Origin of the sequence: Bifidobacterium sp. SO1 (assembly GCF_018555335.1) — a bacterium.
Lineage (GTDB): Bacteria > Actinomycetota > Actinomycetes > Actinomycetales > Bifidobacteriaceae > Bifidobacterium > Bifidobacterium simiiventris.
This window is the reverse complement of the sequence record NZ_JAFEJR010000017.1, coordinates 1-57,671: the sequence shown is the minus strand read 5'-3', so window position 1 is coordinate 57,671 and position 57,671 is coordinate 1. Positions and strand designations below refer to the sequence as shown.

Genomic DNA, 57,671 nt, shown 5'->3' with positions numbered 1-57,671 from the left:
ATGAGCGCGACCTCGCAGCGCTTGTAGTCGAAGTGCGCGTCTCGTAGCAGCCAGACGAGCTTCTGCACGAAATACGTGGCCTCGAGATGGTCGAAGTTCATTTTCCAGTTGCCAGCCACCAGCGGGATGCGCTTGGACGCCATACGTATGTCTCCTAACGACTAAATAGGCTCCCCGTTGGCAAGGGGAGCCTATCGAACATGAGAAAAGGGAAAGCCTTACTCGAGCACCTTCAGGCCCGGCAGTTCCTTGCCCTCGAGGAACTCGAGGGAGGCGCCGCCACCGGTGGAGATGTGCGAGAAGCCGTCCTCCGGGAAGCCGAGGTTGCGCACCGCGGAGGCGGAGTCGCCGCCGCCGACGATGGTGAACGCGCCGGCCTTGGTCGCATCGACCAGTCCCTGCGCCACGGCACGGGTGCCGTCGGCGAAAGCCGCGATCTCGAACACGCCCATCGGGCCGTTCCACACGACGGTCTTGGAGTCCACGATCTTGTCGTGGAACAGCTTCTGGGACTCCGGGCCGATGTCGAGGCCCATCTTGTCGGCCGGGATGGCGTCAGCCGGAACGACCTCCGGAGCAACGTCGGCGTCGGACTTCGGGAAGCCCGGGTTCACGACGATGTCGGTCGGCAGCACGAGCTCGACGCCGTTCTTCTCGGCGGTCTCGATGTAGCCCTTGACCTTGTCGAGCTGGTCTTCCTCGAGCAGGGAGGTGCCGACCTCGTAGCCCTTGGCCTTGAGGAAGGTGAACACCATGCCGCCGCCGATGACGAGGCGGTTGGCCTTGTCGAGCAGGTTCTCGATCACGCCGAGCTTGTCGGAGACCTTGGAACCACCGAGCACGACGGTGAACGGGCGCTCCGGGTTCTCGGTGGCCTTGGACAGGGCCTTGACTTCCTTCTCGACCAGCAGGCCCGCGGCGGCCGGCAGGTCGGCGGCCACGTCGTAGTTGGAGCCCTGGGCGCGGTGCACGACACCGAAGCCGTCGGAGACGAAGGCCTCGCCGAGGGCGGCGATCTTCTTAGCGTAGGCGGCGCGCTCGGCCGGATCCTTGCTGGTCTCCTCCGGGTTGAAGCGCACGTTCTCGAGCAGCACCACGTCACCGTCGTTCATCGCGGCGACCTTGGCCTGCGCGTCCTCGCCATAGGTGTCCTTGGCCAGCGGCACGGTGATGCCGAGCAGCTCGCCGAGACGGGCGGCGACCGGAGCCAGGGACAGCTCGGGAACAACCTTGCCCTTCGGGCGGCCGAGATGGGCCATCAGGATGACCTTCGCGCCCTCTTCGCGCAGCGTCTTGATGGTCGGCAGGGCGGCCTTGATACGACCATCATCGGTGATCGTGGTGCCGTCCAGCGGGACATTGAAATCGGCGCGAACCAGAACGCGCTTGCCCTTGAGATCTCCAAGATCCTTGAGTGTCTTCATGAATATCCTTTCCTAACCGCGCGGTCCGAAGCATGCGCGACGGGTCGCGGGAAGAGTGGTGACGTGGATACGCCATTAGCGATGATACAAGGCCGAACGAACAAAAACACCGCCATTCGCAAGATGCGAGGCGGTGTTTTGCTTGACGGATCATTTCGCCGGCGGACGGATCAGAAGCTGACGCCCTTCGCCTTGGCGGTCTTGTCGGCCAGCTGCAGCAGACGACGGATACGTCCTGCGATCGCATCCTTGGTAATGGGCGGATCGGCCAGACGGCCAAGCTCCTCGAGGCTGGCGTCACCGTGGTCGAGGCGGAGCTGTCCCGCCGCCTTGAGGTTCTCGGGCACATCGTCGCCGAGGATCTCGAAGGCCTTGCGCACCTTCTCGCTCGCTTCGGCGGCGGCCTTGGCACTACGGCGCATGTTCGCGTCGTCGAAGTTCGCCAGACGGTTCGCCTTGCCGCGGGCCTCGCCGTCGGAACGCTTACCGGTCCATTCGCGGGCGGAACGGGGAGCGCCCATAAGGTTGAGCATGCGTTCGATCGCGTCGGGGTCCTTGAGTGTCACGCGTTCGGAGCTGCGCAGCTGGCGCGGCTTCGCGCTGATGCCGAGGCGCCGAGCCGCGCCGGCCAGTGCAAGGGCGGCCTCGTTGCACGGGCAGGTGATCTCGAGATAGCTGGCCTTGCCCGGATCGGACAGGCCGCCGTGCGCGAGGAACGCACCGCGCCATGCGGCCTTGACCTGCGCAATGTTGCCGTTGACGATCTCTGCCGGCAGGCCGCGCACCAGTTGCTTGCGCCGGTCGAGCAGACCGGTCTGCAGCGCGAGCGCCGCGCCGCCCCGGTCGACGTGGACGAGATAGCGCTGTACGGTGCCGCTGGGCGTCTGACGGGCCACCTGAGTGAGTACCGCCTCATGGCCATACAGGTCACGGATGTTGTCCTGAAGCCACTTGGCGGCTTCAAGGGAATCGAATTGAGCCTGCACGATGATCTGCCTCTGCACGAGCCTCAATCCGCCGCCGAAACGAATCATCGCGGTGACCTGCGCCTTGCGGGCCGCAGGCAGTTCGTTATCGATTGCGGCGAGTTCGCTTTTGACGTCATCCAGAAGAGCCAAGAGCCAACCTCCTACTTCCCGTTCTCTTCGCCGTTTCGGCCTGTTGCTTGGGCATCCACCCATCGTGCCATCGGCTTACTGTGATATCTGATCACTTGGACAACTCAAGCGCATTCAATCACACTTTGGGCTGTGATTTCTCGCCATGTGGTCATCAGTATTGAGACCGACGGATCACCGGTCGCCATGCCGACGTTGCAGCTCACGTGCCGAGACGCTGACGGTGAGACCATGCGCACGCAATCGCACGGCAAGCGCCTCGCTCATGGCGACGGAGCGATGCTGCCCACCAGTGCATCCGATGGCGATGGTCACGAAATGCTTGTCCTCCTGCGCATACCCCTTTAGCGCAACGAGGATGGCCTGTTCGTACGCGTCGAGGAACTCCCCCGCGCCCTCGCTGCCCAGCACATAGTCCGACACCGGCTTGTCCTGACCGGTGAGCTCCCTCAGGCTCGGCACCCAGAACGGGTTCGGCAGGAAGCGCACGTCGGCCACGAAGTCGGCATCCAAGGGAACGCCGTATTTGAACCCGAAGCTGAAGATATGCACCGCCACGGTCTTCGGGCCGGAGCCGAGCAGTGCCTCGTACAGCTTGGTCGACAGCTGGTGGATGCTCAACGCGGAGGTGTCGATGACGACATCAGCGCGTTCCTTGAGGTTCATGAGCAGCGCGCGCTCCTCTTTGATGCCGTCGATGAGACGGTTGCCGTGCTGCAGGGGATGCGGGCGGCGCACGGATTCGTAGCGTTTGATGAGCACGTCGTTGCTGGCATCGAGGAACAGGATGCGGGTCTTGACACCGAGATCGTCGAGATGGCTGAGCACGGCGGACAGGTCGTCGAAGTATTCGCGCGAGCGCACGTCGATGACGGCGGCGAGCTTGTGCACGCCGGTGCCGGATCGTCCGCCGCCCTGGGTCATCATATCGACCAACGGCACCAGCAGCTTCGGCGGGATATTGTCGACCACGTACCAGCCCATGTCCTCGACGCTGTCGGCGGCATGGGAACGCCCGGCGCCGGACATGCCGGTGATGAGCAGCACTTCGAAGCCGTCGGCGGGAGCGGGTTCGCTGCCGCCGGGCGTATTCGCGGTTGCGGAAACGGTTGTCCGCAATGCCGTTTCGGTCATCACAATGCCTCCTCAAGCGCCTCGCGCATGGGCTGTTCCAATACCGTCATCCAATCACGCCCGTCCAAGGCCGCTTCGCCTTGGGAACCGGTCATGAGCCGCACCTGTAGAATGGCTTGGTACAGCAGCATCTCCTCGCCGCCCATCGCCATCGCGCCACGCTCGCGCCACGCACGGATCAGCGCGCTGGGACGCGGATCGTACACCACGTCCAGCAGTATTCCCTTCGGACGGAACATATCGTCCGCTGCGATCTGTTGCGCGATCGCGTCGGCGGCATGTCCGGGAATCGTGCTGATGACGATGTCGGCGTCACGCAGGGTTTCGGCGATGTCGTCCAGCGTGGTCTCGCACAGGTCGATGGTGTCATCGCCGGCTATGATGCGGGTCAGATCGGGGTTCTTGCCGGGATGCCGGGCAGCCACGGTGATCGTGCCGCGGGAGGATGAAGAGGTTCCCGCGATCATGACCGCGGCGGCGCTCACCGCCGATGCCGCCGTGTTGCCGTTGCCGATGACGACCGCGTGGGCAAGATCACGTTCTTCCAGGGACGGGCCGGAATCGACGTCGCAGGCATGGCCGAAGGCATAGAGAATGCCCGGCACATCGGTGTTGTACAGCGAGATGGCCGGCCGGCCGCCGTTATTCTCAGCGTCCGCCCAGTTGAATACGGCCGTATTGGCAACGTTCAGCCGCTCGGCCCACGCATCCTTGGGAGTGCCATACGGCTGAATGGTTTTCTTGAGCGGCATGGTCAGGCTCAGGCCATGCCATGTCGGGTCGAGCCCGTTCAGGAAATCGCCAAGATCAGTCTCACCGACCTCGTGACGCCCATACTCCCAATCGTCAAGTCCCAGCGCATGATAGGCGGCGTTGTGCAACACCGGTGACAGCGAATGTGCGATGGGCTTGCCGAGCACGGCGCAATGGTTGACGGTCTGTGCCATATCCCCTCCTTCGTTCCGTTCCCATCCTAGCCCATGCGACGACGGACGGTCGAGGTGGTACTCATCTGTCCACTGTCGCCAATCCGCGATCAGGCGTTCGACGATTTCGACGATTGTTGCTGCGGCTGCGCGTGCAAGGCGCGGTATATGGTCTCAGCCTTGGCATGGCCGACGCCCTTGACCTGTTCGAGCTCCTCGACGCTGGCTTCGCGCATGGCGCGGACCGAACCGAAGTGGCCGAGTAGTCGTTTCTGGTAGGCTTCACCAATGCCAGGAATGTCGTCCAACGCGGAGCGCAGAGCGCCTTTGCGCCGGGTCTGTCGGTGATAGGTGATGGCGAACCGGTGGGATTCGTCGCGCACACGTTGCAGCAGGTACATGCCTTGGGACTGGCGCTTGAGGATGATCGGGTAATCGTCGTCCGGCACCCATACCTCTTCGAGCCGTTTGGCCAGTCCGCACAACGCCACGTCGTCCACACCACAGTCGGCGAGCGCCTTGGCCGCGGCCATGACCTGAGGCTGTCCGCCGTCGACGACGATGAGGTTCGGCTTATAGGCGAAGCGCCGCCGATCCGTGTTTTGCTGCACGACGCTCTGCCGCATGGCCGGTGAGATCGTCGAATCGTTGTTGCCGAATGCCGATTCGTCCATGCAGTTCTGTTCTCCGGCCACATCCGCAGCCTCGCGCTCTCGGCGTTCGTTGTCTATGCTTTCTCCGGAGTCGCCGGCGATGTTGCCGTGCTTAAACCGTCTGGTCAGCGTTTCGTACAGGGCGCTCAGATCGTCGGCCACGCCATTGCCGTCCTTGCCCCGAATGGCGAAGCGGCGGTATTCGGACTTCTTGGCGAGCGCGTCCTCGAACACCACCATCGAGGCGACTTGGAAAGCACCGCCGACGGTATTCGAGATGTCGTAGCATTCGATGCGCAACGGCGCCTGTGCAAGGCCCAGTGCCCTAGCTACGTCGTTCATGGCGTCGGAGCGTGCGCCCATGTCGCTGATGCGGCTCATCTTGCTGCGTTGCAGCGCCTGATTCGCATTGTCCGTCGCGCGTTCCATCAGTGTCTTCTTCTCGCCACGCTGCGCGGTGCGGATGGTCACGGCCGCACCGCGCAGCCCGGATAGCCACGATTCGAGTTCCTCGCGGCGAACGGGTTCGACTGGGACGATGACCTCCCGCGGGATCGGTGAGATCGGTGCGAGCAGGTCGGCCCGGCCTGTCTGCTCCTGACGTTCGTGCCGTTCTCGGGTCGCCTGGGCTCTGGACACCGCGTCAGTCGCGGTCATCGACTGGGTCGAGCCGATCGCCTCGCGCCTCTCTTCGACCTTGGTAGCGACGTCGCCGGCATCCCTGGGATCCTCGCCCGCATACACCTGTACGATGAGATCGGCGATCAGTTCCGCGTCACTGATGTCCTCAACACGTTCGACGCTCCAGTTGCGCTCCCCTCGTATCGATCCGTCGCGCACGTAAAATGCGTGCACCGACGCCTCGAGTTCATCGCAGGCCATGCCGAACACGTCGGCGTCCACGTCTTGGTCGAATACAACCGCGTTCTGCTGCATGACAGTGCCGAGCATCTGGATCTCGTCGCGCAGCCGTGCGGCCTTCTCGAACTCGAGTTCGGCGCTGGCTTCTTTCATGTCGCGCGTGAGCTGGGCGATGTACGATTTGCCGAGTCTGCCGGTCATCACGCCGACCAACTGCTCGCACATGCGGCGATGGTCTTTGGCGTCGATGCGGCGAACGCACGGCGCGGAGCATTTGCCGATCGAGGCGAGCAGACAGGGCCGTCCCGTCAGTTCGGCCTTGCGGAACACGCTGTCGGTGCAGGTGCGCACGGGAAATGTGCGTAGCAGCTTGTCCAGCGATTTGCGCAGCTCCCATACCTTCGCGTACGGTCCGAAATACCGGCTGTCACGTCGCTTGCGACTGCGCGTCACCCACACGCGCGGGTATGTCTCCCCCGCCGAGATAGCCAGATACGGGTAGGTCTTGTCGTCTCGAAACTGCACGTTGAACCGCGGGTCGAATTCCTTGATCCACGTGTATTCAAGCGTGAGCGCCTCAAGCTCGGTGCCGACGACCGTCCATTCGAGGCTTCGGGCGGTGAGCACCATCGTCTGCGTGCGCGGGTGCAACAGGTAGAGCGGCTGGAAATAGTTGGTCAGCCGGTTGCGCAGGTTTTTGGCTTTACCGACGTAGATCACGCGGCCCTCGCCGTCACGCCATTTGTAGACGCCGGGTTGTGCGGGGATATCGCCGGTTTTCGGGCGGAACAGGTCACGGGTGTCACCGAGCAGCGGCGCACCGTTCCTGTTCACGCCCTTGGACGTGTCGATCGAGGCCATGTCCTGCCGCTGCAGCGCATCCGCGGTTTTGCGCCATACGTCCGGCGCATGTCGTTCGATGTCGTTGGTCATGGCGGCTCACAGCATCGGCTTGAGGAACTTGCCGGTCCAAGAGTCCTCGCATTGGGCGACCTGCTCGGGCGTGCCCTGTGTGACGATCGTGCCGCCCCCGTCGCCGCCCTCGGGCCCAAGGTCGATGATCCAGTCGGCTGATTTAACCACGTCGAGGTTGTGCTCGATGACGATCACGGTATTGCCCTTGTCGACCAGCCCCTGCAGGACAAGCAGGAGCTTGCGCACATCCTCGAAATGCAGGCCGGTGGTCGGCTCGTCGAGGATATACACGGTTTTGCCGGTGGAACGCCGTTGCAGTTCGGTGGCGAGCTTGACGCGTTGCGATTCGCCGCCCGATAGGGTCGGGGCCGGCTGGCCGAGACGGATATAGCCGAGTCCGACTTCGACGAGCGTGTCAAGATAACGGGAGATCGACGGATACGCCTTGAAGAATTTCGCGGCCTCCTCGATGGGCATGTCGAGCACGTCGGAGACGGTCTTGCCATTGTACTTGACCTCCAACGTCTCGCGGTTGTACCGCTTGCCGTGGCACTCCTCGCATTCCACGTACACGTCGGGCAGGAAGTTCATCTCGATCTTGAGCGTGCCGTCACCATGGCACGCCTCGCACCGACCGCCCTTGACGTTGAACGAGAACCGGCCCGGCCCATAGCCGCGCACCTGCGCCTCGGGAGTCTTGGCGAACAGGGTGCGGATCTTGTCCCACACGCCCGTGTAGGTCGCCGGATTGGACCGCGGCGTGCGGCCGATCGGATTCTGGTCGACGTGGATGACCTTGTCGCACTGGTCGACGCCTTCGACGCGCGTGTGCTTGCCGGGCACGATGCGCGCGCCATTGAGCTTGTCGGCGAGGACGGGGTACAGGATCTGGTTGACCAGCGTCGATTTGCCGGAACCGGAGACGCCGGCGACCACGGTCATCACGCCGAGCGGGAAGTCGACGGTGAGGTTCTTGAGGTTGTTCTCCCGCGCCCCCACCACGCGCAGCTGTTTGGTCTTGCGGACCTTGCGGCGGTGGTCGGGCACGTCGATGCTGCGCCGTCCGGCGATGTAGTCGCCGGTGATCGACCGTGGCGCATCCACGAGCTTCGCGGCCGGGCCAGAGTAGACGACCTCGCCGCCGTGTTCGCCGGCGCCCGGCCCGATGTCGACCAGCCAGTCGGCCTTTTCGATGGTCTCCTGGTCATGTTCGACCACGATCAGCGTATTGCCGAGGTCACGCAGGTGATGCAGCGTCTCGATAAGTCGTTCGTTGTCGCGCTGGTGCAGACCGATGGACGGCTCGTCCAGCACGTACATGACGCCGACGAGACCGGAACCGATCTGCGTGGCGAGCCTGATGCGCTGCGCCTCGCCGCCGGACAGGGTCTTCGCGGCGCGCGAGAGCGTCAGGTAGTTCAGACCGACGTCGTTGAGGAAGCCGAGCCGTGCGCGGATCTCCTTGAGCACCTCGCCTGCGATCTGTGCCGCGGAGCCTGTCAGTTCCAGACCGTTCACCCAGGCGAGACTCGCTTCGGCGGACATGTCGCACACGTCGGCGATCGATTTGCCGTCGATGGTGACGGCCAGCACCTCGGGGCGTAGGCGCCGGCCCTTGCAGGTCTGGCATGGTACCTCGCGCATGTACGACTCGTAGTACTGCTTCATCTGGTCGGAGTCGGTCTCGTCATGCCGGCGCATGAGCGTGCGCACCACGCCCTCGAACCCGGTGGAGTACTCGCGCATGCGCCCCCAACGGTTGCGGTAGGAGACCTTCACCTTGAAGTTGCGGCCGTACATGATCGCATGGCGCACGTCCTCGGGCAGATCCTGCCACGGGGTGTCCAGGTCGAAGCCCATTTCCTCGCCGAGCCCTTCGAGCACGTGGCGATAGTACTCTCCCGTGCCCTTGGTTAGGCCCCACGGTTCGATCGCGCCCTCGTTGAGCGTCTTGCCCGGATCGGGGATGACGAGTTCCGGGTCGATCTCCAGCGAGTATCCGATGCCGGTGCAGTCGGGGCACGCACCGTACGGAGCGTTGAACGAAAACGTGCGCGGCTCGATCTCGTCCAGTTCGAGCTGGTGGCCGTTCGGGCACGCCCGGTGTTCGGAGAACGGCTGGCGTCGCGCCGGATCGTCGGCGTCGCGGTCCACGTAGTCGATGACGACGATGCCTTTGGCCAGCCGCAGTGCGGTCTCGATCGAATCGGTGAGACGCTGGCGGATGCCGTCCTTGACGATCAGACGGTCGACCACCACTTCGATCGTGTGCTTCTTCTGCTTGGCGAGCTTGATGTCGTCGCTCAGCTGCACCATCTCGCCGTCGACGAGCGCGCGGGCATAACCGTCGCCGCGCAGCAGTTCGAGCAGGTCCTCGAACTCGCCCTTGCGGCCGCGTACCACGGGGGCGAGGATCTGGAACCGGGTGCGTTCCGGGTTCTTCAGCAGCGCGTCGACCATTTGCTGCGGCGTCTGCGCGCTGACCGGCTCCCCGCACACCGGGCAGTGCGGCACGCCGGTGCGGGCGAACAGCAGTCGCAGGTAGTCGTAGATCTCGGTGATCGTGCCGACCGTCGACCTCGGGTTACGGTTCGTGGTCTTCTGGTCGATCGACACCGCCGGGCTGAGCCCCTCGATAAAATCGACGTCAGGCTTGTCCATCTGGCCCAGGAACTGGCGGGCGTACGCCGACAATGACTCGACGTAGCGGCGCTGGCCTTCGGCGAACAGCGTATCGAACGCGAGAGAGGACTTGCCCGAGCCGGACAGGCCCGTGAACACGACCATGCGGTTACGGGGAATCGACAGATCCACATTCTTGAGGTTGTGTTCTCGGGCACCCTGGATCGTGATCTTCAGATCATTGGGGATATGGGAGATGTCCGCCACCAACGACGTGTCGGTGCGGCGCATGGGGGCCTTCCTGATCTCCCTCGACAAGAACGAGTCGCTCGTCATCACACGTTCCACCAGCACCTCGCCGCTGCGTCCCGGCTTGGCGTTCTTCGAAGCCGTTCTGTTCGCCGTCATGCCCTTCGCCTTTCATCCATGCCCATGTCCTGCTCGAATACATGTCCACAATACCCGATCCCGGCATATATTTCGAACACTTGTTCGACGGCGTGTCTCGTGCCGCCGGCGTCCGCCGTCCTCATACGAAAAACGGTGTCCCGCCCCGTGGACCGGGACCGGGACACCGTTTTTCGCGTGCGGACGATGCGCTACTTGCGCTTCTTCTTTTCGCGAATGTTCACCGAGATCTGGATCGGGGAACCTTCGAAGCCGAATTCCTCGCGCAGCGAACGTTCGATGAACCGGCGGTAGCCGTGCTCAAGGAACCCTGTGGCGAAGATCACGAACCGCGGCGGACGAGTCGAAGCCTGCGTAGCGAACAGGATACGCGGCTGCTTGCCACCACGCAGCGGATGCGGGTGCGCGGCCTGGATCTGCCCAAGGAACGCATTGAGCTTGCCGGTGGGGATGCGCTTGTCCCATGATTCGAGCGCCTCGCGCATCGCACGGGCCAGACGGTTCGTATGCCAGCCGGTCTTGGCCGACAGGTTCACGCGCGAGGCCCACGTCACACGTTCGAATTCGGTCTTCCACAGGCGTTCCATGCGCTGGCGATCGAACTCGTCCATGAGATCCCACTTGTTGAACACGAGCACGATCGCACGGCCCGCATCCACGGCGGAGCTCATCACCTTGAGATCCTGATCGGAAATCGGCTGGGACGCGTCGAACAGCACCAGCGCGAGTTCGGACCGTTCGATCGCGGCCTGCGTACGCAGCGACGAGTAGTACTCCGCGCCGGACAGCTTGTGCAGGCGGCGCTTGATGCCGGCCGTGTCGATGAACAGCCAGTCCTCGCCGTCGACGCGCACGACCTCGTCGACCGGGTCTCGCGTGGTGCCGGCCAGATCATTGACGACCGCACGCTCCTCGTGCGCCAGCTGGTTGAGCAGCGAGGACTTGCCGACATTCGGACGTCCTACGAGCGCGACGCGGCGCAAGTGCGTCGGCGTGAGGAATCCAGAGGTCTTCTTGGCCTTTTCCAGTGAATCGAGTGCGGCGTCGAGCAGATCGCCCACTCCCCTGCCGTGCATGGCGGAGATCGCATACGGTTCGCCAAGGCCAAGCTTCCAGAATTCGGCGGCCATGTATTCGCTGGGCGCGTCGTCGATCTTGTTGACGGCGAGCGTGACCGGCTTGCCGGACGCGCGCAGCAGTTTGACGATGCGTTCGTCGGTGTCGGTCATGCCGACCTGTCCGTCCACGACGAACACGACCGCGTCGGACAGCTGCACGGCGACCTGTGCCTGTGAGGCGATCGCCGAGTCGATGCCTTCGACATCGGCTTCCCAGCCGCCGGTGTCGACGAGCTTGAAGTCGGTACCGGCCCATTCCGCGTCGTAGCTGACGCGGTCGCGGGTCACGCCTGGCGTGTCCTCGACGACGGCGGCGCGACGGCCGAGGATGCGGTTGACGAGCGTGGACTTGCCCACGTTCGGTCGTCCGATGACGGCCAGTACGCCGACCTGCTTGGGACCGGCCTCGCGCGTTGCCGCATCGGCGCCGATTCCGGCGACCAGCGCCTCGTCGGCCTCATCGAGGTCATAGCCTTCGAGGTTGGCGACGTACTGCTTGTATTCCTGCTCCTCGATGGCGGCGTCCACCAGTTCGATCAGCGCATCCAGCGTCTGTTCGAAGTCCATGTCGGAATTGTCGATCGTGGTCACGCCGTCCGCTGCGGTCAGGAAGCTCGTCACCTTGGAGTCGGCCTTGTCTCGCGCGGCCACGTCCTCGGCGCCGACGGCGACGCCGTCGCCGTCATGCGCCGCGGCAGCGACGGCCTGACCTGTACGACGCGCCTGGCGCACCTCTTCGCGGGCGGTGAGCAGTACGCGCACCTCCGCGTCGGGGGCCACGACGGTGGTGATGTCGCGGCCTTCCGCCACGATGCCGCGCCCCTCGGAGAACGAGTCGGCGGCCGCCTCGCGCGCGATCGTGGCGCGCTGGGCCGCGATGAGCACATGGCGCACCGGGATCACGTTCGACACTTTCGAGACATGCGAGGAGACCTCAGACGAGCGAATCGCCTCACTGATGTCCTCGCCGTCGCAATAGACCCGGGAATCATCCGGGTCGACGGTGATATCGAAATGGCCTTCGGTGAAGAACTCGCCGACGGTCTCGGTGATGAGCTGCTCGTCGACCGTCTCGGCGTCGAGGTCGACACCCTGCTTAAGGCACCACCATGCGCAGGCGCGGTACATCGCGCCCGTGTCGAGGTAGGCGAAACCGTAATACTTGGCCAGTGCCTTGGACGTGGAGGACTTACCCACGCCGGCGGGGCCGTCGATGGCTACGCGGATCACAGGCCCACCGCCTTCGACAGGGAGCGAACCTCGGTCTGCGACAGCACTCGGTAGGATCCGGGCTTGATCTCGCCGAGCTTGATCGGGCCGATCTGCGTGCGTACAAGCCGCTTGACCGGGAAGCCAATCGAGCCGAAGATGCGGCGCACGATGCGGTTCTTGCCCGAGTGCAGCACGACCTTAACGATCGTGGTGTCGCGATTCGAGTCGACGATCGCGCACTTGTCGAGTTTGATCCACCCGTCGTCAAGCTGCACGCCGGTGGTGACCAGACGACGGCAGACGGTGCCGCTGATCTTGCCTTCGATCGTGGCGATGTAAGTCTTCTCGACCTCGTACTTGGGGTGCATGACGTGCTGGCTGAGCTCGCCGTCGTTCGTCATGAGGATGAGGCCTTCCGAATCGTAGTCCAGACGGCCCATGTGGAAGATGCGGTCATACTTGTCGCCGACGATGTCACGCAGCGTGTAACGGCCTTTCGGATCCTCCATCGCGCTCAGGACGCGCTTGGGCTTGTTAAGAGCCAGCGTGACGTGGTTCGGGTTGATGCGCACGCGCGAACCGTCGACGCGCACCTGCTGGTGTTCGAGATCGACGCGGGTGCCAAGTTCGGTGACCAGTTCGCCATCGACTTCGACACGGCCGTCGGTGATCATCTCCTCGCATTTGCGGCGGGAACCGAATCCGGCCTGCGCGAGGATCTTCTGCAGACGGACGGCGTTGCGATCATCATGGATATGCGCCTTCTCGGCGCGGGAATATGCGTTTGGCATCGTTCTCCCAACGTGGCCTTGCGTACTTGCCGTACGCGAATGTGCGGTATAAGGCTGTCTGCCGACAATGGTCGGCGATGCAGCCGCGAATATTGTACGCTCACCCATGGTCCGTTCTCCGGTGCCTCTCGGGCGTGGGCTGGTACACTAGCAGTCGTCCGGCGGGGATCACCCGCGATACTGATATAAAGAGGACTGATATGACTGCTTTTGAGTCACCGAACATTCAACCCGTCGATGAGCCGCAGACCCGGCAGGCCACGTCCACGGCCGCGACGGCCGACGGCCATGCGCTTGCGGCCCGAGTGTTGGCCGAACTGGCCGGCAGCTTCCTGGTCTGCTTTGCCATCTATCTGATCTGCTCGTTCGGTACTTCCTTGTACAACGTGAACATGGCGTTCATCGCCGTGGGCATCGGCGTGACGTACGCGGTGGTGACCGCCATGATGTCCGGGATCTCCGGCGCCCAGTTCAATCCCGCGGTGACCATCGCCTCGATGTTGGAGTCCAAGACGCGCGTGCTCGACGGCGTGCTGTATATCGTCGCCCAGCTGGCTGGCGCGCTGGCGGCCGGCGCCGCGCTGCGTTTCCTGCTGCCGACTTCCGATCAGATCACGACGAAGGTGTGGCTGCTCCCCGCCGTCAACGGTTTCGAGAACGGTTCGGTGGCCTATCAGACCGTCAGCTCGGTCGGTGTCAGCTTCGGCATCGTGCTGGCGATCGTGGTCGAGGTGGTCGCCGGGCTGCTGATCGCGGGCACGGCGATGCGTTCGACCGATGACGAGGGACGCCCGTCGTCCGACTATGCGCTGGCGATGGGCGCCGCATATGGCATCGGCGCCGCGATCACGTATCCGGTGACCGGCGCCGCACTGAATCCTGCGCGGGCCACGGGCATCGCCGTGTTCGCCCAGGGTCAGGGCCTTAATGCCGAGCCTCTGGGTCAGTTGTGGGTGTTCTGGGTGTGCCCGATCCTTGCTGCTGCTGTCGTGGCGCTGATCTCGATCGCTTCCCAGGTCATGAGCGAGTCCGCCCGTCGCAAGGCCCGCGCGGCGCAGGCCGCACAGTCCGTCGACGATGCACAGGATGCGGACGGATTCGTCTCCGACGACGACTCAGCGCATCAGGGGCAGGCTGAAGTAGGTGACCAGCAGCCCGATTCCCAGGGCGATGCCGATGAAGGAGTCGAACGCCACTGAACGTACCTTCCAGGGACTGCGTTCTCGCAGTATGAGACGCAACGTTCCGGTGACGATGCCCGCAGCCGCGATGATCACGACTGCGGGCATCGTGTATCCGAGCACGGCGACGAGCACGGCGACGGCCACCGTCGCGGCAACGAGCCATTCGAACCATGGCTTGCCCTCATGGGCTTCGGAAACAAACGGATGATCGTGCATGACATGCCTTTTCTGTTCGGATAGACCGGCGGATAGTGAATGGGCTTCCCCTTGCATACAGGGGAAGCCCATTCACTATTCCGCTATCAGTGGAAGAAGTGACGCGTACCGGTCAGGTACATGGTCACGCCGGCCTTTTTGGCGGCCTCGATGACTTCCTCGTCGCGGATGGATCCACCAGGCTGGACGATGGCCTTCACACCGGCGTTGATGAGGATCTCGGCACCGTCGGCGAACGGGAAGAACGCGTCGGATGCAGCCACGGAACCAGTGGCGCGATCGGCGCCGCCGGCCAGCGTGTTCGCGCGTTCAACGGCCAGATGGCAGGAGTCAACACGGTTGACCTGTCCCATGCCGATGCCCACGGTCGCCTCGTCGTGTGCCAGCAGGATCGCGTTCGACTTGACACAGCGGATGGCGCGCCATGCGAACAGGAGGTCGTTGAGCGTGGCGGCGTCGGCGGGCTCGCCGGCGACAAGCTTCCACGCGTTCGGATCGTCGCCGGTCGCGTCGATCAGATCGGTGTCCTGCACCAGCAGACCGCCATCGATCTGACGGAACTGCGTGTGGCTCTTCGGCGGCTCGGCCACCTTGAGGATGCGCAGGTTCTTCTTCTTGGTCTGCAGCAGTTCGAGGGCCTCCGGCTCGTAGGCCGGGGCGACGATGACCTCGGTGAAGATCGGGCGCACGCTTTCCGCCATCTCGAGGGTGACGGTGCTGTTGCAGGCGATCACGCCGCCGTAGGCGCTCATCGGGTCGCACGCATGGGCCTTCTTGTGGGCTTCCGCGGCGGTTTCGCCGATGGCCAGACCGCACGGGTTGTTGTGCTTGACGACAGCGACGGCGATGCGCGGGGCGAAGTCCCACACGGCGCGCCATGCGGCGTCGGCGTCCACGTAGTTGTTGTAGCTCATCGGCTTGCCGCCGAGCTGTTCGGCGTGCGCGAAGCCGTCGCGGTGCAGCGGGTCGATGTACAGGGCGGCCTGCTGGTGCGGATTCTCGCCGTAACGCAGCACGTGCGCGCGATCCCACGTGCGAGTGAACGCGGCCGGGAACTTCGTGTCGTTGACGACATTGCCGTTCTCGTCGGTGTCGGGGGTCTCCACGCTGTCCGGCTTCGGCCAGTGCTTGGCGGTCCATTCGTTGATCGTCGCATCGTATGCGGCGGTGTGGGCGAATGCCTTGGCGGCCAGCCAGCGACGCTCCGCGAGGTCAAAGCCGCGACCGTCCGCAACGCGCTCGGCGACCAGCTTGTAATCGGCCGGATCGGTGACGATCGCGACGGTCGCACTGTTCTTCGCGGCGCCGCGCACCATGGACGGGCCACCGATGTCGATCTTTTCAATCGTCGCGGCCTCGTCCGCTCCGGAGCGCACGGTGTCGGCGAACGGATACAGGTTGACGACCACAAGATCGAACGGCTTGATTCCGAGCTGTTCGAGCTGGGCGACGTGGTCGGGGTTGGTCATGTCGGCGAGGATGCCGGCATGGATGTGCGGGTCGAGGGTCTTGACGCGGCCGTCAAGGCTTTCGGGGAAACCGGTGACCTGCGACACCTCGGTCACGTCCACGCCGAGTTCGGCGAGCCTCTTTGCGGTCGAACCGGTGGAGACCACTTCGACTCCGGCCTTGATGAACGCATCGGCGAGCACCTCGATGCCTTCCTTGTGGAAAACGGACACCAGGGCACGGCGTATCGGTCGGTTCGTGTTTGTCATCCCTATATTCCTCCTTAATGGTTGCTTCTTCATGGTACCGCCTTGCCGGACAGTCTCCCGCCCGCGTGCCCGGATGAGACGTCGGCTCAGTTGGATGTTTGCGGGGACTGGGAACCATCGGCGTCGCGTCCGGCAGCCGCACGCGATCGTATGCTGCGTGCGGCCCAGCGCATTCCGAATACGGATGTCACGCCGATGAGTGTCACCAGCCAAGCGGCCAGCAGTCCCAAGGCGGTGGGTCTGGCGACGGCCTGGGTCGAGCGAACCACGTCGACGCCAAGGCTCGCCAGTCGTTCGTTGCCGAGTCCGCCGTTGGATATGACGAAGATCAGCGAATAGCCGACCGAAATCAGCGCACCGGCGATGCAGAAGGCACCGACCGGATAAGCGAAGTCCATGATGGCGCGGCGGATGCCATCCGGCTCATCCATGTCGACGAACCGAACCCCGAACCCGCGTTTCGACCACATCGCGAACAGACCTGCGGCGAATCCGCATGCCAACGGGATGGAGACCAGAACGAATCTGAGATTCGCGGCGGCGACCGGTTCAGGCAGCACACCGAACACCGGGATGGGCGGCAGCGAGGTGGATTGTCCGACCCACAGGGAGAACGATCCGATATCCCCGATGGAAAACCCGGCGCCGAAGACCCACGACACGGCCCATATGCACAGATTCGGCAGCCATGCAAGGCACGCGATTGTAGTCAGGATTCGCGAGCCGGTTCCCATGCCCAGCAACTCGTACAGCCGTACCACGGCGGCATGGTTGCGCGCCGACCATAACGCCACCGCCGTTACGCCGATGACCAGATACAGCAGCACAAGCACGAGGCCGATGGACAGTCCCATGGTGATGGCCTGCCTCAGCCGAGGGGCGACGACGGCACGCATGCGCTCGATGATGGACGCGGTGAGCGACGCGACCGGCACCGCGGCACACAGATAGCCGATGGTGAAAATCACCGCTCCTTTGACGAGGATCAGCCACAGCGCATCGTCGAGCACTGTGTCGGTGCCACGACTGAACAACGCATCGAACGTCATCCAGGAGACCAGTCCGGTGACATACCCCGGCACACTGCAGGTCAGACGTTGCGCGAACGCACGGACCAAGGCGATCAGCAGAACGGTGAGCAGCAGCGGAACCAGTGTAAGGTTCACCGGGGCGATGACGAATCCGACCCCTTGGCTGAGCAGCACCACGGCGGCGCTCAGCGACAGGGCGTAGGCGGAGAGATTGTCTCCGCCTTCCTCCATCGAGATCACCAATAGCATCAATGCCGTGAAGCAACCGATCGCTATGGCGAACACGGCCATGGACGCCGCGGCGACAGCGATGCCCCTGAGCAGCGGCTTGATCCGGGAGATCATGAAATCGAACGCTCGGCCAGCACCTGGCGCATGATGTCCGCGGCTTGACCGGGCGTGCGGCCTACACGAATACCGACAGATTCAAGGGCTTCCTTCTTGTCCTGGGCCGTGCCCTTTCCACCGGAGACGATGGCGCCGGCATGGCCCATCTGCTTGCCTTCGGGCGCAGTGAAGCCCGCGATATAGGCCACGACAGGCTTGGTCATGTGTTCGCTGGCCCAGCGTGCGGCATCCTGTTCGGCGGTGCCGCCGATCTCGCCGATCATCATCACGGCCTTGGTGTTGTCATCCGCCTCGAACGCTTCGAGCGCCTCCTGGAGCGTGGTTCCGACGATCGGGTCGCCACCTGCGCCCAGGCACGCGGTGAAGCCGATATCGCTCAGCTCGCCCATCAGCTGATAGGTGAGCGTTCCCGACTTGGACACCAGTCCGAGCGGACCGCGCCCGACGATGCCGTCCGGGATGATGCCGAGGTTCACGCCATGCGTCTGCGGCGTCGACGGCAATGTCATCAGGCCCGGGCAGTTCGGACCAACGATGCGCACTCCCCTGCGCAGGGCGAGTTCGACGAAGTATGCACTGTCGGCGACCGGGATGCCCTCGGTGATGACGACGATAAGCTCGATACCCGCCTCGACGGCTTCCACGACCGCACCCTTGGCAAATTTCGGCGGGACGAACACGACGCTGGCCTTGGCACCGGTGCGTTCGCGCGCCTCGGCGCAAGTGGCGAATACGGGGACATGCGCGTCGGTACCGTCGACGTTGGCACCCGGGAAATCAATCACGGTGCCGGCCTTGCGCGGATTGGTGCCTCCGACGATGTTGGTGCCGGCCTTGAGCATGCGGGCAGTATGGGTCATGCCCTGATGACCGGTCATGCCCTGGACAATGACCGGCGCGCCGTCTTCGATGAACAGTGCCATCAGTGGTTCTCCTTTGCGTCAGCGGCAAGGCGGGCGGCCTGCTGCGCGGCTTCTTCCATGGTCTTGGCGACGTGCAGGTTCGGATTCTCCGCCTGTGCGAGGATGCTCAGGCCCTCAGCCGCGGCATTGCCGTCGAAGCGCACGACGATCGGCTTGGCGGCATTGAGCTTATCAAGAGCCTCGAGGATGCCCTTGGCAACCTGCTCGCAGGAGGTGATGCCACCGTACACGTTCACGAAAACGGATTCGACCTGCGGATCGGACAGCACGATCTCGAGGCTGTCCGACATGACCTCGGCCGACGCACCTCCGCCGATGTCGAGGAAGTTGGCGGGTTTGACGCCGGTGCCCTGCTCCTCACCTGCCCCGGAAACGGCGTCGAGCGAGCTCATGACCAGTCCCGCGCCATTGCCGATCACGCCGACCTCGCCGTGCAGATGCACGTAGTGCAGACCATGTTCGGCCGCACGGGTCTCATAGGGGTCGGCCTCGATGCTGTCCTCGAACCGTTGCCACCCGTCATGACGGAACGCGGCGTTGCCGTCGAGCGAGATCTTCGCGTCAAGGGCACACAGGGACTTGGACGATTCGTCATCCGGATCGCCGATCTTGGCGAGCGGGTTGATCTCGACGAGCGTGGCGTCATTGTCCTTGAAGCATCTCCACATCTTGAGCAGGATATCGGCCGCCTGATTGACGTCGGCATGATAGAAACCGATGCTGTTGGCCATTTCGACCGCGGCGTCGTGGTCGAAATCGTCAAGGGCATTGATGTGCAGACGCTTGACCGACTCCGGGTGTTCCTTGGCGATTTCCTCGACCTCGGTGCCACCGTTGGCGGTCGCCAGCACGTCGTAGTCACGCGAGGAACGGTCGACGGAGATGGAGACGTAGTATTCGTGCAGAATGTTCTTCGCCTCGGCGACGAGCACGCCGTTGACCTTATGCCCGTGAATCGTCATCGGCAGGATACTCTCCGCCAACAGAATGGCCTCGTCCCGGTTGTGCGCAAGTTTGACGCCACCCGCCTGTCCTCGATGGCCGATCTTAACCTGCGCCTTGATGACGCAAGGGTATCCGAGTTCGTCCGCAGCTTGGGCCACTTCGTGGGAGTTCTGGGCGTAAATCGCCTTCGGCTCCGGGATGGACTGCTCCGCGAGCAGTTCCCTGGCCTGATATTCGTAAAGATCCATGAATGTTCCTGACTATGACCTTATACCGGTATGGGACCGCATCGCTGACGTGATCCCGTTGGCGTTGGTACGAATGATAGACAACGAGGCGGTGAATGTGAAACCGCGTCTCAGGTCTCAGGCCGGCATGGTCACCAGCACGCTGCTGGGAACATCGCCGAGCTTGTCCAATCCGTCCAGACCGTCGAGCTTCATGACGAAGCTGAATCCGGCGACTTCTCCGCCCGCCTGACGGATCAGATCGGCAGCCGCCTTGGCCGTGCCTCCGGTCGCGATGAGATCGTCAACAACCAGTACACGGGTGCCAGGGTGCACCAGTTCCGTTTCGATTTCGACCGCTGCGGTACCGTATTCGAGATCGTACGATTCGCTGATCGTTTCGGGAGGCAACTTGCCTGCCTTGCGAATGGCCAGGAATCCTTTGCCGAGATGTGCGGCCAATGCCGGACCGAACAGGAAGCCTCGCGCCTCCAGACCGGCGATGATGTCAAAGGAATCCACCGGCACGGGCAACGAGCGCTCCAAACCTTCGAGCATCAGTTTCAGCGCCTTGGCATCGGCAAGAACGGGCATGAAATCACGGAAGATGATGCCGTCTTTCGGGAACCCCGGGATGGAACGGATATGGGACACCACATATCGGGCATTGTCTTCGCCGATGGCTGCCAGTTGGGCGATGGAGATATCGGATTGCGCCATGATCTGCACCTTTCCTGCTGAGAACGTAATCTGGTCTGGTATAAGAAAATGCCGATGGTCATCGGCATTTTCCTTGCTTACTTGGCCGACGTTTCCTTGTCGTCGGACACAACGGATTCGGCGGTCTGCGATTCGTCGACGGACTGCTCCACGGGAACCTGAGCTTCGTCGGACTGATCGGCGTCGTCGTTCTGCGGCAACGGATTGCCGTTCTCGTCGACCTCGTCGTCGCTCACGTACGCAGGACGAACATATTCACGGCTGATGGCATTGAATCCGAACCGTAACTTCGATCCTTCGGAGTCGATGACGATCTCCTCATACTGGGTGTCGACCGAAACGACCTTGCCGATCACGCCTCCGATGGTGATGACTTCGGTGCCCGGCTGCAGGCTGGCACGGAAATCCTGCTTCTCCTGCTGCTGTTTCTTGGCTTTTTTGGACTGCCACCACATGAAGGCGATCATGAAGACAAGGAAGACGATCATCATGAGATTCATGGAATCTGCGGGCAAGGCGATACTCCTAACGGGTTGATGGCTGGCATTACGTTCGCGTATATGGCGTTGCCATATATAACGCCCAAAGTCGAAAGTCTAGAATAGCTTGCTGACATCATCCTTGGGCACCAATCCGAGATGGCTCCACGCTTTTTCGGTGGCTACGCGCCCCTTGGGTGTACGGATCAGGAACCCCTCACGGACCAGATACGGCTCGCAGACGGTTTCCACGGTCTCCGATTCCTCTCCCACCATCGCGGACAGGGTGTTCAGACCGACCGGTCCGCCGTTGAACTGCCGAACCACGGCGTTGAGCACCGCGATGTCGAGACGGTCTAGCCCTTCGGCATCGATCTGGTACAGTTCCAGCGCCTTCTTGACGTCATCAGGCCTGACCACATCCAGATCATGGACGATGGCCCAATCTCGGACACGACGCAACAGACGGTTGGCAATACGCGGCGTGCCCCGGGACCGGACCGCCATCTCATGGGCGGATTGATCTTCGAGCCTGACACCGAGCACGTTCGACGAACGTTCGATGAGCTTCTCCAGCTCCTCATGGGGGTAGAAGTCCAGATGCGCGGTGAATCCGAATCGCGCGCGCAACGGCGACGGCAGCATGCCTTCTCGCGTAGTCGCGCCGATCACGGTAAATCGTGGCAGTGTTAAGGGGATGGATGTGGCGCCTGGTCCTTTGCCGACCATCACGTCGACTCGGAAGTCCTCCATCGCGATATACAGCAGCTCCTCAGCGGCCCGCGGCAACCGATGGATCTCATCAATGAACAGTACCTCCCCCGAGTCCAATGAACTCAGGATCGACGCGAGGTCGCCGGCATGCTGGATGGCCGGACCGGAGGTGACGCGGATCGGCACGCCGAGCTCGTTGGCCACGATCATCGCCAACGTGGTTTTGCCGAGTCCCGGAGGACCGGCCAACAGGATATGGTCGGGCGGCACGTCGCGTTTGCGCGCGGCGTCGAGGAACAGCTGGAGCTGCGCCTTGAGCAGCGGCTGGCCGATGAATCCCTCAAGGGCGTGAGGTCGCAGCTCCTCGTCGCTGACCGGTTCGTTGCCGATCGGCGCGGCCGACACCATGCGCAACGATTCCTCGTTCGCGCCGGTATTGGTCTGAGCATCGTATTCCATGGCTGCAATCACCGTCCTCTGTCAAGGGTTGCCAGGGCGAGCTTAAGCACGCGCGGTACATCGGCACTACTGATTGGAGTCGCGATGTCATTGTCCCGACATGCCACTTCAACGGCATTCTGAGCATCCTGCTGCCTCCAACCGAGAGACATCAGTCCTTCTACGACCTGTACGAGGTTGTGATCCTCCGGCCGTTGCCGCGAGGCCGAGTTCGTTCCGGCCTCTATCGCATCAAGATCAATGGAACCCTTCAACTCGAGGATGATCTTCTGCGCACCCTTTTTGCCGAGTCCCGGAGCCTTCGCCAATGCCGCCGCATCGCCGTCCGCCACGGCCTGCGCGAGACGGTCCACCGGCAACGTGGACAGCAACGACAGCGCCACCTTCGGACCGATGCCGCTGACCTTCTGCAGCTGCAGGAACATCCGTTTGGCCGATGGCGTAGCGAATCCAAACAACGTGATCGCGTCCTGTGATACGTTCATCGACGTGTACACGCGCACGTCTTTGCCGATGTGCAGCGCCGACAGATCAGCGGATGGCATACGGGTTTCATAGCCGACTCCCCCGACCTCGATCAATGCGTAGTCCACGCCGACCTCGATCACGCGTCCGTTGAGCATTCCTATCATGGCAAACCTCTCAGCGCTTTCCTATAGTCGAACATCTGTTCTATGACTGTATGTGATGCGCTCGACCGCCCGACACGTCTCGAGACGAATACGTCTTCGGATACGTGCAATAGCCGGCGACACGCCGCGCCAAATGACGGCGGCGCGATTACATACCGCGATCGGCACCGCGCCGCCGCTTGGAACGCTGCGCTGCCAGCGCCCACTGACGCTGCGCGGCAGTGAGATGCTGCTCGCGCTCCCCTCCCTGCAACGCCCCGGCCGGGCGCAGGGCATGGCAAATCGCAATGGCCAGCGCATCGGCGGCGTCGGCAGGGGTCGGAGGTTCGTTCAGTCCGAGAATACGGGCGACCATGCGTTCCATCTGCGGTTTTTCGGCCTTGCCGTTGCCTGTGATCGCGAGTTTCGATTCGGTCGGCGTGTGCAGTGCGACCGGAATGCCGCGCTGGGCCGCGGCAAGCATGGCCATGCCGGCCGCCTGGGCGGTACCGAGCACGGTGTTGCGGTTCTCCTGGGCGAACACTCGTTCGATGGACACCGTATCGGGAGTGAATCGCTCGATCTTGTCGACCAGTCCGTTGTAGATGGCCAACAGGCGCAGATCCTGCGACGTGTCGGGGGACGAACGTACGACATCGACGTGAATAAACGAAAGCCGGCGGTGTGCGCCGGCTTCGATCACGCCGACCCCGCAGCGAGTGAGCCCGGGGTCAACGCCAAGAATGATCACCGAGGATTACTCCTCGTCGAGCTGGGCCATGACCTCGTCGGAGGCGGTCCAGTTGGAGTAGATGTTCTGCACATCGTCCAGGTCATCGAGATTGTCGATGAGCTTGGAGACCTTGCGGGCATCCTCGAGGCCCAGTTCGACCTCGTTCTTCGGGCGCATCACCATATCGGCGGAATCGTAGTCGAAACCGGCGTCCTGCAGGCTCTTGCGCACGGTGTGCAGATCGGAGGGATCAGTGATCACGGTGAACACGTCGCCGTCATCGATCACGTCCTCGGCACCCGCGTCGCCGGCCTTCTCAAACAGGTCGTCGAAATCCACACCCTCGGACGGCACTTCGATCTGGCCCTTGCGCTCGAAGTTGAAGGACACGGAGCCGGAGGTGGCCAGCGAGCCGTTGCCCTTGGTCAGGGTGGAACGCACTTCGGCGGCCGCGCGGTTGCGGTTGTCAGTCAGGCACTCGATGATGAGGCCGACGCCGGCGGGAGCGTAGCCCTCGTAGACGATGTCCTCGTAGTTGGCGCCGCCGGCTTCCTCACCGGAGCCACGCTTGACAGCGCGCTTGATGTTGTCGGCCGGCATCGAGGCCTTCTTGGCCTTGTAGATGGCATCGTACAGGGACGGGTTGCCGTCCGGGTCGCCACCGCCCATGCGAGCCGCGATTTCGATGTTCTTGATGAGCTTGGCGAACAGCTTGCCGCGCTTGGCGTCGATGGCGGCCTTCTTGTGCTTGGTGGTCGCCCACTTGGAATGACCTGACATAATGCTCCTAGCAGATCTACGGATAAAACTGGCAAACGGAATAAGTTTAGAGCGCTTTGCAGACAACTGCCAGCGGCATCATCGCAAAGCACCGGACACGGGTGTCCCGCGGGACGAACACATGCACGCCCCACGGAACACCCATGCAATGGCCGAGAATCAGTCCTCGGCCGGAGCCGCCACGGCGGCCTTGAAGTCGTCCACGGAGTTGACCTGGACGCGCTTCTTGATCACATCGAGGATCTGCTCGCGGGCCTGATCGACCGGCACGCCGTTGAGCTGGCTGCCATCGCGGAAGCGGAAGCTGACCGCGTTGTTCTTCGCGTCCTCTTCGCCGACGATGAGAATGAACGGCGTCTTGGACTTGGACGCGTTGCGGATCTTCTTGCCGAAGCGGTCGTCGGAGTAGTCGATCTCGCAGCGGACCATCTCATCCTCGAGGGACTTGACGAAGCCGGCGAGGTGCGGCGCGAACTCGTCGGCGACCGGGATGCCAAGTACCTGCACCGGGGCGAGCCACACCGGGAACGCGCCCGCGTAGTGCTCGAGCAGCACGGCGAAGAAGCGCTCGATGGAACCGAACAGCGCGCGGTGGATCATGACCGGGCGCTGGTGCGTACCATCGGCCGCGATGTACTCGAGCTGGAAGCGCTCGGGCAGGTTGAAGTCGAGCTGGATGGTCGACACCTGCCAGGTGCGGCCGATCGCGTCGCGGGCCTGCACGGAGATCTTCGGGCCGTAGAATGCGGCGCCGCCCGGATCGGCCACGAGGTTCAGACCGGAGTCCTTGGCGACCTCGGCGAGCGTGTTGGTCGCCTCCTCCCAGATCTCGTCGGAACCGACGTACTTGTGCTCGTCCTTAGTGGACAGTTCGAGGTAGAAGTCGTCCAGACCGAAGTCGCGCAGCACCTTGAGCACGAAGGTGAGCAGGTTGGTCAGTTCGCCCTTCATCTGCTCGCGCGTGCAGTAGATGTGGGAGTCGTCCTGGGTCAAGCCGCGCACGCGGGTCAGGCCGTGGACTTCGCCGGACTTCTCGTAGCGGTACACGGTGCCGAACTCGAACAGGCGCAGCGGCAGCTCCTTGTAGGAGCGCTGGCGGGACTTGAAGATGAGGTTGTGCATCGGGCAGTTCATCGGCTTCAGGTAGTAGTCGAAGCCCTGCTTGGTGATGTTGCCGTCGGCGTCGCGCTCCTCGTCCAGACGCATGGCCGGGTACATGGAGTCCTTGTACCAGTGCAGGTGGCCGGAGGTCTCATACAGACCGCCCTTGGTGATGTGCGGGGTCTGCACGAAGCTGTAGTGGTACTTGCGGTGCATTTCGCGGGAGTAGTCCTCCATCGCGTTGATGACTGCGGCACCCTTCGGATGGAACACCGCCAGGCCCGGTCCGATCTCTTCCGGGAAGGAGAACAGATCCATTTCGGCGCCGAGCTTGCGGTGGTCGCGCTTGGCGGCCTCCTCGAGGCGGGTCTGGTAAGCCTTGAGATCTTCCTTGGTGGCCCATGCGGTGCCGTAGATACGCTGCATGGTCGGGTTCTTCTCGTTGCCGCGCCAGTAAGCGGCGGCGGAACGCTCGATCTTGAACGCCTTGATGAAGTGCGTGTTCGGCAGGTGCGGTCCGCGGCACAGGTCCTTCCACACAACGTTGCCGTCACGGTCGACGTTGTCGTAGAAGCTGAGCTCCTTGCCGGAGATCTCGGTGGCGGTGGACGGATCGAGATGCGCTTCCTTGTCTTCGATCAACTCGATCTTGAACGGCTGGTCGGCTTCCTCCTTGAGCGCCTCCTCCTCGGTGACGACGCGGCGGCGGAAGGACTGGGCGGACTTGATGATCCGCTGCATGTGCTTCTCGATATTCTTGAGGTCGTCCGGCGTAAACGGCTGGTCGACCTGGAAATCGTAGTAGAAGCCGTCCTTGATGATCGGGCCGACGCCAAGCTTGGCGTTCGGGAACAGTTCCTGCACGGCCTGCGCCATGACGTGGGTGGCGGAGTGACGCATGATGCCGAGACCGTCCTCGCTGTCGAGCGCGACGGATTCGACCGTGTCGCCGTCGGAAAGCGGCGTGTACAGGTCACGCAGTTCGCCGTTGAGACGCACGGCGATGATGTTCTTGTCGTCCGCGAACAGTTCGGTGCCGGTGGTGGTAGCTTCCACCTCCTTCGCTTCGCCGTTGACTGTGATGGAGATGGAGCTTTGCGCCATGATGTGTCCTTTGCTATCGGGGCCCGCGTTACCAATGGGCAGGCCTGGACTGGTAATCAACATGGGACACGATAGGATTGAGTGCAGACATTGCTGTGAACGCTCCCAGGCGTGACGGGCCGACGATTGCGAGCATGCCGTTGCCGAAATGAAAAAGGCTCCCGAAGGAGCCTCTGACCGGAGCGGACAACGGGACTCGGACCCGCGGTCTCAACCTTGGCAAGGTTGCGCTTTACCAACTAAGCTATGTCCGCAAAGGATTCCGCCGTGAGAAGCGGATTCCAGTGGAGCTAAGGGGATTCGAACCCCTGACCCTCTCCATGCCATGGAGATGCGCTACCAGCTGCGCCATAGCCCCGAAAACGCGTTGCCGCGCTCGTGGGTGATGTAGGAATCGAACCTACGACCCCTTCCGTGTGAAGGAAGTGCGCTAGCCGCTGCGCCAATCACCCATATTCGATTATGAAGGTCGAATCATCGCCGACGTTCGTGGGCGATACAAGATTCGAACTTGTGACCCCTTCCGTGTCAGGGAAGTGCGCTACCTCTGCGCCAACCGCCCGGGCCTGCAATACAACCGACCGAATACATTCGGCCGACTGAGAGGTGGGTACGAGAGTCGAACTCGTCTATACGGCTTTGCAGGCCGCTGCCTAACCGCTTGGCTAACCCACCGCAAAGGTCGTCAACTCATCGGACCTTAGAGCGGACAACGGGACTCGGACCCGCGGTCTCAACCTTGGCAAGGTTGCGCTTTACCAACTAAGCTATGTCCGCGATACTTGGCAACTCATCGTTGCCTGAGCACGAGTGACTACTATACCGACATCATCACGATCTGCCAAATCCGGCGTGTCGCAGCGGTGAGGACAGTTCCCGCAACAGCTGCCGGTACGCCGCTGGCATAAGGGTTCGCACCGCTTTTCCGCTGCGGTTACATTAGAAGTCATGAAGAGACAAGCAGCGGAAACGGGTTCCGTGATGATCGCCGCGTTCGAGGGATGGAACGATGCCTGCCAGGCAGCCTCCGATGCGGTTCGCCATCTGGTGAAGCGCTACGACGGAGAGGAGATCCGCCACATCCGCTGCGACGGCTATTACGACTATCAGTCGACCCGCCCGATCGTGTGTCATGCGACCGGACGCAAACGCATTATCTGGCCGCAAACCACGTTCTACGACATCCGCATCTCCCCCGCATTCCAGCTATACGTCATGCTGGCCCCCGAACCGAACTACCGCTGGCAGGAGTACTGCCGGCAGACGCTGCGAATCGCCGACGAACTGGACGTGACCCGAATCATCACGCTGGGGTCGATGTTCGCGGACTGCCCGCACACGAGAACCTTGCCGGTCGACATCGAGTACGGATCCGATTGCACGGAGTGCGATCCCGACCAACGTTACAGCGGCCCGGTCGGCATCCCCACCATTCTCGACGACGCCGCATCCCAAGACGGTTTCGATACGACATCGATGTGGGTGTCCATTCCGCAGTATCTGAACAGTGATGGATGCGCCCAGGCCACGATGCAGCTGCTGCACGAGCTGTCCGGACTGCTCGGCGAATCGATCGATCTCGCCGATCTTCCCGGCAAGGCACAGGACTGGAAGGCCCGGGCCGAGGCCGTGGTGCGTCGCAACGACGCGCTGTCCGACTACGTGCGTCGGCTCGAACACGACTATGACAGCAACGAAAAAGCCCGCCAGGAGACAACTCTTGACGGGCCCGTATGCGAGCAGTTGATCCGGGAGGCGGAGAACTTCCTCAGGGATCTGTGATTCCCTTCACGCGGCTCATGCCGCCGCGGAAATCGCCTCCAGCGGCACCAGCGCGCCGGTCAGCAGCAGGATCGCGACGACGACAGCGAGGATGATGCGGTAGATAGCAAACGCCTTGTACGAGAAGGTCGACACGAACTTCAGGAAGCCGATGATCACGATGTAGCCGACGAAGAAGCTGATGATCGTCGCGACGATCGTCGGGCCCCAACCCGGGAACATGGCGTCGGTCTTATAGTCCTTAACGGCCTTGACGGCTTCCAGCAGGCCGGAGCCGACCACGGCCGGGATGGCCATGAGGAAGCTCAGTCGCACCGCGGCCTCACGGGTGTAGCCGAGCGCACGGCCCACGGTGATGGTGCCGCCGGAACGGGACACGCCAGGGATGAGGGCCATCGACTGACCGAGACCGAACAGGAATGCGTCGCGGTTGGTCATGTCGTCCATCGTCTTGATCTGGCGGGCCCTGGCGTCAACGACCCACAACAGCACACCGAAGACAAACAGCACGGTCACGGTGATCCACAGGTTGCGCAGCGTCGTCTCGATGACGTTCTGCAACGTGAAGCCGAGGATCACGATCGGGATGGAGCCGACGATGACGTTCCAGCCGAGCGTGGCCCACTTGTCGCCGCGGCCCATGCGCGACTTCCAGTCCTTGCCGTTCTTGCCGAACAGGCATGCGAACCAGTGCGATAGGATGTTGATGATGTCGCGACGGAAGTACAGGATGACCGCCAGTTCGGTGCCGATCTGGATGATGGCGGTGAACGCGGCGCCCGGATCTGCTCCCAGCATCAGATCGCCGATGATGCGGATGTGCGCGCTCGACGAGACCGGAAGGTACTCGGTCAGCGCCTGCACCAATCCCAGGATGATTGCCTGAAAGAAATTCATGATCCCTCTTAGTTCATGTCTTTGGTTTCATTTGCCTCGCTCTAGGTTACTCACAGCCCCCTAAGAATGCGCCAAGACCGGTATTGTCTCGCCAAATGCCCACAATCAGGGGTGAATCGCAAGGCCGATGGGAGGATGCAATGGGCAAGTATCGCAAGTCGCGCATGTGGGCGCCGGACGGGTTCTTCGAATGCGAGGGGCGCGGGCTGCAATGGCTCGCCGAGGCGCACGCCGCGGGAGGCCCCCGTGTGGTGGACGTGTACGACTGGGGCAAGGATTATCTCGACATCGAACGGGTGAACGCCTGCTCCCCCACCGCGAAGGCCGCCTATGATTTCGGCGCGGCGCTGGCCCGCATGCATGATTTCGGCGCCGACCATTTCGGTTCGGCACCATCCGGGTACGATGGCACCTGTTATTTCGGTCCGCTGCAGGATCCAGTGCCGATGGCGACCGGCTCTTGGGATGATCCGGCGACCTACTACGCTGAGGGACGGCTGCTGCCGATGGTCGAGTTGGGCATCGCCCGCGGCGAGCTGACGAAGGCCGATCTTGACCTGACACAGCGTGTGATCGACGCGCTGCCCGATCTGTTGGGACGGGCGGCGGCGGACAAGCCGGCGCGCGTGCATGGCGATCTGTGGAGCGGTAACGTGATGTGGGCTGCGGATTCCGGTTCGTGCGAGGCCGTGCTGATCGATCCAGCGGCCCACGGCGGACATCGCGAGGAGGATCTGGCGATGCTGCACCTGTTCGGCATGAGCTACCTGAGCGAGATTATGGACGGCTACCAGTCGGTGCATCCGCTCAAGGCCGGCTGGCAGGAGCGCACGACGCTGTGGCAGCTGTATCCGATCGCCGGCCACTGCGTGTTCTTCGGCGGCGGCTACGTCAGCGAATACCGTTCGATGTGCCGCTCGCTGCTGTAGAAAACCGGAGAACCAACGACCGCACTTAGCGGGTTGCGCCTGTTCCCGAACAGCAGGCACGGCGCGACCCGCTACACCGAAGATACAGAACGGCCGCTTCGCCTTGCGCAAAAAACAAGTCGAAGCGGCCGTTTGCCGATTCCCGCTCAGCTCAGCGCATCCTTCAATTTGCTGAAGAAACCCTTGCGAGCGCCGGCGGTCGCCGGCTTGGAGCTTTGCGCGACGTGTGAGGCGTCGCCGTCGTGCAGGTCGGCGAACTCCTCGATCAGTTTGCGTTCGCGCTCGTTCAGTTTGGTGGGCACGCGCACCGCGATATGTGCGATCAGATCGCCGCGCTCCCCCTGCTGGCGCATACGCGCAACGCCCAGTCCCTTGAGTGTGACCGTATCCTCCTGTTGGCACCCTTCGGGCACGCTGATGGTTTTCGGACCGTCGAACGTCTCGATCTCGAGATCATGGCCCAGAATTGCCCAGCTCATCGGCACCTGGATCCAGCAGTGCAGGTCGTCGCCTTCGCGTGTGAACTGCTTGTCGGCGCGAATGCGTACGTCGATGTACAGGTCTCCGGCAACGCCGCCGCCTTCGCCCACTTCGCCCTGGCTGGCGAGACGCAGACGCGCGTTGTCGCTGATGCCGGCGGGAATCGTCACGCCGACGTCTCGCGTGGTGCGCACGCGGCCGTGTCCAAGGCACGACGGGCACGGGTTCTCGATGATCGTGCCGTGTCCCTCGCACCGTTCGCACGGCGACGAGGTCATCATCTGGCCGAGCATCGTGCGCACGACCTTCTGTACGGAGCCCTGGCCGTGGCATTGCGGGCAGGTGACCGGCTGGGAGCCGTTCTGGGCACCGGAGCCGCCGCACTGCTGGCACAGTCCGAACGTGTTGATCTTCACATGCGCGACGCCGCCGAACACAGCGGTCTTGAGGTCGATGGTGGTGGAGGCCAGCGCGTCACGGCCAGGCTGGGTGCGCGGGGTCGGACCCTGCCCGCCGCCAAACGCGCCGCCGAAGAACTGCCCGAAGATGTCGCCGACGTCGCCCATGCCGGAGAAGCCCCCCGGGAATCCGCCGGGGCCTGCACCGGAGGTCGGATCGTTCGGGTCGACGCCGGAGTCGTACATGCGACGCTTGTCCGGGTCGCTCAGCACCTCGTAGGCGCTGTTGACCTCCTTGAACTTGTCCTCGAATTCGGGACCGGCGATGTCGGGATGATATTTGCGGCTCATCTTGCGATAGGCCTTCTTGATCTCGTCCTCGCTGGCCGTGCGCTCGATGCCGAGCACCTCGTAGTAGTCTGCCAATGTCCGTCCTTTTATCGGTGTTTGTCGCGAGTTATTGTGCCATAAGGCTGGGTCAGGACGATTCCCGGCCGCCGCTTGCGAGCGAAACGGTCAGATAGCGCGCCACCGCGCGTACCGCGGCGATGGTGGCGGCATAGTCCATATGCGTGGGTCCGATGGATCCCACGAACGCGATGGGCTCGTCCGTGCCGGTTTGTCCGGGTTCCTCCTCGTTGTTCCCGTCACCGTCGCGTTCCTTTTGCCGGCCCTTCGCGTCGTCTGGGACGGGAGCGTCATCCATGATCCGGCCGGCTCGGGGCTGGGACTTGTCGGATGCGTCCGAGGAACGTCCGTACCCGCTGGTCACCACCGAGACGTGCATCAGCCCGGGCGTATGGGTTTCGGAGCCGATGGCGACGCCGACACCGGTCTTGGTGGATTCCTCGCTGAGCGTGCTCATCAGTCGCATGAGCACCACCTGTTCCTCGAGAGCGTCGAACAGCGGCGCCAGATCCGCCGTCGCCGCCTGGTTCGCCAGATGAGAGGTTCCGGCCATGTACAGTTCGTTCGCCCGTTCGTCGTCCGCCATGCCTTCGAAGGCGCATGCAAGAGATTCCGATAGCATCGCGGTGTCGTGCGATGCGCCGGCCGAGCCCAAGGCCCTTACGCGTTCCGCGGCTTTGGCGAACGACATCGCGGCACACTGCCTGTTGACCGCCTCGCAAAACCCCGACAGCTCATCGGGCTGCGGCATCCGCCGGACCGGCAGCGTATGCTGGGCGACACGCCCGGTATCGGTGATGACGACCGCAAGCAGCACGTTGAGCGAGACCGGCACGATCTCGACGTGTCGCAATGTGGCCTTGGACAAGGATGGGGACGCCACGACGGCCACCTGACCGGTGATCTGCGACAGCAGACGTGCGGCCCGCTGCAGCGTGTCCTGCAGATTGACCGATCCGGACAGGAACGTGGCGATGCCGTTACGCTGCGCCTTGGACAGCGGCATGACCGTGGCCAGCCGATCCACAAAGTACCGGTACCCCTTTTCCGTGGGAATGCGTCCGGCCGACGTATGAGGCTGGATGAGGTACCCCTCGTCCTCCAGCGCGGCCATATCATTGCGGATCGTGGCCGAACTGACCCCCAGATCATGCGTCTTCGTCAGGGACGACGATCCGATGGGCTCCTGGGAGCGGATGTAGTCCTCCACGACGGCGCGCAGCACCAGCATGCGACGCGACTGCGTCATACGCGCCTCCTTATATATATGCGGCACATGGATGCCGCCTGCTATATGACTCTGTGCATATTGTATTAGCACTCCGGCACGCCGAGTGCTAACGCGTTCGTTCTCAGAGTATTCGTCCGGACGACCGGTGCGATCCGACACATTGGCGGTCAATGTTGACCACCAATTGTTCACGAAATGTACTTTCCCGTTCATTGTGAACGCTAACAGCACACAATGTCACAAAAACACGCCAAAATCGCACCGCTAAGTCTGTTCACGCGGTTACTATGTAAGAGCAATGTGAGGGTATGCATGACCCGGCATAAGCCGGGCGCGTGGTGCCCGAAGTATTGGAAGGAAAATTACAGACATGACCGAATTCAAGGAAACCGAACTGGACGAGCGCGCCATCAAGATGGCCAAGGTCCTTTCGGCTGATGCGGTCGAGAAGGCGGGAAGCGGCCACCCCGGTTCCCCCGTCTCGCTGGCGCCGATCGCCTACACTCTCTACCAGCACTTCATCAAGCATGATCCGAACGACCCCAAGTGGGAAGGCCGCGATCGCTTCATCCTTTCCGGTGGCCACGCCTCCCTCACCCAGTACGTCCAGCTGTACTTCTCCGGCTACGGCCTGACCCTGGACGACCTCAAGCACTTCCGCGGCGGCGCGGACACCCACACCCCGGGCCACCCGGAGTACGGCCTGACCCCGGGCATCGAAATGACCACCGGCCCGCTGGGCCAGGGCTTCGCCTCGGCCATCGGCTTCGCTTATGGCGAGCGTTTCCAGCGCGGCCTGCTCGATCCGCAGACCCCGAAGGAAGACTCCCCGTTCTACCACAAGATCTGGGTCATCTGCGGTGAAGGCGACATCGAAGAGGGCATCTCCGGCGAGGCCGCTTCCCTGGCCGCCAACCAGAAGCTCGGCAACATCACCGTGATCTTCGACGCCAACCGCATCCAGATCGAAGGCGACACCAACCTGGTGCTGGCCGAGGACGTGCTCAAGCGCTTCCAGGCCTACGGCTGGTACACCGACGAATTCAGCTTCATCCAGCCCGACGGCTCCTACAAGGAGGACGTCGAGGGTCTGGCCGACGTGATCGCCAAGGCCCAGGCTGCCGCCCCGGACCAGCCGAAGCTCATCAAGGTCGACACCCTCATCGCGTGGCCGACCCCGGGCAAGACCAACGATCCGTCCTCCCACGGCTCCAAGCTGGGCGCCGAGGCCGTCGCCGGACTCAAGAAGGTTCTCGGCTACGACCCGGAGCAGTCCTTCCAGATCGACGAGGAAGCCCTCGCCCACGCCCGTAAGGTCGCCGACCGCGGCCTCGAGTCCCACAAGGCCTGGGACGAGAAGTTCGAGGCTTGGCGCAAGGCCAACCCGGACAAGGCCGCCCTGTACGACCGCCTGAAGGAAGGTAAGCTGCCGGAAGGCTTCGACAAGGCCCTCGATGATCTCGAGGCCACCTTCGAGGTCGGCGATGGCGTTGCCACCCGTGGCGCCTCCGGCTCCGTCCTCAACGCCATCGCGGCCGTCATGCCGGAACTGTGGGGCGGCTCTGCCGACCTCGGCGGCTCCAACAAGACCGACCTCAAGGGTGCCGCCACCTTCGCCCCGGCGGAGTGCGCCACCAAGCAGTGGCCGGTGTGCAACGAGTTCGGCCGTCAGCTGCACTTTGGCGTGCGTGAGTTCACCATGGGCTGCATCACCAACGGCATCCTGCTGGGCTCCTACACCCGTCCGTTCGGCGGCACCTTCTTCATGTTCTCCGACTACGAGCGCTCCGCCGTCCGTCTGGCCGCCCTCATGGAAATCCCGAACCTGTACATCTGGTCCCACGACTCCGTCGCCGTCGGCGAGGATGGCCCGACCCACCAGCCGATCGAGCACCTGGCCTCCTTCCGTGCGATCCCGCAGCTCGAGGTCGTCCGCCCGGCCGACGCCTTCGAGACCGCCGAGGCCTACCGCTACTTCTTCGAGAAGAAGAACACGCTGCCGACCGCGATGATCCTGACCCGTCAGGGTGTCCCGACCCTCGCCGAAACCGCCGCCAAGGCCAAGGACGGCGTCAAGAAGGGCGCTTACGTGCTCGTCGACACCGAAGGCACCCCGGACGTCATCATCATGGCTTCCGGTTCCGAGGTCCAGTGGGCCGTGGCCGCCGCCAAGACCCTGGCCGGCAAGGGCGTCAAGGCCCGCGTGGTCTCCTTCCCGTCCATGGAGTGGTTCGAGGAGCAGGATGCCGAGTACAAGGAGGCCGTGCTTCCGGCTTCCGTCAAGGCTCGTGTCTCCGTCGAGGCCGGTGTGGCCATGCCGTGGTACAAGTACCTCGGCACCTACGGCAAGCCGGTTTCCATCGAGCAGTTCGGCCTGCAGGGCAGTGGCTCGCAGAACATGATCGATCTCGGCATCACCGCCGAGCATGTGGTCGAGGCCGCCGAGGCGTCCATCGCCGAGGCCAACGCCTGATTTCTTTGGGCAACGGGAGGGGCTGCCCGGCAGCCTCTCCCCCGATAAGGATTTGATCCAATAAGGTATCAAGGAGAAAAACAATATGACTGAAGCAACTCAGCGTACGTCCGACAACGGCGTGTCCATCTGGCTGGACGATCTGTCCCGCTCCCGCATCGAGTCCGGCTCCCTGCAGGACCTCATCGCCAACAAGAACGTCGTCGGTGTGACCACCAACCCGTCCATCTTCCAGAAGGCCCTGAGCCAGGTCGGCCCGTACGACGCTCAGCTCAAGGAACTCGGCAAGGTCGACGTCGAGACCGCCGTGCGCGAGCTGACCACCACCGACGTGCGCAACGCCACCGACATCTTCCGCGAGATCGCCGAGAAGACCGACTTCGTTGACGGCCGTGTCTCCATCGAGGTGGATCCGCGCCTCGCCCACGAGACCGAGGCCACCGAGAAGCAGGCCGTCGAGCTCTGGGAGAAGGTCAACCGTCCGAACGCGATGATCAAGATCCCGGCGACCCTCGAGGGCCTGCCGGCCATCACCGCCACCCTGGCCAAGGGTATCTCCGTGAACGTCACCCTGATCTTCTCGCTCGAGCGCTACGAGCAGGTCATCGACGCCTACATCGAGGGCATCGCCCAGGCTGCCGCCAACGGCCACGATCTCAAGCACATCGGCTCCGTCGCCTCCTTCTTCGTCTCCCGCGTGGACACCGCGGTCGACAAGCTGCTGGAAGCCAACGGCTCCGACGAGGCCAAGGCCCTTGAGGGCAAGGCCGCCGTGGCCAACGCTCGCCTGGCCTACGAGCTGTTCGAGAAGAAGTTCGCCGAGGATCCGCGCTGGGCCGAGCTGGCCGCCAAGGGCGCCAAGGTTCAGCGTCCGCTGTGGGCCTCCACCGGCACCAAGAACCCGGCCTACTCCGACTGCAAGTACGTCGATGAGCTCGTCGCGAAGCACATCGTCAACACCATGCCGGAGAAGACCCTGAACGCTCTGGCCGACCACGGCAACGGCGCCCCGTCCATCGAGGGCACCTACGAGGAGTCCCACGCCATCATCAACAAGCTGGCTGAGCTGGGCATCAACCTCAAGGACGTCACCGACAAGCTGGAGGCCGACGGTGTCGCCGCCTTCATCAAGTCCTGGGATTCCGTCCTCGCCGACGTGCAGTCCGGCATCGACCGTGTCAACGGCTGATTGCTTCGGCATTCATCGCTGACTAGTCAGGGATAGCAAGACTCCCGATCTGCGTTGTCTCGCAGATCGGGAGTCTTTTTTTCGTTGTACCTGGAAAACGTCAGACCAGCCTCCGATATCGTTCTTCCCGCATGTCCGGTAAAGTGGAAACCCGTCACTGTCCGGCCACGCATCCGATGCGTCCGGCCCCGGGGTTGGAAGGAGACAGCCATGCAACTGACCGCACGCCAACGACTGATGATGACCTTCACCTTCTTCTCGATGTTCTTCGGGGCAGGCAACCTGATCTTTCCGCCGTTCGTCGGTGCGCAGGCCGGCGCCGCGACGGTCCCCGCAGCGATCGGCTTCATCGTTTCGGCGGTCGGTCTTCCGGTGCTCGGCGTGCTGGCCGTGACCTTCGCCGGCGGATTCGACGCGCTGGCAGGTCGCGTCTCCCCCAGATGCTCGCTGTTCCTTGGCTTGGCAATCATCCTGACGATCGGCCCGTGCTTCGCCATCCCGCGCACCGCCACCACCTCGTTCGAAATGATGGTGACACCGTTTCTGGCACAGGACACCAGCCGAGGCACCGTCCAACTCGCGTATTCCCTGGTCTTCTTCGCTCTGGCGTTCGTGTTCGCGCAGCATCCCGACAAGTTATCCAAGGTGCTCGGACGATTCATGGGGCCCCTGCTGTTGTTCCTGATCACCGCATTGTTCATCGCCTGTCTCGTCCGCGGTACCGGCATACCGTCCGCACCGTCCGGCGACTACGCCACGAACCAGATGGCACGAGGCTTCCTCGATGGCTACCAGACGATGGATCTGCTCGCCGCGCTGTATTTCGGCATCGTGATCTCGGTGAACATCCGGGCGCAGGGCATCGCCAACGAGACGCAAGTGCGGCGCGAGACCGCCATCGCGGGACTTGGCACCGGCGCGCTGCTCGTCGTGATCTACGGTGCGCTGAGCTATGTCGGCGTGGTGTCCGGCACTCTCGCCGCTATTGACCCGGTCTCCGACACGGGCGCGACCGTGCTCACCAATCTCACCTCGTCGATGTTCGGTACGGCAGGCGCGGTGTTCCTGGGCGCGGTGTTCGTCGTGGCCTGCCTGAATGTCTGCACCGGGCTGATCTGCACCTGTGCGACGTACTTCCATGAACGATTCCGCTCTGTCGCGGGGCGACCGGTCAGCTACCGCGCGTGGCAAGTACTGTTCACCGTGTTCAGCCTCGTCGTGTCGAACGCGGGGCTGAGCGCCATCATCAAGGTTTCGGTGCCGGTGCTGGCCGCACTGTATCCGATCGCGATCGTGTTGGTACTGCTCGCGTTCATCCCTCGTACACTGGCTTGCCAATTCCCTCTCGTATACGGATGGGTCGTGATGCTGGTCGCCATCACGTCGTTCGCCACCTGTATCGACAGCCTCGTCGCCGTATTCGGCGGATCGCTGCCATGGCTGGACGCAACACTAGGGATGCTGCCGTTGCAACACTATCAGCTCGGCTGGCTGGCTCCGGCCGCGATCGGCGTGCTCATGGGCATCATCGATTCGTCCGTCCGGTGTCATCGGGCCATTGGGTGATCTGCGGCGAATCCGATCGGATCGCGATTCGCGCCGCATGCCCATGCCGCGTTCGGCATAACCGCGCGAACGCGGGTAAAGTAGAGCTGTCATCATATCGAACGCCATACAAGGGGGTTTGCATCATGGCCGCGATCGCGACTGGTCACAATGACGAGAACAGGCTGCATCTGTTGCGCCACGCCGTATACCGTGCCACCAGCGTACGCGCGATGGAACGTCCGCTTCTGGACAACGGCGTGCCGCTGATGCGCATGGCGGCAACCGCACTCGCCCATGTCACCGCGAATCTGCTGGACGACGAGGGCGTGGCGTTGGAGGATGCGCGCGTCACGTTGCTGGCCGGTGCCGGCGACAATGGCGGAGACGGTCTGTATGCGGCGGCCGCACTGGCCGAGAACGGTGCGTCCGTGACCGCCGTGGCGGTCGGCCGAACGGTACATGACGATGCGTTCGCCGCGTTTGTGCGTTCCGGCGGCAAGGTGCTGATTCTTGATCCTTCCTCCGAAATTCCCGGATGCTCTGCCGGGTTCAGTGCCGGCGAGGCCGGCGAGCGCCTGCGTGCCGCCGTCGAGTTGGCACAGCATTCCCACGTGATCATCGACGCGATGACCGGCATCGGGCTGACCGGCGTATTGCACGGCATCGCTGGCACGATGGCTGCATCCCTTGGTGTGGATGGCACGGTGCCGGATCGCACCGCGTTGCCGGACGGGGATACTGCCGGAGAGTTTCCCTTGGTCGTGGCGGTGGATACGCCTTCCGGCGTGGGTGTGGACGACGGTTCGATCACCGGACCGTATATTCCGGCCGATGTGACGGTGACGTTCGGCGCTTTGAAGCCTTGTGCGATGTTGCCGCCTGCCTCGTACGCGTGCGGCAAGGTGACGTTGGTGGACTTCGGGTTTGATCTGGATGGTCATGAGCCGCTCGCCGAGGCGGTGTCGGGAGACAATGCCAGTGAGGTCATTCGTCTGCCTCGTCTGGCCGATACCAAATATTCGCGCGGCGTGACGGGGCTGATCACCGGTTCGGTGCGATATCCTGGCGCGGCCGTGCTGTCGAGCCGTGCGGCGGCGGCCACGAACGTCGGCATGATCCGGTACATGGGGCCGGAGCGTACTCGTTCGATGGTGTTGTCCGCGGTACCCGAAGCCGTGATCGGCAAGGGGCGCGTCCAGTCGTGGGTCGTGGGTTCCGGTGTGCCGGATGGCGTGACGGACGAGGACGATGCCGACGTGCAGCGTCAGACGATTGCGAAGCTGTTGTCGCATTATGCAGTGGATGCGCATGCCGAAGATCCGGATCTCGCCTTTGAGATGCCTCCGATCGTCGTGGATGCAGGCGCGCTGGATCTGTTGCCGGACGAGGTGCCGCCGCAGGTTGTGATCACACCGCACGCCGGTGAATTGGCGGCGCTGCTCACGGAGCGCGGGGAGGATGTGGATGCGCATGACGTGCAGCTGGAGCCGTTGCGTTGGGCCGTGCGTGCGCATGAGCTGACCGGGGCAACCGTGTTGCTCAAGGGCGCGGTGAGTATTGTGGTCGGCGATGAGGAGTCTCATGCGCAGGATACGCCGGTACAGCCTCTGGAAGGTCAGGATGCGGCACGGATGAAGACCGCCGGCTCCTTGGACGGTGACGAGGCGAACGATATCGATTTCGAGGATTCCCGAGCCGACGGGGAGACGCGGCCCGTGACACGCATACTGGTGGCCGGTCGTGCGCCGGCATGGCTTGGCACCGCCGGGGCGGGTGACGTGCTGGCCGGCATGACTGGCGCGCTGCTCGCACAGCAGGATGAGGACGCATCGATCGTGGAGACCGTGGCCGATGCCGCGTATCTGCATGGTTATGCGGCATCGGTCGCGTCGCAATCCGATCAGCGTGGATTCAATCCTCCGACGGTCTACGGGTCATCCGATCGGCGTCCGGTCGGCTCGCTCGGTCACCCGATTGTCGCATCAGACGTGGTCTTGGCCATTCCGGATGCGTTCCGTCAGCTGTTGTCATAGTATTCGCGAAATCACGTGACGGCACATCGCCGGTCATCGTCGGACAGCATAGTCATTCAGGCGTAGTCATAAGGAGCTTTTATGCCTCAGTCCCCCATCACCGATGTTATCTTCGATTTCTGCGGCGTGCTGCTCGATTGGCAGACGAGGGCATGCCTCGAAGGACATTTCCCTGATGAAATCGTCGGTGCGATCTGCGCAGACGATGATCCCCATGGGTTCTTCCGTTACGAGGATCGGATGGATGCCGGCGAGGATTTCGCCAGTATCTATCCGGATGTCGTGCAAGAACAGGGCCAGGACATCGCGCAGATCTTCAAGTATTACATCGACCATTACGACGATGCACTGCCACGTACACTGCCCGGGATGGTCGAACTGCTGGAGGATCTCAAGCGCCACGGCTATGGTGTGTGGGGCCTGACGAACTGGTCGCATGAAACGTTCCATCTCGCGTTCGAGAAGTTCCCGCGTCTGGCCGAGCTACTGGACGATACGGTCGTTTCCGGCGTGGAGAAGATGCACAAGCCGAACGCTGACATCTATGAATTGGCGTTGCAACGCTTCGGTCTGAACGCCGGGCAGTGTGTCTTCTTCGACGACACCGCAAAGAACGTGACCGGTGCGAACGAGGTCGGTATCCACGGCATCTTGTTCGAGAACGCCCTCGGGGCACGAGAATCCCTCGCTTCCCTCGGCGTGCGGCTGTAACGACGTTCGTCCGCGATCCATCGTCCTGCAACGGATCGCGGACGAACGGTTCATGGCAAGTCGAAAATCGAGCAACGATGCGCGGAACCACCGATACCGTCTCTTTCATACTGGTTCCGCGCATACTTCATACGTAAAGCCCAAAATATCCGGCATATGCGCGGTATCTTCCGCTCACTGCGGAACGGAAGATACAATGTCCTCTCGTGACAAAACACGAGACAAGCGGGCAGATGGCCACGGCAACAAGGCGACGCGACGCCGACAACGACCTCGGTACGAAACCGATCGGACGGCTGGCGGTGTCGCTGGCAATTCCGGCGGTGGTGGCGCAGGCGTGCAACGCGCTGTACACGATCGTTGATCGTCTGTTCCTCGCGCATATTCCCGGCGTGGGCGATCTTGCAATGACCGGCGTGGGCGTATGTTTCCCGATCACGCTCGCTGTGTCCGCATTCGCGATGCTCATCGGCATGGGAGGTGGTCCGCTCTCCTCGATCGCACTGGGACGTGGCGACCGCGACAAGGCGGATCGCTATCTTGGCACGTCGGTGGCGGCCATTATCACGATCGCCATCGTACTTTCAGTATTGCTTCAACTCTTCAAAACGCCCATCCTTGTCTTGTTCGGAGCGAGCGACGCGACGCTGCCGTACGCCTCCGGTTTTCTTTCCATCTATCTGACGGGCACGTTGTTCGTACAGTTGTCGCTGGGACTCAACACGTTCATCACCGCGCAGGGGCGTGCGCTGGTGGCGATGGCATCGGTGATCATCGGGGCGTTGAGCTCGCTGGCTCTCGATCCCCTGTTCATCTTCGTGTTCGGCCTGGGCGTGCGTGGGGCCGCACTGGCCAATGTCATCGCACAGGGCCTGTCCGCCGCATGGGTGATTCGCTTCCTCGCCTCGCCGGACAGCATGATACGGCTGCGGACGAGCAACATTCGGCTGACGCGACTGCTTGGTCCGATACTGTTTCTCGGCGTCTCCCCGTTCATCATGCAGATCACCGAATCCGTGATCCAGGTGGTGTTCAACTCATCGCTGCAACGTTACGGCGGAGACGTCTATGTGGGCTCGATGACCATCATGACGAGCCTCATGCAGCTGATCTTCGTGTTCTCGCAAGGTATCTCGCAAGGTGTGCAGCCGATCATCGGTTACAACTACGGCGCAGGGCTATACGGGCGCGTACGGCGCGCGTATTCCGGAACGATGGTCGTGCAGGTGGCGATCAACTGCACGATGACGACGCTGCTTGCCCTCTTTCCCGGCTCAGTGGCCTCGCTGTTCACCACGGACGGGGCGATTATCGGCGTGGTCTCACGGACGTTACCGTATTTCGTATGTGGTATGGGCGTGTTCGGGATTCAGAACGTGGTCCAGTGCGCGTTCGTGGGCATGGGGCAGGCGAAACCGTCGTTGTTCCTAGCGGTTTTCCGTAAGTTGATACTGCTGGTACCGTTGGCGTTGGCACTGCCCCGGCTTGGATTCGGAACGACCGGCGTGTTCATCGCCGAACCGATTTCCGACATCACCTCGGCAATTGTGGCAGGATTGCTGTTTGCATGGCATGCGGAGCGTCTGTTGCCGAAAACGGCAATGGAGAGGAAGTGACATCGCACTCGTTTGCATCCGCCGCGCGACGGTCGCAATGATGTCCTTCCTCGCCAGTCATTAATCGTCCCATTCAGGACGACTTCCCTCTTCGCTCCGGCCCTGCAATTTCGGACGGCCTACGGCCGACTCAATGCCGGCTCGCTACCGCTCGTTCCTCGCCTAAAAACGCCGTCTTGCAATTTCGGACGAGCTTCACTCGCATACTGTTGGACTGACTGTCGTCAGTCCCTCGCCTACAACCGTTTCCAACGGTTGCTTTACGGCTCGGCCGGCGTTTTCTTTACGGCTCGCCTCCGGCCCTGCAATTTCGGACGGCCTGCGGCCGACTCAATGCCGGCTCGCTGTCGCTTGCTCCTCGCCTAAAAACGCCTCCGGCGTTTTCTTTACGGCTCGGCCTGTATATAGCGTGTAGTAGCGGCCTTGTTGGGCGATGAGCTCGTCGTGCGTGCCGCGTTCGACGATACGGCCCGCCTCGATCACCATGATGCAGTCGGCGTTGCGGATCGTGGACAGGCGGTGCGCGATCACGAACGTGGTGCGTCCCTTCATCAATTCGTCCATGCCGGCCTGCACGAGCGACTCGGTGCGCGTGTCGATCGACGAGGTTGCCTCGTCCAGAATCAATGCGGGCGGATCGGCCACGGCGGCGCGCGCGATCGCGAGCATCTGCCGTTGTCCCTGGCTCAGCGACGCGCCGTCACCGGTCAGCTGCGTGTCATATCCGTTCGGCAGCTTCTCGATAAACGTGTGCGCGTTGGCGAGCTTGGCCGCGGCGATCACCTCCTCGTCGGACGCGTCGAGCCGTCCGAAGCGGATGTTCTCCATGATCGAACCGGAGAACAGGTGCGTGTCCTGCAGCACCATGCCGAGCGACCGGCGCAGATCGGACTTGTGAATGTCGGCGATGTTGATGCCGTCGTACGTGATCGTGCCGGAGTCGATGTCGTAGAACCGGGTGATCAGGTTCGTGATCGTCGTCTTGCCGGCGCCGGTCGAGCCGACCAGCGCGATCTTCTGACCGGGCTTGGCGAACATCGACATGTCGTGCAGGATCGTCTTGCCGGGCACGTAGCTGAACGTCACATGGTCGAGCCGGATGTCGCCGCTCATCGGCACGATCCGACCGTCCGACGAACGCCAGCCCCACTGGTCGGTACGGTCGTCCGTCTCGCGTAGTTCCCCGGTTGCGGCGTCGCGGCGCACGCTCACCAGCGTCGTCTTGCCATCGTCCGATTCGACTTTTTGGTCGAGCAGCTTGAAGATGCGGTCCGCGCCGGCCAAGCCCATGACGATCGCGTTGAGCTGCTGGCTGACCTGGCTGATCGGCATGGTGAAGCTCTTGACGAACGTCAAGAAGCTCACGAGCCCGCCCAACGTAAGCCCGGTCACGCCGTTGACCGCGAGCCAACCGCCGACGAGCGCGCAGAGCACGTACGCGACGTAGCCGAGCTGGTTGTTGATCGGTCCGAGAAAACCGGAGAACATGTTCGCCTTGTTAGACGCGTCGAACAGACGGTCGTTGCGTTCACGGAAATCGGCCTTCGCCGCGGCCTCGTGCGTAAACACCTTGACGACCTTCTGGCCGCTCATCATCTCCTCGACGTAGCCGTTGAGCTCGCCGACCGACTTCTGCTGACGGGAGAAGTACGTGCCGGACCGGCTGGTCATGACCTTCGTCATCCACACCATAAGGCCGGACACGACAAGCACAACGACGGTCAGTGGAACGCTCAGATAGATCATGCTGAACAGGATCATGACGATGCTGAATACCGAGTTGATGATCTGCGGGATGGACTGCGAGACCATCTGGCGCAACGTGTCGATGTCGTTGGTGTATAGGCTCATCACGTCACCGCGCGTGTTCGTGTCGAAATAGCCGAGCGGCAGGCGTTGCATATGCGTGAACATGCGGTTGCGCAGTTTCATCATGAACCCTTGCGTGATGAACGCCTTGAGCACGGCGCTCACCGCGTTCGCGACGATGCCGGCCGCGTAGATCGATGCCATCACGCCGATCGCGCCGAGCAGCGGTCCGAAGTCGCGGTCGTGCGAGGTGAGCATCGGCGTAATGTAGTTATCGATGAGCGTCTGGAAGAACAGGTTGCCGCGCACCTGCGCGTAGATCGTGACGACGATGAGCGCGATCACGATGCCGTACTGCACGCCGTACATGCCGAACACGAACCGCATGAGCCGCATGAAGATGCGGAACGGATGGTCGAGTTCGCGTCCCTGTTTCGCGCCGGCGGCCATACGGCCGGCATTGCCACGTGGTCCGGGCATCAGCGCACCTCCTTGTCGTCGACGTCGTTACGGGCGTCATCCTGCGTATCGTCGTTCGCGGCGTTCGTATCATTCGCGTCATTCGCCGCGCCCGTCGCATCCGACGATAGCTGCGCGAACTGCTCCTCGTCGAAGTCGCCACCGCCCTGTGTCTGCAGTTCGACGATGCTGCGGTAGATCTCGTTCGTCCGCAACAGTTCGTCGTGTGTGCCGACGCCACTGATCCGACCGTCGTCAAGCACGATGATCATGTCCGCGTCCTCGACGCTCGAGATACGCTGCGCGATGATGATCTTCGTCACGTCGGGCATCTGGCTGGCAAATGCGTGCCGGATCTTCGCGTCGGTGCCGGTATCGACCGCGGATGTCGAATCGTCCAGGATCAATACCTTCGGTTCCTTGAGCAGCGCACGCGCGATGCACAAACGCTGTTTCTGGCCGCCGGAGAAGTTCTGGCCTCCCTGTTCGACCTTCGACTCGTAGCCGTCGGGCAGTTTGTCGATGAACTCGTCGGCACAGGCGATCCCGCACACGCGCTTGCAATCGTCAACGGTCGCGTTTGGGTTGCCCCAACGCATGTTGGACAGAATCGTGCCGGAGAACAGCACGTTGTTTTGCAGGACGACGGCGACCTTATCGCGCAGCACGGCGCGGTCGTAGTCGCGCACGTCCACGCCGCCGACCGTGAGGCTGCCGCCGGTCACGTCGTACAGGCGCGGGATGAGGTTCACGAGCGTGGTCTTGGACGAGCCGGTGCCGCCGATCACACCGACGACCGCACCGGACGGGATCGTCAGATTGATGTCGGTGAGCACGTTCTCGGGGCCCTTTGCGATGAGCTGGCGTGTCGCCTCAATGCGACGCTTCGCGGCCGGATCATTCTCCGAAAGCTTGACGGCCGGATAGGCGAAGTCGACGTGGCGGAACTCGATCGAACCGTCGCGCACCTGTTCGACCGGATGCGCGGCCGCCGGCATATCGTCCCGCTCCTCGAGTACTTCGGCGATGCGGCGTGCGCTGGCGGACGACATGGTGATCATCACAATCGTCATCGACAGCATGACCAGGCTCATGAGGATGTTCATACAGTACATAAGCAGACTGGTCAGATCGCCGGTAGTGAGCCGGTCCTGCACGATCAGATGCGAACCGACCCAGCTGATGAGCAGCAGGCAGCCCCACACGGTGGTCTGGATGATCGGGTCGACGGCGGCAAGCACGAGTTCGGCCTTGAGGAAGATGTCGTAGATGCGCTTCGACGTGGCCTTGAACACACGCGTCTGCATGCTTTCGCGGGCGAACGCCTTGACCGCGCGCATGGCGGTGACGTTCTCCTCGACGGACTCGTTCATCGCGTCGTATTCGGGAAACGCCTGGCGGAAATACTTCGCGGCGATGTTCATGAGGATACCGAGAATGGTGCCGAGCACGACGACCGCGCCCAGATAGATCAGGGCCATCGTGCCGGAGACGATGAACGCCATGCACATGGCGATGATGAGGCTGGAGAACGCGCGCGGCACCATGCGCAGGATCATCATGAACGCGTTCTGGATGTTCATCACGTCGGTGGTGAGTCTCGTCACGAGGCTCGGCGTGGAGAACCTGTCGATGTTCGAGAACGAGAACGTCTGAATGTTGTCGTACTGGTCCTGTCTCAGGTTCTTCGCGAAGCCGGTCGCGGCGCGCGAGCCGAACACCGATCCGAGGCAGCCGACCGTGAGTCCGCACAGGGCCATAAGCACCATGAGTCCGGCTGTGCGGGAGATCACGCCCATGTCGCCCTTCTCGACGCCCTGGTCGATGAGCGTGGCCATGAGCAACGGGATGATCATCTCGCATGCCACTTCGCCTATCATCCATATCGGCGTCAGAATCGAGTCCCGTTTGAACTCGCCGACATGCCGCAGCAGTATTCGTACCGTCTTCACTTGCCGTTCCTTACGATGATGGTCGCTGCGCTGCCGGGCGACTGTGCCGGGCGCAACGGTTGTGAACGCAAACAAGACTAGCAACACCGCAGGCCGGCGCGTTTCGTCATATTCCATATGCCGGTCATCGTTGCCGAAAACCGTCATAACGACACTTGCGGCACTGTTCTGCAACATAACAGAACAGTGCCGCAAGTTGTCGGTTTCGCAAGACCTGCGATCACGCCGATCCGCAACCCGCAGACCGCATTGGCAGCCACGTCAATCCAGCAGCCGTCAGTCGATCAGCTTGTACCCGTGCGAGGCGACCACTGACTTGAGCTTCGCGAGGTAGTCCTCCGCCGCCTTCGACAGCTTCGCGCGCTCGTTGGTGATCCAGCCGACGAGCATCGTCTCGTCCGAGTCGAGCGGCACGGTGACGATCTTCTCGTTGTTGAGGTCGCCGTTGTCGATGCCGGTGCACACCGTGTAGCCGTTGAGTCCGACGATGAAGTTGAGGATCGTGGCGCGGTCGGTCACATTGATCTGCTTCGGGTTGTATTCGGGCCACACGGCTTCCTCCGCGAAGTAGAAGCTGCCGTCCTCACCCTGCTCGTACTGGATGAATGGGTATGGCTTCAGGTCCTCCATCGTGAGCTTCTTCTTGTTCGCCAGCGGGTTGGTGCGAGCGAGGAACACGTGCAGCGGGGCACGGAACAGCGGATGGAACTCGAGGTGCTTCTCGCGCAGCAGCTTGCCGATCACGTCCTTGTTGAAGTCGGACAGGTACAGGATACCGATTTCGGAAAGCATGTTGGCGACCTGGTTGATGATGTCCTTGGTGCGCGTCTCGCGGATGGTGAACTCGTATTCGTCGGACTTGATCGAGTTGATCATCTCGACGAACGCCTCGACGGCGAACATGTAGTGCTGGGTGGACACGGAGCACAACTGCTTGCGCGGCTTCGCGTTCTTGTAGCGCTCCTCGAGCAAGGCGGCCTGATCGAGGACCTGACGGGCGTAGGTGAGGAACTCCGCGCCGTCGACGGTCAGGGCGATACCCTGCGACGAACGGGTGAAGATCTCGATGCCCAGTTCGTTCTCCAGTTCCTTCACGGACGAGCTCAGCGCGGGCTGCGAGACGTACAGTTCGTGCGAGGCCTCGTTCATCGACCCGCATTCGACAATCTTGACGATGTATTTCAGCTGCAGCAGTGTCATAAGCTCCAGTTATAGCGCAAGCCCGCTACGTGAGATCGGCTTATAAGTCCGGATCCCGTGTATGATGTGAATCGTTCAGACAGGACATCGGTGGTTCGATATGCCAGAATCCCCGGAACGGCAAGGATCTACTTCGTTGATTATTCGATAGGCGGCACCGGCGGACGGCTTCACGGGTGAAGCATATCCGTATGGAACGCTTGTCGTACGGCTCCGCGCATGGATTGATGTGCTTCGCTTCGAATCCGTGGCGGCCACGCCGTCCCTGCATATGCCGTTCGCATATTGGTGTCATACGCAATCTCATCTATCACGCCGCAGCCGAAGGCTCCCGCAATAATCAACGGGACGCCGGTTCGCGGCGAACATACCGCATTGGAGCACCATATGTCACTGAATTCCGTACTCACGTTATCCCATATCACCTTTACCTATCCCGAAGCTCCGGAACCGCTGTTAGCCGACGTATCGGTCGCGTTCCCTCGCGGCTGGACGGCCGTATTGGGCGACAACGGCATCGGCAAGACCACGCTGATCCGCATCGCGCTCGGTGATCTGGCACCCGAATCCGGCGTCGTCTCCCCCGCTCCGAACGGCATCGTCTCTGGATACTGTCCGCAGAACACCGACGAGATGCCGGCGAATCTGGACGATTTCGCCAATGACTGGTCGCCGGAGACACTGGCGATTCGCCGCGATCTCGGCATCGGCGACGACTGGCCGTGGCGATTCGATGCCCTGTCCGGCGGCGAGGCCAAACGACTGCAGGTCGCCTGCGCGCTGGCGTTGCGGTCGGACGTGCTCGTCTTGGACGAACCGACGAATCACGTGGACGCGCCGACCCGCGAGCGCATCATCGCCGCGTTGCGTTCGTTCGGCGGCATCGGCATCCTCGTATCGCATGACGTGGCGCTGATCGACGCGGTCGCCGATCAATGCGCGTTTTTCGAACGTGACCATGTGTGCGGACAGAACGTGACCGTCGTGCGCATGCGGCCGGGCAACTATGCCGCCGCATCGGCGAGCGCGGCGATCGATCGTCAGTCGGCGGATGCGGCGTTGCGCGACGCGCGTCGCGAATCCGCGCGATTGTCGTCGGTCAAGGCGCAGCGCAAGCATGATGCGACGTTGGAGGTGTCGTCGGCCAAAAACCATCGTTTCGTCGATCCGAAGGATCATGACGCGCGCAATGCGATCAAATACAACCACAATCCGAGCAGTCTCGGGCCTGCGAGCGCCCGCATCGACGCACAGGTCGCGGCGGCGCGGGAGAAGGCCGCGGGCATCGTCACCGCGGCGAAACGGTATGACGGCGATATCTGGATAGACGCCGAGTCGAGCAGTCGCCGTGAGCTGGTGCGGTTGCCGGCGGGATGGCTCCCGTACGGTGGCGATGCCGCCGCAGCGGTCCCGGAGCATGGCGACGGCGTCGCCGTTCCCATGCTGACGGTCGGCCCGCACGATCGCATCGGCATCAGCGGTTCGAACGGCACCGGCAAGACCACGCTGGTCAATGCGCTGTTGCGCGAGATCGAACTGAACGAACGTCGTACCGGACTGCGGCTGCCTCGTCTGGTGTTGCCGCAGAACACCACCGAGGCAGATGCGCGACGGGCGATGGCCCGACTGGCCGCATTGCCGGCGAAGGAGCGCGGTCTTGTGCTGTCGTCCGTCGCGCAGCTGAACGCCGACCCTGAGCGGCTGATTGCCGGCGGCAATCCGTCGCCGGGCGAGCTGCGCAAGCTGCTGCTGTGTCTGGGATTGCGCCGGCATCCGCATCTGATCGTCATGGACGAGCCGACGAACCACCTCGATCTGCATTCGATGCAGACGCTGGGCCGTGCGCTGACGGGGTATCCCGGCGCGCTGATCCTCGTCTCCCATGACGAGGGGTTCCTGCGGCAGACCGTCACGATCCGTTGGTCGCTGCAGCGCGATGGTACGCGGGCGCGGCTGACGGTCGGCTGATACGGAAACGTCCTTCCGCCGATGCGTCAGGCACGGCGGAAGGACGTAGTCAAGACAGGTTGTGCAACGCGGTCACGCACCGTACTGGGCGAGGTAGGCGTCGGCGGCGGCCTTGATCTCGGGAGTCACATACGGCTGGCCGGATGCGGTGGTGATATGCTGGCCGGCCTCGAAGATCTCACGAACGTTGGCGATGGCGAACACCGGGAAACCGAACTCGGCCTCGACGGCCTTGACGGCGGACAGGTCGGAGTCCTTGGTCTTCTCCATGCGATCGACGGACAGCACGAGGCCCACGACCTCGACGTCGGCTTCGGCCTTGAGCTTGGGGATGACCTCGCGCACGGCGGTGCCGGCGGTCATCACGTCGTCGACGAGCAGCACCTTCATGCCGTCCTTGAGTTGTGTGCCGACCATCATGCCGCCATCGCCGTGGTCCTTCTTCTCCTTGCGGTCGAACGTGTAGCCGACCTCCATGCCGTGCGCGGAGGTCAGGGCGATCGCGGTGGACACACCCAGTGGGATGCCCTTGTACGCCGGGCCGAACACGGTGTCGATGTCGGCGGGCAGATTGCCGGCCTTGATCTCCTCGGCGATCTTCTCGGCGTAGAACGCGCCGAGCGTGGCGATCTTGCGGCCGTCGTTGAACGCGCCCGCGTTGATGAAGTACGGGGACTTGCGGCCGGACTTGAGCGTGAAGTCGCCGAACTTGAGCGCCTGCGAATCGAGCAGGAACTCGGTGAAGCGGTGGTCGAGCGATGCGGTGGTCATGATGTTCTCCTTGTCGAAACCGTGGCTCCCCTGTACTGAGAAGAGCCGAACATACGTCGTACTACGTTGCGGTGCCGTCAGCGCCAGGTCTCGCCCACGGCGAGTTTCGCCGCAAGTTCCGGACGCGAGTCGAGCAGGTCGTCGAGTTCGCGCGCCACGCGGATTGGCGCGGTCGGATCGTACAGTGCGGCCGCGCCCACTTCGACAGCGTTCGCGCCGGCGTACAGGAATTCGAGCGCCTTCTCGCCGGAGTCGATGCCGCCGATGCCGATGATCGGGATGTCCGGCAGGGTCTGGCGCACGCGCCACACGAAGCCGAGCGCGACCGGGAAGATCGCCGGTCCGCTTACGCCGCCGGTGCGATTGGAGATGATCGGCTCGCCGGTGCGGATGTCGATGCGCATGCCGACGAGCGTGTTGATCAGGCTCAGCGCATCCGCGCCCGCTTCGGCGGCGGCGCGTGCGATGGTCGCGATGTCGGTCACATTCGGCGACAGCTTGACGATCATCGGCTTGGAGGTGAGCTTACGCAGATGGCCGATGAGACGGCTCAACGCGACCGGATCGGTACCGACGGACATGCCGCCGTAGCTCACGTTCGGGCAGCTCACGTTGATTTCGAGCATATCGGCCGGCGAATCGGCGAGCTTGGCGACGACCTGCGCGTAGTCGTCGTCGCTGTGGCCGGCGACGTTGGTGACGACAGTCGCGCCAAGCTCCTTGAGTTTGGGCAGTTCGTCGACGAGATAATGATCGACGCCCGGGTTCTGCAGACCGACCGCGTTGACCATGCCGGCCGGGCTTTCGGCCGTGCGCGGACCGGGGTTGCCTTCCCACGGCACTGGGGAGACGCCCTTGGTGGAGATCGCGCCCATCTGGCTCACGTCATAGAACCAGCGGCATGCGGCCAGCTGGAACGTGCCGGACGCGGTGCCGACCGGGTTCTTCCATTCGACGCCGGCGACGACGGTCTTGTGCTTCCACTCGTGCTTCTCGTACACGTTGATCGGGGTGTTGCCGTTCTCGGTCATCGTCTCACGCCTCCCATCCGAGCTGTTCCGCGGTGAATACCGGACCGTCCGAGCACACCTTCTTGCGTCCGTCTACCGTGTCGACCACGCACACCACGCAGGTGCCGTATCCGCAGCCCATGCGCTGCTCCATGCTCAGCTGGCTCGGGATGCCGCGCTTGGACGCCCATTGCGCCACGGCCTTCATCATCGGCAGCGGGCCGCAGGACAGGATCACCGGCGCAAGACCGTCGCGGGTAAGTTCGCCGGCCGCCTCCATCCGGTCGAGCAGCGTGATGACGTTGCCTTCGGATTCGTCGATGCTCACCGTCGCGTCCGCATAGCGGGACACATACTGATCAGCGAAGTGGTCGTTGCGGTAGCCGAACACGGCAGTGGTGCACACGTCGTCGTTCGACTGAAGATATTGCGCGGTGTAGATGAGCGGCGGCACGCCGAGACCACCGCCGACGAGGATGTAGTGCGACGCGGTCTTCGTGTTGAATGGACGGCCGAGCGGGCCGAGCACGTCGATATGGTCGCCGGCCGCGAGTTCGGAGAATTCCGCGGTGCCCTTGCCGACGACCGCGAAGATGACACTGACCAGGTCGCCGTCCACCTCGCTCACGCCGAACGGACGCGGCAGCAGCTTCATCGGATCGTGGCTGAACAGGTTCACGAACTGCGCCGGACGCGCGTGCTTCGCGATGTACTGGTCGCGGAACGTGAGACGGTACACGCCTTCGGTGAGTTTCGTGACCTCGGTGATCTCGACCGTGTGCCGGCCCGGGAAATAGCCGGCTTCGGTCGCCTCGGCGACCACGTCGGCGGTGGGGGTGAAGGTTGCTGTGGGCATTGCTTCCTTGATTCTCCTCATCTGCATAATCTATTCAGCGCCAGTAGTCCAGCTTACGCCAAGGTCTGCCGCAGCCATCTGCATCGGCATGGTGGCCAGGGGGGCGTCTCGCTTCACTCCGCCCCCTGGCCGTCGTTCTTACCGGTACACGTTCACGCGCAGGTCGTCGCGCATGTCGCTTGCGGCCTGACGCGCCGCGGAGGCGACCAAGTCGAGCGCCTCGCCGGCGCTCATGTCGTCGCGGTACTCGCCGGTCTTCTTCCATGCGCCGATGATGCCGCGTGACGAGTTGACGATCGCGCCGGAGCCGTCGTGATCGAACATGCCGGCGACTCCCGCCGCCGTGCCGCCCTGTGCACCGTAGCCGGGCACGAGGAAGAACGTGTGCGGCATACGCTTGCGCAGGGCCGCGCCCTCCTCAGGATGGGTGGCGCCGACGACCGCGCCGACGCGCGAATAGCCGTGGCTGCCGATGGTCGCGCTCCCCCAGCCTTCGACCAGGTCGGCGACGTGCTCGTAGAGCTTGCCGCCATCGGCGAGGTCGAGTTCCTGCAGTTCCTTGCTGGACGGGTTCGACGTGCGCACGAGGACGAAGATGTCCTTGTCGGCCGCGGCGGCCGCGTCCACGAACGGCGTGATGCCGTCGGTGCCGAGGTACGGGTTGACGGTGACCGCATCCTCATGCCACGGGTCGAACGGCTGCGCGCCGTCCTCGAATCCCGCAACGCCACTCAGGTGGCCGGCGTAAGCGGCCGCGGTCGACCCGATGTCGCCGCGCTTGATGTCGCCGAGCACGTAGAGTCCCTGCTGCTGCGCGTATTCGCAGGTCATCGTGTACGCGTCCACGCCGGCCGGTCCGATCGCCTCGTACATGGCGATCTGGGGTTTGACGGCGGGCACGATGTCGGCGACCGCGTCGATGATCGCACGGTTGAATTCGAAGTACGCGACGGCGAGCTGCGCGGCCGGGATTTCGGCCTGGTCCTCGACGGAGTCGCGCACTTCATCCGCGAACGACGCGACGACCTGCGGCGGCACGAGCGCCGGCGTCGGGTCGAGTCCAACCACGCTCGGGTTCTGCGCGTTCTCGATCGCTTCGATCAGTCGATCCATGACGTTGTCCTTTCGTTACTTGATCCTGCTGAACACCAGTTTCGAGCCGATCACCGTGGCGAGCGGCCGGCCGGTCACCTGCCATCCGCCGAACGGCGTGTTGCGCGCGGCCGAATGGAACCGTTCCGGGTCCACCGTCCATGATTCGTTCGTGTTCAGGATCACCAGATCGACGCTCTCGGGATGCTCCACGCGGCTCAGATCCAGCGTGCGCTTGACCGCGCACGTGGACGACGTGTTGAGCAGTCCGGCCACGTCGGTCGGCACATGGCCCATGAGATGCTGCGGCGCGACCGACATCAGTTCGATGAGCCGCTTGTCGTCGATGTATCCGTCTTCGACGAGCACCTTGTGCGCCACGCCGTACGCACATTCCAGCCCGATGATGCCGTTCGGCGCGTCAAGGAACCCGCGTTCCTTCTCCTCGAGCGTGTGCGGCGCGTGGTCGGTGGCGAGCATGTCGACCGTGCCGTCCGCGATCGCGGCGATCGTCGCCTGACGGTCGGCAGCCGAACGCAGCGGCGGGTTCATCTTCGCCAGCGTGCCGTACTTCAGGAGGTCCTCGTCGCACAATGCTATGTAGTGCGGCGCGGTCTCGCAGGTGATCGGCAGCCCCTCGGCCTTGGCTTCGCGGATCGCGTCGAACGAGATCGCGGTGCTCACATGCTGGAAGTGCACGTGGACGCCGGTTTCGCGGGCCTTGGCGATATCGCGCGCCACGATCTTCAGCTCGGTGTCCTCCGGGATGCCGGGCACGCCGAGTTCGCGCGCGACCGGGCCGTCGTTGACCGCGCCGATGTCGTGATGCTCGCAGTGTTCGATCAGATACAGTCCGGTGTCCTTGACGTTGCGCAGCACATCGTCGAGGATCGCAGGGGTCACGGCGGAACCGTCGTCGCTGACCGCGGTGACCGGATGGGCGAGCTGATACGCATCCTTGGCTTTCCCGCGCACGGTCGCGGAAGACGTCAGATACTCACGCCAACGGTCCGGATCGCTCGCCTCGCCGCCGACGCGTCCCTTCGACGCGCACACGCATAGGTCGTAGCGCACCGGCAGCGCCGTATCATGCGCGGCCTCGTAGTGCTGCAGGTAGTCGATCACCGTGCCGTAGCCGGCGCTGAGCACTTCGGACGCACCGGGCTCGCCGGCCACGACCGGCTCCCCGTCCATCGCGGGCACGGTGTTCGGCATGATGAGCACGTTCGTGTAGCCGCCCGACGCGGACGCGCGGCATCCGGAGATCATCGACTCCTTGTACGTCTGGCCGGGATCGCGGAAGTGCACGTGCGGGTCGGCGAAGCCGGGCGCCACGGTCAGGCCGGTCGCGTCAAACTCGCCGCCCGTCACCGCGCCCGATTCGCTGAACAGCCGGCTCGCGTCGGCGTCGGAGATCACCAGATCGATCGTCTCGCCGGTGTCCCATACCGTGATGTTGCGCAGAGTCAGCATTACAGTTTCGCTTCCTCGTCGCAGTAGTCGCAACGGTATTCCTGACGCTCGGAATGCGTCAGATGGAACATCTGGTCGATGCCGCGTTCGGTGGTGGTCACGCAGCGCGGGTTCTTGCAGGTGAGGATGTTGATCACATGCTCAGGCAGCGTCGGGGTCTTCTTTTCGACGATCTTGCCGCCACGCACGATGCCGACAGTCGCGGTGCGCGCGACGAGGCCGAGCACGTCGAGGTCGATGGCGGGCGTCTTCTTGCCATCCTCGTCCTCGATCTTGATGATGTCCTTCGTGCCGTACAGGTGGCTGTCGGTGTTCATGATCAGCGCGAGCTTGGTCTTCGCCGGGTTGATCTTCAGGTATTCGAGCACCTTGAGCGCGGTGCCGGCCGGCACATGATCGATGATGATGCCGTTGACGATGCTGGTGACTTCCATCAGGCCTTGACCTCCTTGGCTTCAAGCGGTTCATATCCGGGCAGTTCGTCGCCGATCACGGAGCTTTCGAGCGCCATGCGCATGAGCATGCCGTTCTTCACCTGCTCGAAGTAGGCGGCGCGCGGGTCGTTGTCGACCTCGACAGCGATCTCGTTGATGCGCGGCAGCGGGTGCAGCACGGCCATGTCCGGCTTGGCGAGCTGAAGCTTGTCCTCGTCGAGGATGTACGTGTCACGCAGACGCAGATAGTCGTCCTCGTTGAAGAAGCGCTCCTGCTGCACGCGGGTCATGTACAGCACGTCGAGGTCGCCGATCACGGAGACGAGATCCTTGACCTCGGTGTAGGAGCAGGACGGGGTCGCGTCGATGCGGTCGAGCACATATTGCGGGGTCTTGAGCTCGTCGGGGCTGATGAGCACGAAGTGCACGTTGCCGAAGCGACACAACGTTTCGATGAGGCTGTGCACGGTACGGCCGAACATGAGGTCGCCGCACAGGCCAACGGTCAGGTCAATGACGCGACCGAAGCGCGACTGCAGCGTGGCCAGATCGGCGAGCGTCTGCGTGGGATGCATGTGACCACCGTCGCCGGCGTTGATGACCGGCACGGAGGCGGCGCGGGATGCGACGAGCGCCGCGCCTTCCTTCGGGTGACGGATCGCGACCACGTCGACATAGTTGGACACGGTCTTGAGCGTGTCGGCGATCGACTCGCCCTTGGACGCGCTCGACAGCTGGGAGCCGGCGAAACCGATCACTTTGCCGCCCAGGCGCAGCATGGCGGTTTCGAAGCTCAGGCGCGTGCGCGTGCTCGGCTCGTAGAACAGCGTGGCCAGCACCCTGCCGTCGCAGGTATGCGCGACTTCCCGGCGATGGGAATCGATGTACTGCGCCTTATGCAGCAGTTCCTTGATCTGGCGGAGGGAAAGATCATCGAGCGAGATGACGCTCTTACCAATCATCGGCGTCTCGACCGACTCGTCTGTTACTGACACGGCTCACCTTTCTTGCGTGAAGCGGATAAGGTGGCCACAGAAGTGACCTATCCGACTATACACGCGACACGCCCCGCCGCGCGACCCCGCGTGTTCACCCCACGTTCAGATTGCCGAGTCTTCTCCAATCATTCGTATACCGATCGGTTAGACATCCGCTGTTAAAATGGCAGCAGCACTTCAACAGAAATGAGGATGTATGGCAGAGTATCAGCCGGGATGGTACCCGGTCCCGTCCGGCGATCAGACGAAACTACGCTGGTGGGACGGTACGCAGTGGACCGACAGTGTCATGCCGGCACCGCAGACGGATCCGAACGCGAATCCGAATCCGTTCGCGGGGCAACAGCAGAACGCATATCAGCAGCAATACAACGGTGGGTATGGAGACCCGCAACAACCCATGTACATGACAAACGGTACGTGGATGACGGAGACGGATCGCAACCTTCGTCTGGCGGCATTCGTGTTGAATGTGATCGGATGCATCGCATGGTGCTGGACGCTGGTCGCGCTGGCATGGATGATCCCGATGACGATTCACAGTTGGCGAATCTACAAAGGCGAAGCGGCCAATACGACGGCGTTCGGCGTCTGCACGCTGATTTTCGCGAGCCAGATCGCCGGCATTCTGCTGCTGATCAGCAAGAAGGATGCCTGATATCCAGCCGTTGATGGCCTCATTGTATGGGCTGCAGCTGTTGCACCGACTGCCGCAGCCCATACAATGTCAGGTATGACTCAACCTGACATTGAACCGACCGATTTGCCCGCACGCCTCGAAGTCGGGCAAGCGGCGCCCGACTTCACATTGCCTGCCGCATTGCCGGACGGCACTGAAACACACATCACACTGTCTGCGCTAATGGAACAACGTCAGAATGTGGTGCTCTACTTTTATCCCGCCGCGATGACGCCGGGTTGCACGACCGAAGCATGTGCCTTCCGTGACAATCTCGCCCGTCTTGAATCTCTCGGATTCACAGTATTGGGCGTGTCTAAGGATCCACTGCCGAAACTGCATCGTTTCGTGGAACGTGATCATCTGAGTTTCCCGTTACTGTCTGACACCGATCTGACCGTACATAAGCAGTACGGGGCATATGGGGAAAAGAAGCTGTATGGCAAAGTGCATGTGGGCGTGATTCGATCGACGTTCGCCATCGACAGTGACGGTGTGATCATGCTGGCACGATACAACGTACGTGCCAAAGGACATGTCGATTCGTTGCTAAAAGCGCTGCGGTCATAATCCGTGCTGACTTCTTGAAAGGAATTCTCTCTTCGCCGAGATGACAAAGCCCCGAACTGTTGCAGTCCAGGGCTTTGTGTTGTGTGGTTATATGGGAGGGCCTCGGGAGCGTGTTGCTCGACCGGGGTCCTTCGTGACGTGTAAATGCGGCGGCGTGCTACTCTCCCACACCCTGTCGAGTGCAGTACCATCGCCGTGCCAGGCCTTAGCTTCCGGGTTCGGAATGGGAC

Annotated in this window: 46 protein-coding genes and 6 tRNA genes (1 of these 52 running past the window's edge); 12 read left to right on the top strand and 40 right to left on the bottom strand. The window is 62.8% G+C overall.

Annotated features, from left to right (window positions below):
- From tpiA to JS541_RS11850, 9 genes are all read right to left on the bottom strand, one after another.
- On the bottom strand, positions 1 to 143 hold the 5' end (the start) of the coding sequence (gene tpiA, locus JS541_RS11890) for a triose-phosphate isomerase (protein WP_214374718.1). 658 nt of this gene lie to the left of the window's left edge; only the first 143 of its 801 coding nucleotides appear in the window; its start codon is at positions 141 to 143; the stop codon falls past the left edge of the window.
- A 75-nt stretch (positions 144 to 218) separates the two neighbouring features.
- Complete coding sequence (locus JS541_RS11885) at positions 219 to 1,424, bottom strand: phosphoglycerate kinase (RefSeq protein ID WP_214374717.1); 1,206 nt, start codon at positions 1,422 to 1,424, stop codon at positions 219 to 221.
- Between the two features lie 170 nt (positions 1,425 to 1,594).
- A complete protein-coding gene (gene whiA / locus JS541_RS11880; protein WP_214374716.1) occupies positions 1,595 to 2,542 on the bottom strand; it encodes a DNA-binding protein WhiA in 948 nt (315 codons plus the stop codon).
- Between the two features lie 174 nt (positions 2,543 to 2,716).
- On the bottom strand, positions 2,717 to 3,676 hold the full coding sequence (gene rapZ / locus JS541_RS11875) for an RNase adapter RapZ (protein WP_214374715.1): 960 nt from the start codon (positions 3,674 to 3,676) through the stop codon (positions 2,717 to 2,719).
- Positions 3,676 to 4,623, bottom strand: a complete 948-nt coding sequence (locus JS541_RS11870; protein WP_214374714.1) for a shikimate dehydrogenase — start codon at positions 4,621 to 4,623, stop codon at positions 3,676 to 3,678. Before JS541_RS11870 ends, rapZ begins: the two co-directional genes overlap by 1 nt.
- Positions 4,624 to 4,712: 89 nt before the next feature.
- Complete coding sequence (uvrC, locus tag JS541_RS11865; RefSeq protein ID WP_214374713.1) at positions 4,713 to 7,049, bottom strand: excinuclease ABC subunit UvrC; 2,337 nt, start codon at positions 7,047 to 7,049, stop codon at positions 4,713 to 4,715.
- Between the two features lie 6 nt (positions 7,050 to 7,055).
- The gene (gene uvrA / locus JS541_RS11860) at positions 7,056 to 10,061 is read right to left on the bottom strand and encodes an excinuclease ABC subunit UvrA (protein WP_214374712.1); all 3,006 of its coding nucleotides are present in this window, start codon (positions 10,059 to 10,061) and stop codon (positions 7,056 to 7,058) included.
- A gap of 191 nt (positions 10,062 to 10,252) precedes the next feature.
- Positions 10,253 to 12,409: a bifunctional cytidylate kinase/GTPase Der gene (der, locus tag JS541_RS11855; RefSeq protein ID WP_214374711.1), complete on the bottom strand. Its 2,157-nt coding sequence runs from the start codon at positions 12,407 to 12,409 to the stop codon at positions 10,253 to 10,255.
- Positions 12,406 to 13,182 (bottom strand): pseudouridine synthase, encoded by a 777-nt coding sequence (locus JS541_RS11850; protein WP_214374710.1) that lies wholly within the window; start codon positions 13,180 to 13,182, stop codon positions 12,406 to 12,408. The genes der and JS541_RS11850 overlap by 4 nt, the downstream gene beginning before the upstream one ends.
- Positions 13,183 to 13,382: 200 nt before the next feature.
- On the opposite strand from JS541_RS11850, the gene JS541_RS11845 reads away from it, so the two are divergent.
- Positions 13,383 to 14,381, top strand: coding sequence for an aquaporin (locus tag JS541_RS11845; protein WP_214374709.1), 999 nt, complete (start codon positions 13,383 to 13,385; stop codon positions 14,379 to 14,381).
- Here the strand turns inward: JS541_RS11845 and JS541_RS11840 are convergent.
- The 18 genes from JS541_RS11840 to JS541_RS11755 form a co-directional block, all read right to left on the bottom strand.
- Positions 14,298 to 14,582, bottom strand: a complete 285-nt coding sequence (locus JS541_RS11840; RefSeq protein ID WP_214374708.1) for a DUF3017 domain-containing protein — start codon at positions 14,580 to 14,582, stop codon at positions 14,298 to 14,300. The genes JS541_RS11845 and JS541_RS11840 overlap by 84 nt on opposite strands.
- An 86-nt stretch (positions 14,583 to 14,668) precedes the next feature.
- Positions 14,669 to 16,300 carry a bifunctional phosphoribosylaminoimidazolecarboxamide formyltransferase/IMP cyclohydrolase gene (purH, locus tag JS541_RS11835; RefSeq protein WP_214374707.1) on the bottom strand — a complete coding sequence of 544 codons (1,632 nt, stop codon included), beginning with the start codon at positions 16,298 to 16,300 and terminating at the stop codon, positions 14,669 to 14,671.
- Between the two features lie 86 nt (positions 16,301 to 16,386).
- Positions 16,387 to 17,676, bottom strand: a complete 1,290-nt coding sequence (locus tag JS541_RS11830) for a DUF6350 family protein (RefSeq protein ID WP_214374706.1) — start codon at positions 17,674 to 17,676, stop codon at positions 16,387 to 16,389.
- On the bottom strand, positions 17,673 to 18,602 hold the full coding sequence (gene sucD, locus JS541_RS11825; RefSeq protein ID WP_214374705.1) for a succinate--CoA ligase subunit alpha: 930 nt from the start codon (positions 18,600 to 18,602) through the stop codon (positions 17,673 to 17,675). Before sucD ends, JS541_RS11830 begins: the two co-directional genes overlap by 4 nt.
- Positions 18,602 to 19,795, bottom strand: coding sequence for an ADP-forming succinate--CoA ligase subunit beta (gene sucC, locus JS541_RS11820; protein ID WP_214374704.1), 1,194 nt, complete (start codon positions 19,793 to 19,795; stop codon positions 18,602 to 18,604). The genes sucD and sucC overlap by 1 nt, the downstream gene beginning before the upstream one ends.
- A 117-nt stretch (positions 19,796 to 19,912) precedes the next feature.
- Positions 19,913 to 20,494 (bottom strand): adenine phosphoribosyltransferase, encoded by a 582-nt coding sequence (locus JS541_RS11815; RefSeq protein WP_214374703.1) that lies wholly within the window; start codon positions 20,492 to 20,494, stop codon positions 19,913 to 19,915.
- 77 nt (positions 20,495 to 20,571) lie between these two features.
- Positions 20,572 to 20,985, bottom strand: coding sequence for a preprotein translocase subunit YajC (yajC, locus tag JS541_RS11810; RefSeq protein ID WP_214374731.1), 414 nt, complete (start codon positions 20,983 to 20,985; stop codon positions 20,572 to 20,574).
- Positions 20,986 to 21,090: 105 nt separating this feature from the next.
- Positions 21,091 to 22,146, bottom strand: coding sequence for a Holliday junction branch migration DNA helicase RuvB (gene ruvB, locus JS541_RS11805; protein ID WP_214374702.1), 1,056 nt, complete (start codon positions 22,144 to 22,146; stop codon positions 21,091 to 21,093).
- Positions 22,147 to 22,154: 8 nt separating this feature from the next.
- Positions 22,155 to 22,778 carry a Holliday junction branch migration protein RuvA gene (gene ruvA / locus JS541_RS11800; protein WP_214374701.1) on the bottom strand — a complete coding sequence of 208 codons (624 nt, stop codon included), beginning with the start codon at positions 22,776 to 22,778 and terminating at the stop codon, positions 22,155 to 22,157.
- A gap of 148 nt (positions 22,779 to 22,926) precedes the next feature.
- Positions 22,927 to 23,508: a crossover junction endodeoxyribonuclease RuvC gene (gene ruvC, locus JS541_RS11795; protein ID WP_214374700.1), complete on the bottom strand. Its 582-nt coding sequence runs from the start codon at positions 23,506 to 23,508 to the stop codon at positions 22,927 to 22,929.
- 6 nt (positions 23,509 to 23,514) lie between these two features.
- Entirely contained in the window at positions 23,515 to 24,270 is a 756-nt protein-coding gene (locus JS541_RS11790) for a YebC/PmpR family DNA-binding transcriptional regulator (RefSeq protein ID WP_152357514.1), read from the bottom strand.
- Between the two features lie 159 nt (positions 24,271 to 24,429).
- Complete coding sequence (gene thrS / locus JS541_RS11785; RefSeq protein ID WP_214374699.1) at positions 24,430 to 26,475, bottom strand: threonine--tRNA ligase; 2,046 nt, start codon at positions 26,473 to 26,475, stop codon at positions 24,430 to 24,432.
- Positions 26,476 to 26,656: 181 nt separating this feature from the next.
- Positions 26,657 to 26,729: transfer RNA gene (locus JS541_RS11780), tRNA-Gly, on the bottom strand.
- Between the two features lie 31 nt (positions 26,730 to 26,760).
- A tRNA-Ala gene (locus JS541_RS11775) sits at positions 26,761 to 26,833 on the bottom strand.
- A 21-nt stretch (positions 26,834 to 26,854) separates the two neighbouring features.
- A tRNA-Val gene (locus JS541_RS11770) sits at positions 26,855 to 26,927 on the bottom strand.
- Between the two features lie 38 nt (positions 26,928 to 26,965).
- Positions 26,966 to 27,037, bottom strand: a tRNA-Val gene (locus JS541_RS11765).
- Positions 27,038 to 27,079: 42 nt separating this feature from the next.
- Positions 27,080 to 27,150, bottom strand: a tRNA-Cys gene (locus tag JS541_RS11760).
- Between the two features lie 29 nt (positions 27,151 to 27,179).
- A tRNA-Gly gene (locus JS541_RS11755) sits at positions 27,180 to 27,252 on the bottom strand.
- 171 nt (positions 27,253 to 27,423) lie between these two features.
- Between JS541_RS11755 and JS541_RS11750 the strand changes: the two genes are divergently transcribed.
- Entirely contained in the window at positions 27,424 to 28,257 is an 834-nt protein-coding gene (locus JS541_RS11750; RefSeq protein ID WP_214374698.1) for a PAC2 family protein, read from the top strand.
- Positions 28,258 to 28,272: 15 nt separating this feature from the next.
- Here JS541_RS11750 and uppP read toward each other — a convergent pair whose 3' ends face one another.
- Positions 28,273 to 29,154, bottom strand: a complete 882-nt coding sequence (gene uppP, locus JS541_RS11745) for an undecaprenyl-diphosphatase UppP (protein ID WP_214374697.1) — start codon at positions 29,152 to 29,154, stop codon at positions 28,273 to 28,275.
- 140 nt (positions 29,155 to 29,294) lie between these two features.
- On the opposite strand from uppP, the gene JS541_RS11740 reads away from it, so the two are divergent.
- Positions 29,295 to 30,083 (top strand): fructosamine kinase family protein, encoded by a 789-nt coding sequence (locus tag JS541_RS11740; protein WP_214374696.1) that lies wholly within the window; start codon positions 29,295 to 29,297, stop codon positions 30,081 to 30,083.
- Positions 30,084 to 30,229: 146 nt separating this feature from the next.
- On the opposite strand, the gene dnaJ is transcribed toward JS541_RS11740, so the two are convergent.
- The gene (gene dnaJ, locus JS541_RS11735; protein ID WP_214374695.1) at positions 30,230 to 31,387 is read right to left on the bottom strand and encodes a molecular chaperone DnaJ; all 1,158 of its coding nucleotides are present in this window, start codon (positions 31,385 to 31,387) and stop codon (positions 30,230 to 30,232) included.
- Between the two features lie 52 nt (positions 31,388 to 31,439).
- On the bottom strand, positions 31,440 to 32,618 hold the full coding sequence (gene hrcA / locus JS541_RS11730) for a heat-inducible transcriptional repressor HrcA (RefSeq protein WP_214374694.1): 1,179 nt from the start codon (positions 32,616 to 32,618) through the stop codon (positions 31,440 to 31,442).
- A 352-nt stretch (positions 32,619 to 32,970) separates the two neighbouring features.
- On the opposite strand from hrcA, the gene tkt reads away from it, so the two are divergent.
- From tkt to JS541_RS11700, 6 genes are all read left to right on the top strand, one after another.
- Positions 32,971 to 35,073 carry a transketolase gene (tkt, locus tag JS541_RS11725; RefSeq protein ID WP_214374693.1) on the top strand — a complete coding sequence of 701 codons (2,103 nt, stop codon included), beginning with the start codon at positions 32,971 to 32,973 and terminating at the stop codon, positions 35,071 to 35,073.
- Between the two features lie 85 nt (positions 35,074 to 35,158).
- Positions 35,159 to 36,262, top strand: coding sequence for a transaldolase (gene tal / locus JS541_RS11720; RefSeq protein ID WP_214374692.1), 1,104 nt, complete (start codon positions 35,159 to 35,161; stop codon positions 36,260 to 36,262).
- Between the two features lie 210 nt (positions 36,263 to 36,472).
- Positions 36,473 to 37,828, top strand: coding sequence for a branched-chain amino acid transport system II carrier protein (gene brnQ / locus JS541_RS11715; RefSeq protein WP_240539349.1), 1,356 nt, complete (start codon positions 36,473 to 36,475; stop codon positions 37,826 to 37,828).
- A 125-nt stretch (positions 37,829 to 37,953) separates the two neighbouring features.
- A complete protein-coding gene (locus JS541_RS11710; protein WP_214374691.1) occupies positions 37,954 to 39,843 on the top strand; it encodes a bifunctional ADP-dependent NAD(P)H-hydrate dehydratase/NAD(P)H-hydrate epimerase in 1,890 nt (629 codons plus the stop codon).
- Positions 39,844 to 39,924: 81 nt separating this feature from the next.
- Positions 39,925 to 40,554: an HAD family phosphatase gene (locus JS541_RS11705; protein ID WP_214374690.1), complete on the top strand. Its 630-nt coding sequence runs from the start codon at positions 39,925 to 39,927 to the stop codon at positions 40,552 to 40,554.
- Between the two features lie 233 nt (positions 40,555 to 40,787).
- Positions 40,788 to 42,170, top strand: coding sequence for an MATE family efflux transporter (locus tag JS541_RS11700; RefSeq protein ID WP_214374689.1), 1,383 nt, complete (start codon positions 40,788 to 40,790; stop codon positions 42,168 to 42,170).
- Between the two features lie 330 nt (positions 42,171 to 42,500).
- Here JS541_RS11700 and JS541_RS11695 read toward each other — a convergent pair whose 3' ends face one another.
- From JS541_RS11695 to JS541_RS11685, 3 genes are all read right to left on the bottom strand, one after another.
- Positions 42,501 to 44,459 (bottom strand): ABC transporter ATP-binding protein, encoded by a 1,959-nt coding sequence (locus JS541_RS11695; protein ID WP_236036945.1) that lies wholly within the window; start codon positions 44,457 to 44,459, stop codon positions 42,501 to 42,503.
- Positions 44,459 to 46,390 (bottom strand): ABC transporter ATP-binding protein, encoded by a 1,932-nt coding sequence (locus JS541_RS11690; protein WP_338023644.1) that lies wholly within the window; start codon positions 46,388 to 46,390, stop codon positions 44,459 to 44,461. Before JS541_RS11690 ends, JS541_RS11695 begins: the two co-directional genes overlap by 1 nt.
- 276 nt (positions 46,391 to 46,666) lie before the next feature.
- A complete protein-coding gene (locus tag JS541_RS11685; RefSeq protein WP_214374687.1) occupies positions 46,667 to 47,590 on the bottom strand; it encodes a LysR family transcriptional regulator in 924 nt (307 codons plus the stop codon).
- Positions 47,591 to 47,977: 387 nt separating this feature from the next.
- Between JS541_RS11685 and JS541_RS11680 the strand changes: the two genes are divergently transcribed.
- On the top strand, positions 47,978 to 49,558 hold the full coding sequence (locus JS541_RS11680; protein WP_236036944.1) for an ATP-binding cassette domain-containing protein: 1,581 nt from the start codon (positions 47,978 to 47,980) through the stop codon (positions 49,556 to 49,558).
- 72 nt (positions 49,559 to 49,630) lie between these two features.
- On the opposite strand, the gene pyrE is transcribed toward JS541_RS11680, so the two are convergent.
- The 7 genes from pyrE to pyrB all read right to left on the bottom strand — a co-directional run bounded on the left by pyrE (position 49,631) and on the right by pyrB (position 56,156).
- The gene (gene pyrE, locus JS541_RS11675; RefSeq protein ID WP_214374686.1) at positions 49,631 to 50,329 is read right to left on the bottom strand and encodes an orotate phosphoribosyltransferase; all 699 of its coding nucleotides are present in this window, start codon (positions 50,327 to 50,329) and stop codon (positions 49,631 to 49,633) included.
- Between the two features lie 77 nt (positions 50,330 to 50,406).
- Positions 50,407 to 51,360, bottom strand: a complete 954-nt coding sequence (locus JS541_RS11670) for a dihydroorotate dehydrogenase (RefSeq protein ID WP_214374685.1) — start codon at positions 51,358 to 51,360, stop codon at positions 50,407 to 50,409.
- Positions 51,361 to 51,364: 4 nt separating this feature from the next.
- Complete coding sequence (locus JS541_RS11665; protein WP_214374684.1) at positions 51,365 to 52,195, bottom strand: dihydroorotate dehydrogenase electron transfer subunit; 831 nt, start codon at positions 52,193 to 52,195, stop codon at positions 51,365 to 51,367.
- 138 nt (positions 52,196 to 52,333) lie between these two features.
- The gene (gene pyrF, locus JS541_RS11660) at positions 52,334 to 53,308 is read right to left on the bottom strand and encodes an orotidine-5'-phosphate decarboxylase (protein WP_214374683.1); all 975 of its coding nucleotides are present in this window, start codon (positions 53,306 to 53,308) and stop codon (positions 52,334 to 52,336) included.
- Positions 53,309 to 53,323: 15 nt separating this feature from the next.
- The gene (locus tag JS541_RS11655) at positions 53,324 to 54,760 is read right to left on the bottom strand and encodes a dihydroorotase (RefSeq protein WP_214374682.1); all 1,437 of its coding nucleotides are present in this window, start codon (positions 54,758 to 54,760) and stop codon (positions 53,324 to 53,326) included.
- Positions 54,760 to 55,194: an aspartate carbamoyltransferase regulatory subunit gene (locus JS541_RS11650; protein ID WP_214374681.1), complete on the bottom strand. Its 435-nt coding sequence runs from the start codon at positions 55,192 to 55,194 to the stop codon at positions 54,760 to 54,762. The genes JS541_RS11655 and JS541_RS11650 overlap by 1 nt, the downstream gene beginning before the upstream one ends.
- Complete coding sequence (gene pyrB / locus JS541_RS11645) at positions 55,194 to 56,156, bottom strand: aspartate carbamoyltransferase (protein ID WP_214374727.1); 963 nt, start codon at positions 56,154 to 56,156, stop codon at positions 55,194 to 55,196. Before pyrB ends, JS541_RS11650 begins: the two co-directional genes overlap by 1 nt.
- Before the next feature lie 232 nt (positions 56,157 to 56,388).
- On the opposite strand from pyrB, the gene JS541_RS11640 reads away from it, so the two are divergent.
- Together JS541_RS11640 and bcp are read left to right on the top strand one after the other, a co-directional pair.
- Entirely contained in the window at positions 56,389 to 56,850 is a 462-nt protein-coding gene (locus JS541_RS11640) for a DUF2510 domain-containing protein (protein ID WP_214374680.1), read from the top strand.
- A gap of 66 nt (positions 56,851 to 56,916) precedes the next feature.
- Positions 56,917 to 57,441: a thioredoxin-dependent thiol peroxidase gene (gene bcp / locus JS541_RS11635; protein ID WP_214374679.1), complete on the top strand. Its 525-nt coding sequence runs from the start codon at positions 56,917 to 56,919 to the stop codon at positions 57,439 to 57,441.
- Positions 57,442 to 57,671: the final 230 nt, after the last annotated feature.

Excerpts from the sequence above, each read along its gene's own strand:
- JS541_RS11885 (WP_214374717.1), bottom strand. The coding sequence starts at position 1,424 with ATGAAGACACTCAAGGATCTTGGAGATCTCAAGGGCAAGCGCGTTCTG.
- rapZ (WP_214374715.1), bottom strand. The coding sequence starts at position 3,676 with ATGACCGAAACGGCATTGCGGACAACCGTTTCCGCAACCGCGAATACG.
- JS541_RS11870 (WP_214374714.1), bottom strand. The coding sequence starts at position 4,623 with ATGGCACAGACCGTCAACCATTGCGCCGTGCTCGGCAAGCCCATCGCA.
- uvrC (WP_214374713.1), bottom strand. The coding sequence starts at position 7,049 with ATGACCAACGACATCGAACGACATGCGCCGGACGTATGGCGCAAAACC.
- uvrA (WP_214374712.1), bottom strand. The coding sequence starts at position 10,061 with ATGACGGCGAACAGAACGGCTTCGAAGAACGCCAAGCCGGGACGCAGC.
- JS541_RS11850 (WP_214374710.1), bottom strand. The coding sequence starts at position 13,182 with ATGCCAAACGCATATTCCCGCGCCGAGAAGGCGCATATCCATGATGAT.
- JS541_RS11845 (WP_214374709.1), top strand. The coding sequence starts at position 13,383 with ATGACTGCTTTTGAGTCACCGAACATTCAACCCGTCGATGAGCCGCAG.
- JS541_RS11840 (WP_214374708.1), bottom strand. The coding sequence starts at position 14,582 with ATGCACGATCATCCGTTTGTTTCCGAAGCCCATGAGGGCAAGCCATGG.
- purH (WP_214374707.1), bottom strand. The coding sequence starts at position 16,300 with ATGACAAACACGAACCGACCGATACGCCGTGCCCTGGTGTCCGTTTTC.
- JS541_RS11830 (WP_214374706.1), bottom strand. The coding sequence starts at position 17,676 with ATGATCTCCCGGATCAAGCCGCTGCTCAGGGGCATCGCTGTCGCCGCG.
- sucD (WP_214374705.1), bottom strand. The coding sequence starts at position 18,602 with ATGGCACTGTTCATCGAAGACGGCGCGCCGGTCATTGTCCAGGGCATG.
- sucC (WP_214374704.1), bottom strand. The coding sequence starts at position 19,795 with ATGGATCTTTACGAATATCAGGCCAGGGAACTGCTCGCGGAGCAGTCC.
- JS541_RS11815 (WP_214374703.1), bottom strand. The coding sequence starts at position 20,494 with ATGGCGCAATCCGATATCTCCATCGCCCAACTGGCAGCCATCGGCGAA.
- yajC (WP_214374731.1), bottom strand. The coding sequence starts at position 20,985 with ATGATGATCGTCTTCCTTGTCTTCATGATCGCCTTCATGTGGTGGCAG.
- ruvB (WP_214374702.1), bottom strand. The coding sequence starts at position 22,146 with ATGGAATACGATGCTCAGACCAATACCGGCGCGAACGAGGAATCGTTG.
- ruvA (WP_214374701.1), bottom strand. The coding sequence starts at position 22,778 with ATGATAGGAATGCTCAACGGACGCGTGATCGAGGTCGGCGTGGACTAC.
- JS541_RS11790 (WP_152357514.1), bottom strand. The coding sequence starts at position 24,270 with ATGTCAGGTCATTCCAAGTGGGCGACCACCAAGCACAAGAAGGCCGCC.
- thrS (WP_214374699.1), bottom strand. The coding sequence starts at position 26,475 with ATGGCGCAAAGCTCCATCTCCATCACAGTCAACGGCGAAGCGAAGGAG.
- JS541_RS11750 (WP_214374698.1), top strand. The coding sequence starts at position 27,424 with ATGAAGAGACAAGCAGCGGAAACGGGTTCCGTGATGATCGCCGCGTTC.
- uppP (WP_214374697.1), bottom strand. The coding sequence starts at position 29,154 with ATGAATTTCTTTCAGGCAATCATCCTGGGATTGGTGCAGGCGCTGACC.
- JS541_RS11740 (WP_214374696.1), top strand. The coding sequence starts at position 29,295 with ATGGGCAAGTATCGCAAGTCGCGCATGTGGGCGCCGGACGGGTTCTTC.
- hrcA (WP_214374694.1), bottom strand. The coding sequence starts at position 32,618 with ATGACGCAGTCGCGTCGCATGCTGGTGCTGCGCGCCGTCGTGGAGGAC.
- tkt (WP_214374693.1), top strand. The coding sequence starts at position 32,971 with ATGACCGAATTCAAGGAAACCGAACTGGACGAGCGCGCCATCAAGATG.
- tal (WP_214374692.1), top strand. The coding sequence starts at position 35,159 with ATGACTGAAGCAACTCAGCGTACGTCCGACAACGGCGTGTCCATCTGG.
- brnQ (WP_240539349.1), top strand. The coding sequence starts at position 36,473 with ATGCAACTGACCGCACGCCAACGACTGATGATGACCTTCACCTTCTTC.
- JS541_RS11710 (WP_214374691.1), top strand. The coding sequence starts at position 37,954 with ATGGCCGCGATCGCGACTGGTCACAATGACGAGAACAGGCTGCATCTG.
- JS541_RS11705 (WP_214374690.1), top strand. The coding sequence starts at position 39,925 with ATGCCTCAGTCCCCCATCACCGATGTTATCTTCGATTTCTGCGGCGTG.
- JS541_RS11700 (WP_214374689.1), top strand. The coding sequence starts at position 40,788 with ATGGCCACGGCAACAAGGCGACGCGACGCCGACAACGACCTCGGTACG.
- JS541_RS11695 (WP_236036945.1), bottom strand. The coding sequence starts at position 44,459 with ATGCCCGGACCACGTGGCAATGCCGGCCGTATGGCCGCCGGCGCGAAA.
- JS541_RS11685 (WP_214374687.1), bottom strand. The coding sequence starts at position 47,590 with ATGACACTGCTGCAGCTGAAATACATCGTCAAGATTGTCGAATGCGGG.
- JS541_RS11680 (WP_236036944.1), top strand. The coding sequence starts at position 47,978 with ATGTCACTGAATTCCGTACTCACGTTATCCCATATCACCTTTACCTAT.
- pyrE (WP_214374686.1), bottom strand. The coding sequence starts at position 50,329 with ATGACCACCGCATCGCTCGACCACCGCTTCACCGAGTTCCTGCTCGAT.
- JS541_RS11670 (WP_214374685.1), bottom strand. The coding sequence starts at position 51,360 with ATGACCGAGAACGGCAACACCCCGATCAACGTGTACGAGAAGCACGAG.
- JS541_RS11665 (WP_214374684.1), bottom strand. The coding sequence starts at position 52,195 with ATGCCCACAGCAACCTTCACCCCCACCGCCGACGTGGTCGCCGAGGCG.
- pyrF (WP_214374683.1), bottom strand. The coding sequence starts at position 53,308 with ATGGATCGACTGATCGAAGCGATCGAGAACGCGCAGAACCCGAGCGTG.
- JS541_RS11655 (WP_214374682.1), bottom strand. The coding sequence starts at position 54,760 with ATGCTGACTCTGCGCAACATCACGGTATGGGACACCGGCGAGACGATC.
- JS541_RS11650 (WP_214374681.1), bottom strand. The coding sequence starts at position 55,194 with ATGGAAGTCACCAGCATCGTCAACGGCATCATCATCGATCATGTGCCG.
- pyrB (WP_214374727.1), bottom strand. The coding sequence starts at position 56,156 with ATGATTGGTAAGAGCGTCATCTCGCTCGATGATCTTTCCCTCCGCCAG.
- JS541_RS11640 (WP_214374680.1), top strand. The coding sequence starts at position 56,389 with ATGGCAGAGTATCAGCCGGGATGGTACCCGGTCCCGTCCGGCGATCAG.
- bcp (WP_214374679.1), top strand. The coding sequence starts at position 56,917 with ATGTCAGGTATGACTCAACCTGACATTGAACCGACCGATTTGCCCGCA.